57 protein-coding genes and 1 tRNA gene (1 of these 58 running past the window's edge) are annotated in these 57,671 nt (G+C 41.4%); 56 read left to right on the top strand and 2 right to left on the bottom strand.

The window, feature by feature from the left end; all coding sequences use genetic code 11:
- From D0469_RS16685 to rsmI, 11 genes are all read left to right on the top strand, one after another.
- Positions 1 to 195 carry the 3' portion of a sigma factor G inhibitor Gin gene (locus D0469_RS16685; RefSeq protein WP_117327854.1) on the top strand. It extends 24 nt beyond the left edge of the window, so only the last 195 of its 219 coding nucleotides appear in the window; its start codon lies beyond the left edge, outside the window; its stop codon occupies positions 193 to 195.
- Positions 196 to 312: 117 nt separating this feature from the next.
- A complete protein-coding gene (locus D0469_RS16680) occupies positions 313 to 1,740 on the top strand; it encodes an aminotransferase class I/II-fold pyridoxal phosphate-dependent enzyme (RefSeq protein ID WP_117327853.1) in 1,428 nt (475 codons plus the stop codon).
- 62 nt (positions 1,741 to 1,802) lie between these two features.
- Positions 1,803 to 2,444 (top strand): dTMP kinase, encoded by a 642-nt coding sequence (gene tmk, locus D0469_RS16675; protein WP_117327852.1) that lies wholly within the window; start codon positions 1,803 to 1,805, stop codon positions 2,442 to 2,444.
- Positions 2,445 to 2,677: 233 nt separating this feature from the next.
- A complete protein-coding gene (locus D0469_RS16670) occupies positions 2,678 to 3,007 on the top strand; it encodes a cyclic-di-AMP receptor (RefSeq protein WP_117327851.1) in 330 nt (109 codons plus the stop codon).
- 16 nt (positions 3,008 to 3,023) lie between these two features.
- Positions 3,024 to 3,464 carry a YaaR family protein gene (locus D0469_RS16665; protein ID WP_117327860.1) on the top strand — a complete coding sequence of 147 codons (441 nt, stop codon included), beginning with the start codon at positions 3,024 to 3,026 and terminating at the stop codon, positions 3,462 to 3,464.
- A 14-nt stretch (positions 3,465 to 3,478) separates the two neighbouring features.
- Complete coding sequence (gene holB / locus D0469_RS16660; protein ID WP_117327850.1) at positions 3,479 to 4,486, top strand: DNA polymerase III subunit delta'; 1,008 nt, start codon at positions 3,479 to 3,481, stop codon at positions 4,484 to 4,486.
- Complete coding sequence (locus D0469_RS16655; protein WP_117327849.1) at positions 4,479 to 5,306, top strand: PSP1 domain-containing protein; 828 nt, start codon at positions 4,479 to 4,481, stop codon at positions 5,304 to 5,306. Before holB ends, D0469_RS16655 begins: the two co-directional genes overlap by 8 nt.
- Before the next feature lie 16 nt (positions 5,307 to 5,322).
- On the top strand, positions 5,323 to 5,691 hold the full coding sequence (gene yabA, locus D0469_RS16650; RefSeq protein WP_117327848.1) for a DNA replication initiation control protein YabA: 369 nt from the start codon (positions 5,323 to 5,325) through the stop codon (positions 5,689 to 5,691).
- A 123-nt stretch (positions 5,692 to 5,814) separates the two neighbouring features.
- Positions 5,815 to 6,558 (top strand): tRNA1(Val) (adenine(37)-N6)-methyltransferase, encoded by a 744-nt coding sequence (locus D0469_RS16645; RefSeq protein ID WP_117327847.1) that lies wholly within the window; start codon positions 5,815 to 5,817, stop codon positions 6,556 to 6,558.
- Complete coding sequence (locus tag D0469_RS16640) at positions 6,545 to 6,832, top strand: GIY-YIG nuclease family protein (RefSeq protein ID WP_117327846.1); 288 nt, start codon at positions 6,545 to 6,547, stop codon at positions 6,830 to 6,832. The genes D0469_RS16645 and D0469_RS16640 overlap by 14 nt, the downstream gene beginning before the upstream one ends.
- A complete protein-coding gene (rsmI, locus tag D0469_RS16635) occupies positions 6,810 to 7,688 on the top strand; it encodes a 16S rRNA (cytidine(1402)-2'-O)-methyltransferase (protein WP_117327845.1) in 879 nt (292 codons plus the stop codon). Before D0469_RS16640 ends, rsmI begins: the two co-directional genes overlap by 23 nt.
- Positions 7,689 to 7,814: 126 nt before the next feature.
- Here the strand turns inward: rsmI and D0469_RS16630 are convergent, their stop codons facing one another.
- A complete protein-coding gene (locus D0469_RS16630) occupies positions 7,815 to 8,105 on the bottom strand; it encodes an AbrB/MazE/SpoVT family DNA-binding domain-containing protein (protein ID WP_199478556.1) in 291 nt (96 codons plus the stop codon).
- A 597-nt stretch (positions 8,106 to 8,702) separates the two neighbouring features.
- Here D0469_RS16630 and metG point away from each other — a divergent pair.
- The 26 genes from metG to D0469_RS16490 all read left to right on the top strand — a co-directional run bounded on the left by metG (position 8,703) and on the right by D0469_RS16490 (position 35,912).
- On the top strand, positions 8,703 to 10,703 hold the full coding sequence (metG, locus tag D0469_RS16620; protein WP_117327842.1) for a methionine--tRNA ligase: 2,001 nt from the start codon (positions 8,703 to 8,705) through the stop codon (positions 10,701 to 10,703).
- A 380-nt stretch (positions 10,704 to 11,083) separates the two neighbouring features.
- On the top strand, positions 11,084 to 11,851 hold the full coding sequence (locus D0469_RS16615) for a TatD family hydrolase (protein WP_117327841.1): 768 nt from the start codon (positions 11,084 to 11,086) through the stop codon (positions 11,849 to 11,851).
- 239 nt (positions 11,852 to 12,090) lie between these two features.
- On the top strand, positions 12,091 to 13,290 hold the full coding sequence (locus D0469_RS16610) for a G5 and 3D domain-containing protein (protein ID WP_117327840.1): 1,200 nt from the start codon (positions 12,091 to 12,093) through the stop codon (positions 13,288 to 13,290).
- Between the two features lie 615 nt (positions 13,291 to 13,905).
- The gene (gene rnmV, locus D0469_RS16605) at positions 13,906 to 14,466 is read left to right on the top strand and encodes a ribonuclease M5 (RefSeq protein ID WP_117327839.1); all 561 of its coding nucleotides are present in this window, start codon (positions 13,906 to 13,908) and stop codon (positions 14,464 to 14,466) included.
- Positions 14,459 to 15,349, top strand: coding sequence for a 16S rRNA (adenine(1518)-N(6)/adenine(1519)-N(6))-dimethyltransferase RsmA (rsmA, locus tag D0469_RS16600; protein WP_117327838.1), 891 nt, complete (start codon positions 14,459 to 14,461; stop codon positions 15,347 to 15,349). Before rnmV ends, rsmA begins: the two co-directional genes overlap by 8 nt.
- A gap of 603 nt (positions 15,350 to 15,952) precedes the next feature.
- Positions 15,953 to 16,831 (top strand): sporulation peptidase YabG, encoded by an 879-nt coding sequence (gene yabG, locus D0469_RS16595; protein WP_117327837.1) that lies wholly within the window; start codon positions 15,953 to 15,955, stop codon positions 16,829 to 16,831.
- A gap of 295 nt (positions 16,832 to 17,126) precedes the next feature.
- Positions 17,127 to 17,378, top strand: coding sequence for a biofilm formation stimulator Veg (gene veg / locus D0469_RS16590; RefSeq protein WP_117327836.1), 252 nt, complete (start codon positions 17,127 to 17,129; stop codon positions 17,376 to 17,378).
- Positions 17,379 to 17,594: 216 nt separating this feature from the next.
- On the top strand, positions 17,595 to 17,771 hold the full coding sequence (locus tag D0469_RS16585) for a protein sspF (protein ID WP_142919198.1): 177 nt from the start codon (positions 17,595 to 17,597) through the stop codon (positions 17,769 to 17,771).
- 305 nt (positions 17,772 to 18,076) lie between these two features.
- Positions 18,077 to 18,946 carry a 4-(cytidine 5'-diphospho)-2-C-methyl-D-erythritol kinase gene (gene ispE, locus D0469_RS16580; protein WP_117327835.1) on the top strand — a complete coding sequence of 290 codons (870 nt, stop codon included), beginning with the start codon at positions 18,077 to 18,079 and terminating at the stop codon, positions 18,944 to 18,946.
- Between the two features lie 60 nt (positions 18,947 to 19,006).
- On the top strand, positions 19,007 to 19,831 hold the full coding sequence (gene purR / locus D0469_RS16575; protein WP_117327834.1) for a pur operon repressor: 825 nt from the start codon (positions 19,007 to 19,009) through the stop codon (positions 19,829 to 19,831).
- A 19-nt stretch (positions 19,832 to 19,850) separates the two neighbouring features.
- Complete coding sequence (gene ridA, locus D0469_RS16570) at positions 19,851 to 20,225, top strand: 2-iminobutanoate/2-iminopropanoate deaminase (protein WP_117327858.1); 375 nt, start codon at positions 19,851 to 19,853, stop codon at positions 20,223 to 20,225.
- A 275-nt stretch (positions 20,226 to 20,500) separates the two neighbouring features.
- Entirely contained in the window at positions 20,501 to 20,797 is a 297-nt protein-coding gene (gene spoVG / locus D0469_RS16565; protein ID WP_101597275.1) for a septation regulator SpoVG, read from the top strand.
- Positions 20,798 to 21,024: 227 nt separating this feature from the next.
- The gene (gene glmU / locus D0469_RS16560; protein WP_117327833.1) at positions 21,025 to 22,398 is read left to right on the top strand and encodes a bifunctional UDP-N-acetylglucosamine diphosphorylase/glucosamine-1-phosphate N-acetyltransferase GlmU; all 1,374 of its coding nucleotides are present in this window, start codon (positions 21,025 to 21,027) and stop codon (positions 22,396 to 22,398) included.
- 16 nt (positions 22,399 to 22,414) lie between these two features.
- Complete coding sequence (locus D0469_RS16555) at positions 22,415 to 23,368, top strand: ribose-phosphate diphosphokinase (RefSeq protein WP_117327832.1); 954 nt, start codon at positions 22,415 to 22,417, stop codon at positions 23,366 to 23,368.
- A gap of 339 nt (positions 23,369 to 23,707) precedes the next feature.
- A complete protein-coding gene (locus D0469_RS16550; protein WP_117327857.1) occupies positions 23,708 to 24,337 on the top strand; it encodes a 50S ribosomal protein L25/general stress protein Ctc in 630 nt (209 codons plus the stop codon).
- Positions 24,338 to 24,855: 518 nt separating this feature from the next.
- Entirely contained in the window at positions 24,856 to 25,416 is a 561-nt protein-coding gene (gene pth / locus D0469_RS16540; protein WP_117327830.1) for an aminoacyl-tRNA hydrolase, read from the top strand.
- Between the two features lie 101 nt (positions 25,417 to 25,517).
- Positions 25,518 to 25,748, top strand: a complete 231-nt coding sequence (locus tag D0469_RS16535; protein WP_117327829.1) for an anti-sigma-F factor Fin family protein — start codon at positions 25,518 to 25,520, stop codon at positions 25,746 to 25,748.
- Between the two features lie 415 nt (positions 25,749 to 26,163).
- Positions 26,164 to 29,700 carry a transcription-repair coupling factor gene (mfd, locus tag D0469_RS16530; RefSeq protein ID WP_117327828.1) on the top strand — a complete coding sequence of 1,179 codons (3,537 nt, stop codon included), beginning with the start codon at positions 26,164 to 26,166 and terminating at the stop codon, positions 29,698 to 29,700.
- A 155-nt stretch (positions 29,701 to 29,855) separates the two neighbouring features.
- Positions 29,856 to 30,392 carry a stage V sporulation protein T gene (gene spoVT, locus D0469_RS16525; RefSeq protein WP_117327827.1) on the top strand — a complete coding sequence of 179 codons (537 nt, stop codon included), beginning with the start codon at positions 29,856 to 29,858 and terminating at the stop codon, positions 30,390 to 30,392.
- 164 nt (positions 30,393 to 30,556) lie between these two features.
- Positions 30,557 to 32,170: a putative polysaccharide biosynthesis protein gene (locus D0469_RS16520; RefSeq protein ID WP_117327826.1), complete on the top strand. Its 1,614-nt coding sequence runs from the start codon at positions 30,557 to 30,559 to the stop codon at positions 32,168 to 32,170.
- A gap of 7 nt (positions 32,171 to 32,177) precedes the next feature.
- Entirely contained in the window at positions 32,178 to 33,647 is a 1,470-nt protein-coding gene (gene yabN, locus D0469_RS16515) for a bifunctional methyltransferase/pyrophosphohydrolase YabN (RefSeq protein ID WP_117327825.1), read from the top strand.
- A gap of 17 nt (positions 33,648 to 33,664) precedes the next feature.
- Complete coding sequence (locus tag D0469_RS16510) at positions 33,665 to 33,946, top strand: RNA-binding S4 domain-containing protein (protein WP_117327856.1); 282 nt, start codon at positions 33,665 to 33,667, stop codon at positions 33,944 to 33,946.
- 93 nt (positions 33,947 to 34,039) lie between these two features.
- Positions 34,040 to 34,342, top strand: coding sequence for a sporulation protein YabP (gene yabP / locus D0469_RS16505; protein ID WP_117327824.1), 303 nt, complete (start codon positions 34,040 to 34,042; stop codon positions 34,340 to 34,342).
- On the top strand, positions 34,339 to 34,968 hold the full coding sequence (yabQ, locus tag D0469_RS16500) for a spore cortex biosynthesis protein YabQ (RefSeq protein ID WP_117327823.1): 630 nt from the start codon (positions 34,339 to 34,341) through the stop codon (positions 34,966 to 34,968). The genes yabP and yabQ overlap by 4 nt, the downstream gene beginning before the upstream one ends.
- Before the next feature lie 39 nt (positions 34,969 to 35,007).
- A complete protein-coding gene (locus D0469_RS16495; RefSeq protein WP_325048968.1) occupies positions 35,008 to 35,370 on the top strand; it encodes an FtsB family cell division protein in 363 nt (120 codons plus the stop codon).
- A gap of 80 nt (positions 35,371 to 35,450) precedes the next feature.
- Complete coding sequence (locus D0469_RS16490; protein ID WP_117327821.1) at positions 35,451 to 35,912, top strand: S1 domain-containing RNA-binding protein; 462 nt, start codon at positions 35,451 to 35,453, stop codon at positions 35,910 to 35,912.
- 435 nt (positions 35,913 to 36,347) lie between these two features.
- On the opposite strand, the gene D0469_RS16485 is transcribed toward D0469_RS16490, so the two are convergent.
- Positions 36,348 to 36,421 (bottom strand) — tRNA-Met (locus tag D0469_RS16485).
- A gap of 375 nt (positions 36,422 to 36,796) precedes the next feature.
- Between D0469_RS16485 and spoIIE the strand changes: the two genes are divergently transcribed.
- From spoIIE to lysS, 19 genes are all read left to right on the top strand, one after another.
- Positions 36,797 to 39,271, top strand: a complete 2,475-nt coding sequence (gene spoIIE / locus D0469_RS16480) for a stage II sporulation protein E (protein ID WP_117327820.1) — start codon at positions 36,797 to 36,799, stop codon at positions 39,269 to 39,271.
- A gap of 77 nt (positions 39,272 to 39,348) precedes the next feature.
- On the top strand, positions 39,349 to 40,113 hold the full coding sequence (locus D0469_RS16475) for a VWA domain-containing protein (RefSeq protein WP_267897319.1): 765 nt from the start codon (positions 39,349 to 39,351) through the stop codon (positions 40,111 to 40,113).
- The gene (locus D0469_RS16470; protein ID WP_117327818.1) at positions 40,082 to 41,080 is read left to right on the top strand and encodes a protein kinase domain-containing protein; all 999 of its coding nucleotides are present in this window, start codon (positions 40,082 to 40,084) and stop codon (positions 41,078 to 41,080) included. Before D0469_RS16475 ends, D0469_RS16470 begins: the two co-directional genes overlap by 32 nt.
- Positions 41,081 to 41,178: 98 nt before the next feature.
- The gene (gene tilS, locus D0469_RS16465) at positions 41,179 to 42,570 is read left to right on the top strand and encodes a tRNA lysidine(34) synthetase TilS (protein WP_233523096.1); all 1,392 of its coding nucleotides are present in this window, start codon (positions 41,179 to 41,181) and stop codon (positions 42,568 to 42,570) included.
- A gap of 30 nt (positions 42,571 to 42,600) precedes the next feature.
- Positions 42,601 to 43,140, top strand: coding sequence for a hypoxanthine phosphoribosyltransferase (gene hpt / locus D0469_RS21750; protein WP_233523097.1), 540 nt, complete (start codon positions 42,601 to 42,603; stop codon positions 43,138 to 43,140).
- A gap of 126 nt (positions 43,141 to 43,266) precedes the next feature.
- Positions 43,267 to 45,327, top strand: a complete 2,061-nt coding sequence (ftsH, locus tag D0469_RS16460) for an ATP-dependent zinc metalloprotease FtsH (RefSeq protein WP_117327817.1) — start codon at positions 43,267 to 43,269, stop codon at positions 45,325 to 45,327.
- 500 nt (positions 45,328 to 45,827) lie between these two features.
- On the top strand, positions 45,828 to 46,592 hold the full coding sequence (locus tag D0469_RS16455; protein ID WP_117327855.1) for a type III pantothenate kinase: 765 nt from the start codon (positions 45,828 to 45,830) through the stop codon (positions 46,590 to 46,592).
- A gap of 46 nt (positions 46,593 to 46,638) precedes the next feature.
- Positions 46,639 to 47,517: an Hsp33 family molecular chaperone HslO gene (gene hslO, locus D0469_RS16450; protein WP_117327816.1), complete on the top strand. Its 879-nt coding sequence runs from the start codon at positions 46,639 to 46,641 to the stop codon at positions 47,515 to 47,517.
- Positions 47,518 to 47,529: 12 nt separating this feature from the next.
- Entirely contained in the window at positions 47,530 to 48,426 is an 897-nt protein-coding gene (locus D0469_RS16445; protein WP_117327815.1) for a peptidyl-prolyl cis-trans isomerase, read from the top strand.
- 109 nt (positions 48,427 to 48,535) lie between these two features.
- Positions 48,536 to 49,462: a cysteine synthase A gene (gene cysK, locus D0469_RS16440; RefSeq protein ID WP_117327814.1), complete on the top strand. Its 927-nt coding sequence runs from the start codon at positions 48,536 to 48,538 to the stop codon at positions 49,460 to 49,462.
- A 218-nt stretch (positions 49,463 to 49,680) separates the two neighbouring features.
- Positions 49,681 to 51,111 carry an anthranilate synthase component I family protein gene (locus D0469_RS16435; RefSeq protein ID WP_117327813.1) on the top strand — a complete coding sequence of 477 codons (1,431 nt, stop codon included), beginning with the start codon at positions 49,681 to 49,683 and terminating at the stop codon, positions 51,109 to 51,111.
- Entirely contained in the window at positions 51,108 to 51,707 is a 600-nt protein-coding gene (gene pabA, locus D0469_RS16430; protein ID WP_117327812.1) for an aminodeoxychorismate/anthranilate synthase component II, read from the top strand. Before D0469_RS16435 ends, pabA begins: the two co-directional genes overlap by 4 nt.
- Before the next feature lie 30 nt (positions 51,708 to 51,737).
- Positions 51,738 to 52,619: an aminodeoxychorismate lyase gene (gene pabC, locus D0469_RS16425; RefSeq protein WP_117327811.1), complete on the top strand. Its 882-nt coding sequence runs from the start codon at positions 51,738 to 51,740 to the stop codon at positions 52,617 to 52,619.
- On the top strand, positions 52,616 to 53,455 hold the full coding sequence (folP, locus tag D0469_RS16420; RefSeq protein WP_117327810.1) for a dihydropteroate synthase: 840 nt from the start codon (positions 52,616 to 52,618) through the stop codon (positions 53,453 to 53,455). Before pabC ends, folP begins: the two co-directional genes overlap by 4 nt.
- Positions 53,448 to 53,807 (top strand): dihydroneopterin aldolase, encoded by a 360-nt coding sequence (gene folB / locus D0469_RS16415; RefSeq protein ID WP_117327809.1) that lies wholly within the window; start codon positions 53,448 to 53,450, stop codon positions 53,805 to 53,807. Before folP ends, folB begins: the two co-directional genes overlap by 8 nt.
- Before the next feature lies 1 nt (position 53,808).
- On the top strand, positions 53,809 to 54,339 hold the full coding sequence (gene folK, locus D0469_RS16410) for a 2-amino-4-hydroxy-6-hydroxymethyldihydropteridine diphosphokinase (protein ID WP_117327808.1): 531 nt from the start codon (positions 53,809 to 53,811) through the stop codon (positions 54,337 to 54,339).
- The gene (locus D0469_RS16405) at positions 54,291 to 54,503 is read left to right on the top strand and encodes a helix-turn-helix domain-containing protein (protein WP_117327807.1); all 213 of its coding nucleotides are present in this window, start codon (positions 54,291 to 54,293) and stop codon (positions 54,501 to 54,503) included. The genes folK and D0469_RS16405 overlap by 49 nt, the downstream gene beginning before the upstream one ends.
- A 152-nt stretch (positions 54,504 to 54,655) precedes the next feature.
- Positions 54,656 to 55,654 carry a tRNA dihydrouridine synthase DusB gene (gene dusB, locus D0469_RS16400; RefSeq protein ID WP_117327806.1) on the top strand — a complete coding sequence of 333 codons (999 nt, stop codon included), beginning with the start codon at positions 54,656 to 54,658 and terminating at the stop codon, positions 55,652 to 55,654.
- Positions 55,655 to 55,860: 206 nt separating this feature from the next.
- Complete coding sequence (gene lysS / locus D0469_RS16395; RefSeq protein WP_117327805.1) at positions 55,861 to 57,342, top strand: lysine--tRNA ligase; 1,482 nt, start codon at positions 55,861 to 55,863, stop codon at positions 57,340 to 57,342.
- The last annotated feature ends 329 nt before the right edge of the window (positions 57,343 to 57,671 follow it).

Here is a 57,671-nt window from a genome sequence, read left to right as displayed (position 1 = left end):
ACAGCTGCGGTTAAAAAAGTTGGTGAAACCTGCATCATTTGCGAACAATCCAAGCTTTTAGGCATACATCTATATACATCTTTTATTTGCGGAGATTGTGAAAAGGAAATGGTTAGGACAGAAACAAGTGATCCACAATATCGATTTTATTTAAATAAACTTAAAAAGGTGACGACACCAGAGATTTATTCCTAAAAGGGTTCTTAGAATCCTTTTTTTAGTTTCAGGTGAATCTCCACAATCACCCATATATGTGTTTCCTAGAGAAATTTTGATAAAATAATCATACTTCATAATGTGAGGAAGATGATGATGAATCAAGACAGGGCGCCTTTGTATGAGGCACTGCTGCGGCATGCTGAAAGGAAACCAATCTCTTTTCATGTTCCGGGACATAAAAATGGATTGGTTTTTCACAAGAAGGGACAGGATGTTTTTGAGAGAGTGCTTCAATTGGATGCCACGGAATTATCAGGGCTGGATGATTTGCATTCTCCAGAGGGCCCCATTTTAGAAGCGCAAAAATTATTAGCGGATTTTTATGGTGCTAAGGAAAGTTTTTTCTTAGTGAGTGGCAGCAGTGCTGGAAATATGGCAATGATATTGGCTGCCTGTGATGAAGACGACACCGTTCTGGTGCAGCGTAATTGCCATAAATCAATCCTGCATGGTTTAATGCTGGCAAATGTGAAGCCGGTATATCTGGAGCCTGTTTACTATGAGGAATGGGGGTTTGCCGGAGGAGTAACGAAGGAAACAGTGACCGAAGCGATGGCCATCTATCCCGAGGCAAAGGCAATTATTTTAACATACCCCAACTATTATGGGGTTAGTGAGGATATTTCGGAAGTGATTGCTGCTGCACATAAGAAAGACATAATTGTTTTAGTAGATGAGGCTCATGGGGCCCATTTTGCGTTAGGTGCTCCATTTCCAGTTTCATCATTAACAGCAGGAGCGGATGTAGTGATTCAGTCAGCCCATAAAACGCTGCCCGCTATGACAATGGGTTCTTATTTACATATCAATGGTGACAAGATTGACTCAGAAAAAATACGGTTTTTTCTGCAGATGCTGCAGTCGAGCAGTCCTTCTTATCCAATCATGGCTTCCCTTGATCTTGCACGGCAATTTGCAGCAACCTATGCAGAAAAGGATAAGCTCAAATTTATTGAAGAGAGCACCAGGTTTAAAAGAGAACTCTCACAAATTACAGGAGTCAAAATTTCAAAAGAGGAAAATATGATCGTTGATCCTTTAAAAATTACCCTCCAGGCAGATGGGGTATCAGGGTACAATCTTCAAAGATTGCTTGAAGAAAAGGGAGTATATACAGAACTGGCAGATTTAAAAAATATATTATTTGTTTTACCGTTGTCATTAACAAATTATCCGCTTACTGAAACAATAGTACGCGTAACCGAAGCAGTTATGATGGCCGAGAAAGATGAATCCATCTCAAGCATCACGTATCCTTATAAAAAGCTCACTGTTTCAAAACCGAAATTAACATATAAAGAAATGAAACAGAAACCAAATAAACTGGCATCTATACAGGAGTGCAAAGGAAAGATAATTGCGGAAACAGTTATTCCTTATCCTCCGGGCATTCCGTTATTCATGGCTGGAGAGACGATTGATGAAAGCAGGATAAGCTATCTTCAAGACCTAATGAAGGCAGGGGCCAGATTTCATGGCGGAGAGACCTTATCAGATGGTATGTTATTGGTTTTTGAATAATCCTGACCGATCGGCGTTAAATCATGTATACTGAAACGGATACATAAGTTGGGGGTAACATAATGAAACAAGGAATATTTATCACCGCAGAGGGTCCGGACGGTGCGGGAAAGACAACTGTATTACAAAAAACTTGCGAATTACTTGAAAGCCAAGGCCATGATGTTCTTTTGACACGGGAGCCAGGTGGCATTTCCATTTCTGAGCAGATTCGTCATGTTATTTTAAATAAGCAAAATACCGAAATGGATGGAAGAACGGAAGCCTTGCTGTATGCGGCTGCGAGAAGGCAGCATTTAGTTGAACGGGTGAAGCCTGCTATCGAGCAAGGGAAAATTGTGCTGTGCGATCGTTTTATAGACAGTTCCCTGGCTTATCAAGGACATGCCCGCGGTCTGGGGATTGATGAGGTTTACAGAATAAATCAGTTTGCGATTGAAGGATTTTTGCCTGATGCCACTTTCTATTTCGATATAGAGCCTGAAGAAGGGTTAAAGAGGATTCAGAAAAGCGGTGATAGGGAAGTAAACAGATTGGACCTGGAAAAGCTTGAGTTTCATAAAAAGGTTAGAGAGGGTTATTTTCTTGTAATGAAGAAAGATCCACTAAGATTTCACATCATCGATGCCAGAAAGCAGCTCGAGAGCGTCCTGGAGGAAACGAAAAATAAAATGTTAGAAATTATCAGCCGAAAATTACAATGATCTCTGCCTACTTAGCAGAGATTTTTTTGATCAAATTTTTTTCCATGTAAGGAGGACTGTATAACCTGCGTGGCAACATAAAAGAATGTTGCAGATGATAGTATTGCCATATAAATTAGCCCAGATGATTATTATTAAACGAAAATGCCTGTTAGGCTCTGTTTTGGGTAAAAATAATTGTTATAATAGAAATAATAGAGTAAACGGTATCCTACATTTGGAGGGAATAACAGATGAAGATGATTATTGCTGTAGTACAGGATAAGGATAGCAACAAATTATCAAGCGCCTTGGTTGAGCATAATTTCAGGGCAACAAAGCTGGCAACAACCGGAGGTTTCTTGAAATCAGGAAATACTACCTTTATGATTGGTACGGATGATATCCGTGTGGACAAAGCACTGCAAATTATTAAGGATAATTGCCAGTCACGCGAACAACTGGTTGCCCCTGTGTCCCCTATGGGCGGAAATGCAGATGCTTACGTTCCCTATCCTGTACAGGTGGAAGTGGGCGGGGCCACGGTATTTGTATTACCTATTGAAAATTTCCTTCAATTTTAAAGGATGTGCAGTCAAAATGAAAATTAATCAGGAATTGCATGTAAAAGTAGATAAGCCGCGAGCAGATGCAAAACAGTTATCCAGCGGCAATGTTAGGTTTCAAGAGATGGTACAAAAACAAGATCAAAAAATGCAATATAATGTTTTAAATAAATTATTGGTTGATATAGAAGGAGCAGGAGAAAGGCTTTCCCGTTCCCGGACATTTAAGGATCTGGCGAAGTTTAAAACACTCGTAAAAAGATTTGTACGCCAAGCTGTTGACTTTGGCATGGAGCTAAACCAGTCAAACAGCTGGAACCAGTTTGGCCAAAGCCGTCCTTTAAAGATTGTTGAAACGATTGATGAAAAATTAGTAGAAATCACCGAAGAAGTAGTCAATAAAGAAAAAAATTCTATTGATATTCTTAATAAAATAGGTGAAATCAAAGGCCTTCTTATTAATTTATACACTTAAGTGAGATGATTTTTTTGACGGAAAATTGGAGAGAACTCCAGGCGATTCAGCCAGATATTTTAAATATGATAAAAAGCACTATGAAAAAGAACCGGGTTGCTCATGCATACCTTTTAGAAGGGGAGAAGGGTACAGGCAAACGGGAGGTGGCCCAGCTCTTTGCAAAGAGTCTCCTATGTCTTGAATTAATTGATGAATATATGCCCTGCGAGCAATGTGCGAACTGCAAGCGCATTACAAGCGGAAACCATCCAGATGTCCATATTGTGGAGCCGGATGGATTATCCATAAAAAAAGACCAAATAAAAAAATTGCAGGATGAATTCTCTAAAAAAAGTGTCGAATCTAAAAGAAAGATTTATACGATTGTAGACGCTGATAAAATGTCTGTAAATGCAGCTAACAGTTTATTGAAATTTCTGGAAGAGCCACATGCGGACACTAATGCCTTTTTGATTACCGAACAGGTACAACGGATTCTGCCTACTATTCTTTCCCGCTGCCAGGCCTTGACGTTTAAGCCTTTGTCTCCCCAAAGACTGAAAGATAAGCTAGTAGAAAACGGAGTCGACCCTCAAACTTCATCTATTATTTCCCACCTTACGCATAGCTTTGAAGAAGGTTTGCGATGGAGCTCAGAAGAATGGTTTGCACAAGCCCAAAAAATAGTGTTAAAATTATATGAAATGCAGAGGCAAAATCCCTTGAAGGCTTTATTGTATCTTCAGGAGGAATGGTTTTTGCATTTTAAAGATAAAGAACAGCTGGACCGTGGTCTTGATCTATTACTTCTTATCTATAAAGATTTATTATACATTCAGTTGGACAAGCCGAATCTTGTGATTTTTCGGAATAATATTGGTGAATATGAATCTCACGCTCTCCATATTTCCCAAAAGCGCCTGGCAGATAAAATGGGCTTTATTTTGGAAGCCAAGAGGAAACTGATGTCCAATACAAATCCACAGCTGTTGATGGAGCAGCTTGTGCTGAATTTGCAGGAGGGATCATCATTTGTATGATGTTGTAGGAGTCCGCTTTAAGAAAGCGGGCAAGATATACTACTTTGACCCGGGCGATTTAATCATACCAAAGGATGAGTATGTTATTGTTGAGACTGTCCGCGGTGTAGAGTTTGGGAAAGTTGTGACGGCTCGCAAGCAAGTAGGTGACAACGATGTTGTTTTGCCGTTGAAAAAGGTGCTCCGAATTGCGGATGTGAAAGACAGATTGATTGTGGAAGAAAATAAAACAGCCGCACAAGAAGCATATGAAACATGCTGCCAGAAGGTTGAAGCACATCAGTTGGATATGAAGCTGGTTGATGTTGAATATACATTTGACCGTAATAAGGTCATTTTCTACTTTACAGCGGATGGGCGTGTGGACTTCCGGGAGTTGGTGAAAGACCTGGCATCCATTTTCCGTACCCGTATTGAATTGCGTCAAATTGGTGTCCGGGATGAGGCAAAAATGCTTGGGGGAATTGGTCCGTGCGGCAGGATGCTTTGCTGTTCCACGTTCCTTGGCGATTTTGAGCCAGTTTCTATCAAAATGGCCAAAGATCAGAACTTATCCTTGAATCCGACTAAAATATCCGGTCTTTGCGGACGTTTAATGTGCTGCTTAAAGTATGAAAATGATGAATATGAAAGTGCGAAAGAAGAACTTCCTGATCTGGGTGAATATATTGATACCCCTAACGGAAAAGGCAAGGTAGTAGGGCTTAATATTCTAGAACGAGTGCTTCAGGTTGAAATCATCGAACAAGAAAGAGTATTAGAGTATACTTTAGATGAGATTCTAAAAGAGGGAGCCATATCTATTCAAGCCACAGATTAATAAGGTGGTGTAGAGCGTGGATAAAAAAGAAGTGTTTGACTCAGTAACGAATATGGAAGCCCAAATAGGGCATTTATACCAGCAACTGGGAGCATTAAAGCAGCATCTTGCTGAAATTCTGGAAGAGAATAACTCACTTAAGCTTGAAAACGATAATCTGCGCAGACGATTAGATCAAGATTCAGTGAACGGTTTTTTACAAAAGGCTGAAAAGAAACAGAGACAGGCTAACCGTAAAGACGATAAATCGGCGGATATTGGGGAAGGATATGATAATCTTGCCCGCCTGTACCAGGAAGGCTTTCATATTTGCAATCTTCAATTTGGAAGTCCAAGGAAAGATGGGGATTGTATGTTCTGCCTCTCCTTTTTAAATAAAAAATAATTCATGGCTGGCTCTAGGGAAGAGTCCCGCTCCTTACATCGGTTTGATAAGGAAAAGGGACCAATCCATAGCCAGCTTTTTTAAAACCCAGAAATTATACATACATGTGCAGGAGGTCTATTGATGGTTGAGCTTAAAGGAGATGAGCGGCTTGATTATTTGCTTGCGGAGGAACTGAGAATTATCCAGAGCCCCTCTGTGTTCTCTTTTTCCCTGGATGCCGTCTTGCTTTCACGTTTTGTACAGGTCCCAATTCAAAAGGGAAAGCTGATTGATTTATGCTCGGGTAACGGAGTGGTTCCGCTATTAATGAGCACCCGTACCAAGGGAAACATCACCGGGGTAGAAATTCAGGAAAGGCTCTATGATATGGCGCAAAGAAGTGTGCATTTCAATGGCCTCTCCGAAAGAATTGACATGATTCATGGTAATGTTAAGGATATGCCCAAATTACTCGGTCATGGAAAATATGAAGTAATAACCTGTAATCCGCCTTATTTTCCTACCCCTTCTAAAGAAGAAATCAATCTGAATGAACATCTCGCTATTGCAAGGCATGAAATTATGATTACTTTAGAGGAAGTTATTCAGGTCAGCAGCCAGCTGCTTCGCCAGGGGGGGAAGGCTGCATTTGTCCACCGTCCTGGACGGTTAATGGATATTTTAAGCTTAATGAAAAAATATCGGCTTGAGCCAAAGCGTCTCCAGTTTGTTTATCCTAAGCTAGCGAAAGAATCGAATACCATTCTTATTGAAGGAATTAAGGATGGAAAACCTGATCTGAAAATACTGCCGCCGCTGATTGTTTATGATGAAAACAATGAATATACTCCGGATATCCGTAAAATATTATATGGCGACGAATAAGCACTTTTTTTATGTGCTGCGGTGCAAGGATGACAGTCTTTATGCAGGTTATACCAACGACCTGACCAAAAGGATCCGCCTTCATAATGAAGGAAAAGGAGCAAAGTATACACGCGGCAGGGGACCTGTCGAACTAGTGTTTTCCAAAGAGTTTCCATCAAAGCCGGAAGCAATGAGAGCGGAATACCGATTTAAGCAGTTAACACGGCCGACGAAGTTAGAAATTATTGAAAAGGAGTCGGATTTTTTCGATGTGGCAGCAGAAGAGCTTTGAAAAAGAGGGACAGGAACCTGCTCTTTATTTGGTTCCAACCCCGATCGGCAATTTAGAAGATATTAGCTACAGGGCATTGCGCATCTTGAAGGAAGCGGATGTCATAGCTGCGGAAGATACCCGCAACACAAAAAAGCTTTGCAATTATTTCGAGATCGAGACACCTGTGGTAAGTTACCATGAACATAATAAGCAGGCAAGCGGCAGGCAAATGATTGATCGGCTAAATTCCGGGCAAACCATTGCTCTTGTTAGCGATGCCGGCATGCCGACCATATCTGATCCCGGGTACGAGCTTGTCCAGGAAGCCATAAAAGAAAAAATTACAGTCATTCCGCTTCCAGGCGCGAATGCCGCGCTTACGGCGCTGATTGCTTCGGGTTTGCCTCCTCAGCCTTTTTATTTTTATGGCTTTTTGCAAAGAGGGTCTAAAGAGAAAAGGCGTGAGCTGGAGGGTTTAAAAAAACTTCAGTCAACATTCATTTTATATGAGTCTCCCCACCGCCTAAAGGACACGTTGAAGCTGCTTCTTGAAGTAGCAGGTGACCGGCAAATCGTCCTTTGCAGAGAGCTGACCAAAAAATTTGAAGAGTTCATACGCTGTTCAGTCAGTGAAGCACTTGATTGGGCTTTGAGTACAGAAATAAGAGGAGAGTTTTGTCTTGTGGTTGAGGGAGCATCAGAGGCAGAAGAAGAACCCGTGGTAAAGTGGTGGGAAACTAAAACAATTGAGGAACATGTCGAATTTTATATCGAAAGCAAGAATCTGTCCTCAAAAGAAGCTATTAAGCTTGCGGCAAAAGACCGGGGAATTAATAAACGGGAAGTATATCAGGCTTATCATGTTGAGGAATAGGAATAATCGTTTCTAGCGCAGTTGGCACGCAAGAGCGGTTTAATGCATTTTAAAATGAGCATACAAAAACCCCCTGCCGAATACCGGCAAGGGTTTTTTTTTATATTAAAGTCATGAACTTCACTATTATTTCACTACTTCGAACGTTTCACGAATTTCTTTAAATAATTGTTCTGCCCCTTCACGGCTCAGAACTAATTTACCGCCAGCCAATGAGACGTTCTCATCTGATACTTCACCAGTAACCTGACAAACCATGTTTGGCTTGTATTTCTTTAGAATGATACGCTCATCATCCACATAGATTTCCAAAGCATCCTTTTCAGCAATTCCCAATGTGCGGCGCAATTCGATTGGAATTACCACACGCCCCAATTCATCTACTTTTCTTACAATGCCAGTTGACTTCATACCCAATTCCCCTCTCGATAATTAAGTCGTACCCGATTTTATATCTAATTTTCGTCATAATTCGACAAAGTTTTTATATATATTAAATATACCAGCCATTCCCAAATCCGTCAATGATTTTATAGCAACAATTTACAATTGTCATAAAAGCCAGTAATCGTAAGGCTTAATAAAATTAAAAAGTAGGAAGAATCCATTTTTGAGGGACAAAAAGTGTAAAAACCTGGAATGGTTCGACAATATAATCGACTTCATTCGACAATTGGAACACTTTCATAGTTGTTGAATTTTTTAAAGAGATAAAGTAAGCAGTATTTTTAATAAATCGCCAAACATGTAAGAACCAGAATCTTGGCTGATCAGGGTTCTTGTACTTTTCATATGTATATTTTATAAGTAAAATAGGTAAAGCTGACATAATGATATCATTCTGTTAATAGAAGCGTCTTATGGCCCAAGAAAAGAAATTTATAGCAGAAATTCGCTTTTTTATTCAGCAAAGCAGGTTGAAGATGGTAGTATAGATATTGAGGAAAATCGGGGTATTCGGTGAAATGGACATGGCTAAAATTAGGATGGCATGAATAAATTGGAGGGAACGAGATGAAGGAAAAGTTAAACACTTTTTATATAACAACACCTATTTATTATCCGAGTGGAAATTTACATATAGGACATGCTTATACAACAGTAGCGGGAGACGCAATGGCCCGCTATAAACGAATGAGAGGCTTTGATGTAAGATACCTGACGGGTACGGATGAACATGGTCAGAAAATTCAGCGTAAGGCTGAAGAAGCAGGTATTACTCCACAGGCTTATGTAGATGGCATCGTTGCTGGCATCAAAAACCTGTGGAAGAATATGGATATTTCTTATGATGATTTTATCCGTACCACAGATGAACGGCATAAAGAAGTAGTAACCAAAATGTTCCGTCAACTGATGGAACAGGGTGATATTTACCTGGATGAATATGAAGGATGGTATTCGGTTTCCGATGAAACGTATTATACTGAATTACAATTGGTCGACCCAGTTTATGATGAAAATGGGAAAATTATTGGCGGCAAAAGCCCTGACAGCGGGCATTCAGTAGAACTTGTAAAAGAGGAATCGTATTTCTTCAGGATGGGCAAGTATGCTGATCGCTTGCTTGAGTATTATGAACAGAATCCTCATTTCATCCAGCCAGAATCCCGTAAGAATGAAATGATTAATAATTTTATCAAACCTGGTTTAGAGGACTTGGCTGTTTCGAGGACAACATTCGACTGGGGAATCAAGGTACCAGGGGATCCGAAGCATGTCATCTACGTTTGGATCGATGCACTTTCCAATTATATTACCGCTCTTGGGTATGGAACTGATGATGATGCTAATTATTTAAACTATTGGCCGGCTGATGTACACCTTATGAGTAAGGAGATCGTCCGCTTCCATACGATTTATTGGCCGATAATGCTGATGGCACTTGATCTTCCGCTTCCTAAACAGGTATTTGCTCATGGATGGCTGTTGATGAAGGATGGAAAAATGTCAAAATCAAAGGGGAATGTAGTTGACCCTATGACACTGATTGACCGATATGGCCTTGATGCTCTTCGTTATTATTTGCTTCGTGAAGTGCCATTTGGTTCGGATGGCGTGTTTACGCCAGAGGGCTTTGCGGAACGAATAAATTTTGACTTGGCCAATGATCTTGGTAATCTCCTTAACAGGACAGTGGCGATGATTGATAAGTATTTTGATGGCATCATACCAGTTTATCAGGGCTCGGAAAACGAATTTGATAATGCCCTTCTTCTGGCAAATAATGAAACAGTAAATAAGTATGAAGAAGCGATGGAACATATGAGTTTTTCAGTTGCCCTTTCAACAGTATGGCAGCTGGTAAGCAGGACGAATAAATATATTGATGAAACAAAACCGTGGGCCCTTGCAAAGGATGAAGAAAACCGGGCGGAACTTGGAAGCGTGATGGTTCATCTTGCTGAAACACTAAGACGGGTTGCCATCCTGCTTCAGCCTTTCATGACCCAGACACCTGGAAAGATTTATGCCCAGCTTGGAATCGAAGATCAAGCTTTAAAAACTTGGGATAGTTTAGAACAGTTTGGCATGATTGCTTCTGGAACAAAGGTGGTAAAGGGAGATCCGATCTTCCCACGACTAGAGCTGCAGGAAGAAATTGAATACATTAAATCAAAGATGCAGGGCGGAACCACTGGAGATACGGAAGAGAAGAAAGGAACGAAGGCAATTGAAGTTCCGGAAACAGAGGAAATTACAATTGATGACTTTATGAAGGTTGATTTACGGGTTGCCGAAGTGCTTCATGCAGAACCTGTCAAAAAAACAGACAAACTGTTGAAGCTCCAGCTGGATCTTGGGTATGAAAAGAGACAGGTTGTATCTGGCATTGCCCAATACTACAAGCCAGAGGACCTGGTAGGGAAAAAAGTGATATGTATCACCAATCTAAAGCCTGTTAAACTGCGAGGAGAACTATCACAAGGAATGATTCTTGCGGGTAGCCAGGACGGACAGCTATCACTGGCAACTGTTGATGCGTCACTGCCAAACGGATCGAAAGTAAAATAAAAGTTAATAGCATAACAATGTTTCACATGAAACATTGTTATGCTATTTTTGTTTTGTTGAAATAATAAATAACTTAGGACTAGCATAGGTTTATTGAAGAATAAATCCAATTACTTGAAGAAAATAAGTTTTTTATTTTAGTTTAAAATAATATTTTGAAAAATAATTGTATAGGAAATAATGTTTTTTCAAAAAAATAAAGAGTGCTTTCAGGAGAGCAAATTGTTTTTCAAAGTATGCTTGTCTATGTAGAATATAAATAATTTAAAAAACTGAGCAAAAGAGCAGTCCCCTTTCCATTGTAATAAATTTGTTACAAAAATGTTAAACATTGTTTGTAAGATTGAATAATACACTAGATGCTAGAAAGGAAGAATCTAATGCTATTTGATACACATGCTCACTTAAATGCAGAGCAATTCGAAGAGGATTTAGAAGAGGTTATAGAGAGAGCCAGGAAGGAGGATGTTAGTAACATTGTAGTGGTAGGTTTTGACCGGCCTACGATAACGAGAGCCATGGAGTTAACAGAGCAGTATGAGTTTATTTATGCGTGTGTTGGCTGGCATCCGGTTGATGCAATTGATATGACGGACAATGATTTGAACTGGATTGAAGAGCTAGCCAGCCATCCGAAGGTAGTTGCAATAGGCGAAATGGGCCTGGACTATCATTGGGATAAATCACCAAAGGAGATCCAAAAGGATGTTTTCCGGAGACAGATCCAGCTTGCCAAAAAGGTTAATCTCCCCATTATGATACATAACCGTGAAGCTACAGCAGATATAGTAGAAATCCTAAGGGAAGAGAATGCGGCAGAAGTAGGCGGTATCATGCACTGCTTTAGTGGAAGCGCTGAAACAGCTCTGCAATGTGTAGAGATGAATTTTTATATTTCACTCGGCGGGCCGGTGACGTTCAAGAACGCGAAGAAACCGAAAGAGGTGGCTGCCGCTGTTCCGCTTGACCGACTTTTGATTGAAACAGATTGCCCGTATCTCACTCCGCATCCACATCGCGGAAAGCGAAATGAACCAGGCTATGTGAAGCTAGTAGCAGAACAAATAGCTGAAATTAGGAATATGACATTTGAAGAGATTGCAGACATTACAACAGCCAATGCAAAAAAAATATTCGGCATATCCTGACAGAGATTTTTGTCGGATAGTACATAATCTTGTACAAGAAAAACTTGTTTCTTAAAAGTTCTACAATTCTCATTCGATTCATAGGATAACCATGTCGAGAAGTCAACCTTTCTTTTTTGAGAGAGAGTATGCATAATAAGAGATACTTTCCGCGAATAAAGTGCTTAGGTTGACACCTTGATTAGAATCTCTATATAATCACCGAGAGGAAGGAGGAGTTTTTCATTTATTCTTTTAATATGAAAAACCTATTTTCCAGATCTTTTGGAAAGAAGAAACTAGCCATTGTGATCACGGGTATAACCGTATTTTCAGGGGCAATGGGATTGTTACTCTACCAGGGAACGAAGAACACGGTAGCGCTCACATTAGATGGGCAGAAGAGGATAGTTAAGACTCATGCACCTACGATTGAAGGTATTTTAAAAGATTTAGAGATTACCGTTCAAGCAGAAGATTATCTGTATCCCTCGAAGGATACAAAAATCAAGGACAATCTGAATGTGGTTTGGAAGCCAGCGCAGCAAGTTGAAATCATTCAGAATGACCAAAGAATAAATGTCTGGACGACAGCAGATACTGTCGGGGAACTGTTGAAGGAACAAAAGCTTGAAGTAACTGAAAAGGATAAGATTAGCCAGTCCTTTGATACGACGCTTCAAAGCAAAATGAAAATAGCCATCGAAAAAGCATTCCCGATAAAAATAGTGGATAGCGGGATCGAAGAGCAGGTTTGGTCAACTTCGACTACGGTCGCTGACTTTTTAAAACAGCAAGGTGTCAAACTTAATGACTTTGACCGGGTTGAACCAGGATTAGGTGAACAAGTTAAGGCAAACAGCGTTGTAAATGTCGTGCGAATAGAAAAAGTCACCGATGTAGTGGAAGAACCAATTAACTTCGCAGTAGTAACCAAGAAAGACAGCACCCTTCAAAAGGGCAAGGAAAAAGTAATTACAGAAGGTCAAAAAGGCCTTACTTCAAAGCAATACGAAGTGATTAAAGAAAACGGAAAAGAAGTAAAACGGACACTGCTTTCTGAAAAAACAGTACGCGCCAAAAAAGATAAAGTGATCGCGGTAGGGTCCAAGCAGCTTATCGCGCAAGTATCACGCGGCGGGTCTGACAAAGAATCACCTTCTGGAAGCGGCAGGGAGTTTTATGTTTCGTCTACTGCATATACTGCAAACTGTAATGGCTGTTCCGGGGTGACGGCAACAGGGCTTAACTTGAGAAGTAATCCAGGCGCTAAAGTTATTGCCGTTGACCCAAGAGTAATACCCCTTGGTTCTAAAGTTTATGTGGAAGGGTATGGCTACGCAATCGCCGCCGATACAGGGGGAGCTATCAGAGGACATAAAATAGACGTGTTTTTCCCTTCGAAATCCACTGCTTACCAGTGGGGAAATCGAACAGTACAGATTAGGGTGTTAAACTAAATAGAAAAGACTTTGGCAGGGGATATGAGCCCCTGTCGTTTTTATTGTTACGAATTACTAAAATCTCGCGTTAGGATTACGAAGAAGCGGGTCTATCTCTTGCTCCAGCGTTCAGTAACTTTAAATGAAACCCCGGCACACAAGATGTGCTAGTACAGCATTTTTAAGTACGGGGCGTCTTAATCTGTTCTTCTTACTGTCAGTTCGCTTTTGGCAGGTGTTCTGCTGATAGAAATTTGGACATCCTAATAGTCGTTTGGCAAAATAAATCCTTTAGCTGTCAATAGCTTGATCATATTTAGCTTTAGGGGAAAATCAGCTTACAGACGGATCCCATTTCATTCTTCATGATATTTGTTGTAATATAAAAAGATACTAAAAAAGTGCAAGCATCCTGTCTAAGGCAGACCGGCTTAGATCGCCAGTGCTGTAGCTTAAACCTTTCGCCGTGGCAACGCCGGCCGCTAACATCCTCACAAAGCTGCTGCTTTGTTTGATACGATGTAATCTGACGCAGCATTCTAGTCCTGTGCGCTGGAACTATATATCCTAAGAAAGGTCACTACATATTTAGACGATCTAAAGCAGATATTGTTTCACATTTCGGAGGAAAAAATGAAAATTAAAGAAATAGTTGTGGTTGAAGGAAAAGACGATACAGTTGCGGTAAAAAGGGCTGTTGATGCTGATACGATAGAAACAAATGGTTCAGCAGTGAATGAAAACGTTATTGAGCAAGTGAAGCATGCCCAGCGAATCCGCGGCGTGATTATTTTTACAGATCCTGATTTCCCGGGTGAAAAAATCAGGAAAATTATTGACGAAAGGGTCCCGGGCTGCAAGCATGCCTTTTTGCCGAAAAAAGCAGCACTGCCAAAGTCGGGAAAAGGAATCGGCGTAGAATATGCGTCCCCTGAATCAATCCGCAATGCTTTAAAGGAAGCACAGGTGATGCTTGAAGAGGCCCAGGAAGAAATCTCTGCGGAAGATTTGATGGATGCCGGGCTGATTGGCGGACCAGGTGCAAAGGAACGGCGGGAAAAGCTTGGATTATTGCTTAAAATTGGCCATACAAATGGCAAACAGCTGTATAAAAGGCTGAAGATGTTCCAAATTACCAAAGAGAAATTTGTGAAGGCGCTAAAGCAGATCAGACAGGAGGAAGAGCATGCATAAGGACATTGCAACTCCAATAAGGACGAAAGCAATACTTGAAAAATATGGATTTTCTTTTAAAAAGAGCCTTGGCCAAAACTTTCTTATTGATACAAATATTTTAGGACGAATTGTAGATCATGCTGAATTGACTGAAGAAAGCGGAGCAATTGAAATAGGGCCGGGAATTGGAGCATTGACGGAACAGCTGGCCAAACGCAGCAAAAAGGTTGTCGCCTTTGAAATTGATCAGAGGCTTCTGCCCATTTTGAACGAAACCCTGTCGCCCTATGATAATGTAAAGATCATCCATCAGGATATTTTAAAGGCTGATGTCAGAGGGGTCATTAAAGAACAATTTTCTGAGATAAAAGATTTGATGGTTGTAGCAAATCTTCCTTACTATGTAACTACACCTATTATTATGAAGCTTTTGGAAGAACATTTGCCGATCCGAGGCATTGTTGTTATGCTCCAGAAGGAAGTGGCTGACCGGATTGCAGCAGTTCCGGGTACAAAGGAATATGGATCATTATCGATCGCTATTCAATATTATACAAAAGCAGAAACAGTCATGGTTGTGCCAAAGACAGTTTTTGTGCCGCAGCCGAATGTCGACTCAGCGGTTATCAGACTGACTAAAAGGGACAAGCCTATAGTGGAAGTAAAGGATGAAACTTTTTTCTTTTATGTTGTAAGGGCGAGCTTTGCCCAGCGAAGAAAAACGATCTTAAATAACCTGACTAGCCAGCTGCCAGACGGCAAGGAAAAAAAAGAAGTGATTCTTGCTGCACTTGACTCAGTTGGGATTGACCCTACCAGAAGAGGGGAAACTTTATCTATAGAGGAATTCGCCCGTCTAAGTGATGGACTGCTTGGATTTTCGGAATCTGTAACAGAATAGAAGCTGCAGAACCTTGTCATAGTTTTCATAAATGACAGGGTTTTATTGTTTTACCCAGCATAACCTGCCATCCATCAACTAAAAGGACGCTACACCATTTTTATTTCATCTGCATAGCTTAAGAAAGAGTATTAGTTTTATTGAATGGATAAGAAAGTAAAACTCTTTTAACGAGTACAAATGTCTAGCTCCAGCGCCCAGCCCCGACGCACAGGACGTGCTAGTGCCGGCTTCGCCACAGGAATGTGGTGGTTTAAGCCGGCCTCGAATGCTGTGTGACCAAGTACCGTCACACCCCTGTGTTGCGATCAAGTGTCATCGCAACCTTGGTCATAAGCCAAGCACTTCGGAAGGCAAAAAGTGCCTTCTTTCAGCTCTTGTCTTATGCTGTCGGACTTGCACAGGATAAGGAACGCTACGGCAGCATTACATCGCACGAAACAAAGCGGCAGCTTTGTGAGGGATGTGCTGGCGTCGACGTTTGGTACAACGGAGGTTGAAATGGCCTTAAATTTCAACCCTGCAAGAACCTAGTCGACGTTCCTTTTTCCGGGGCGCTTGCGCTTTTCTTTGATGGACTATTGCTTGTCTGAGGTGAAAAGCATGAAGTTTGAGGTCAATGACATAGTCGGGCGCAGGTCCTACAAATGCGATATTTTATTTCGTGTAATTAATGTGAAGGAAATCGATGGTGTGCCGTTTGCGATATTGTATGGGAAGGATCTCAGGCTGATCGCCGATGCTCCATTTGAAGATTTACTCAAGGTCGATGAGCAGGAAAGGGATATTCGTAAGAAAAAGGATGATGAATTGCTGGATCAATCATTCCGGCTGTTTTCCCAGGATAAAGAGCTTTTGAAGCAAAAGCGGGAGTACGAAGCAAGCAGAGGTTATCGATATAATGGAGACCTATTCCAAATCCCGGGCAGAGTGCTTCATCTTGATGGTGATCCGATGTATCTAGGGAAGTGTCTCGCGATTTATGAAAAGATAGGTATTCCTGTTCAAGGAATACATTGCCTTGAGAAGGAAATGCCAGAAAGAATTGAACAACTCCTGGATCAGTACCGCCCAGACATACTAGTGATTACCGGTCATGATGCCTACACAAAATCTAAGGGCAAAATGACAGATATCGATGCATATAGAAATTCAAAGTTTTTTGTGGAAACGGTCCGTGCAGCCAGGAAAAAAATTTCTCACTTGGACCAGTTGGTTATTTTCGCTGGTGCATGCCAATCTCATTTTGAATCTCTAATTTTAGCAGGGGCCAACTTTGCTAGTTCTCCATCTCGAGTGAATATTCATGCCCTTGACCCGGTGTATATCGTAGCAAAAATTAGTTTTACCCCGTTCACAGATCGGATTCACGTATGGGATGTCTTACGAAATACCCTAACAGGAGAAAAGGGACTGGGCGGGATTGAAACAAGGGGTGTTTTACGGACAGGTATGCCCTTTAATAAGTTAACCGAGGAATAAAGTGAGCTGCTTAATTATAGGCAGCTCGTTTTTTATGTAAGGCGTGTTTTCTTGCATCAAGAGAAGGGTATGAAGACAGCATGCGGTCAGTTTCAATATCTGGGCCGGACAATCCCGGTGATTTCGAACCATACATAATTCCGGATATTTTGGTTACTCTAAAAAATGTTGATAATCGATGAAATTTGCGACAAAAAATCATTGACAAACAATTTTAAGTGCTGATATAATTTTATATTTTATTTGACGGTACGAAAAGTTTGTGTTATACTACACGTAGTGAGGTGGATCGAAAATGCCAAAAACTTTAGCTGATATTAAAAAAGCACTCGACTCCAATTTAGGACAGAGGCTGCTTTTGAAAGCAAATGGCGGGAGAAGAAAAACCGTTGAACGCTTTGGAACGTTATCGGAAACATATCCGTCAGTCTTTGTAATCGAGCTTGACCAGGATGAAAACGCATTTGAACGAGTATCTTACAGCTATGCGGATGTATTAACAGAAACTGTAGAATTAACATTTTTATCAAAACAGCAGGACATGTAGTCTTAACGGCAGTGAACATTTGTTTACTGCTTTTTATTTTATCCTTTTTTCTACATATGGTAGTAAGTAAGGTCCCTCATGTATGCGAAGGCGGAAACCATTGACCAGAAGGCTGCTTCTTTTCCCCATCCTGAGGGAAAAAATGGGGGGGTTAATGAAATTCCGTTGTTTAACTAACACTATGAGTGTCACAGCATGTGGAAGGGGTTGTTAGCATTGGGCAGAAGAAGAGGCATAATGACGGAAGGGTTTAAGGAAGAACTTGCGAAGGAATTAGGCTTTTATGACGTTGTCCAAAGGGAGGGCTGGGGAGGCATCAGGGCCAAGGATGCCGGAAACTTGGTCAAACTTGCGATTGAAAAAGCTCAATCACAGCTGATGAACAAAAGCTAAGCAAGAGAGTCCAGCAATTTTCCAGTTTTACTGCAGTCACTTAGATAACATGCTGTGGCAAGCCAGGCGGGTTCGGTACACTGATACACCGGACCTGCCGCATTACAACTATAATCATAAACCTTGCCAATGTAGAGTTCTGGCAAGGTTTTTCTATCAAAACCCTCATCCATCCTTTAAGAATGTTCCATTCTTCATGGGTTCACCGGTATGCCATTGAAATTAGCTTTAAAAAACCTTTAGAATGTAAACAAATATGATAAAATAGGACAAGAACTTCCAAGAACGTAAAGTAGGTGGAACTATTGAAGCTTATGGAGAAAGCACCGGCTAAAATAAATTTAGCGCTCGATGTGCTCTTTAAGCGTCCGGATGGCTATCATGAGGTAGAGATGATCATGACAACGGTGGATTTGGCCGACCGGATTGAATTTGCTGATATTGACAGGGATAAAATCATCATCCTTTCACATAACCGGTTTGTCCCGGATGACAGCCGGAATTTAGCGTACCAGGCAGCTGCTCTCTTGAAGGAGCGATTTAATATCCGCAGGGGTGTTGCGATTTCGATTGAAAAGAATATTCCTGTGGCTGCGGGATTGGCAGGGGGAAGCAGTGATGCGGCTGCTACGCTAAGAGGTTTGAACAGACTCTGGAAATTAAATTTGTCGCTGGACGAAATGGCAGTGCTTGGAGCGGAGATTGGTTCGGATGTTTCTTTTTGTGTGTACGGAGGGACAGCCCTTGCCCGCGGCAGGGGAGAACAAATTACACATTTGCCGGTACCGCCAAAATGCTGGGTGATTCTGGCTAAGCCTACAATTGGAGTTTCCACTGCCGATGTGTATAGGAGGCTGGATCTTTCTGCCGTGAAGCATCCTGATGTAAATAAAATGATAGCGGCAATCGAAAGAAAGAATTACGAAGGAGTATGCGCGGGATTAGGGAATGTCCTGGAGAATGTTACATTGCAGGTTTATCCAGAGGTTGCCAATATTAAAGATCAGATGAAAAAATTCGGTGCTGATGCGGTATTGATGAGCGGAAGTGGACCAACCGTGTTTGGTTTGGTAGAGCACGATTCAAGAATGCAGCGGATTTATAACGGACTCCGAGGCTTTTGTGAACAGGTTTATGCAGTTCAGCTGCTCGGAAATCGAAATAGTGTTGAATAAATACGTACATTAATGGTATGTTATCCTTAAATATTCGGTTTCGAATTGGAGGTGGCCATTATGAAGTTTAGGAGAAGCGAAAGACTGGTAGATATGACGAATTATTTAGTTGAAAATCCAGGCCAGCTCATCTCGCTTACCTATTTTGCTGATCGTTACGGCTCGGCTAAATCATCGATCAGTGAAGATTTAACGATTATAAAGGAAACTTTTGAACAACGGGGCATTGGAACGCTGATAACAGTTCCAGGAGCTGCCGGTGGTGTGAAGTACATTGTCAACATCAAGGACGAGGATGCTGTTACCTTTATTGATAAAATGTGTGAGATCATGGCAAAACCTGAACGGCTGCTGCCAGGCGGTTATTTATTTATGAATGATATACTTGGGCAGCCTCAGACTGTTAATATGGTAGGGCGTTTAATAGCTACTGCCTATGCTAACAAGGAAATTGATGCAGTAATGACAGTGGCTACAAAGGGCATTCCGCTCGCATATGCTGCAGCTGCTCAATTAAATGTCCCTGTTGTCATAGTCCGCCGGGACAGCAGGGTTACTGAAGGGTCAACAGTAAGTATAAATTATGTCTCCGGATCTTCAAAGCGGATTCAAACCATGGTGCTTTCAAAACGCAGCCTTGAAACCGGCTCTAGAGTATTGATTGTAGATGATTTTATGGTAGCGGGCGGGACAGTTAATGGAATGATTTCGTTATTGGAAGAATTCGAAGCTACTGTTGCCGGGATAGCCGTATTAGTAGAATCTGAAAAGGCAGAAGATCGTCTCGTAGATGACTATATCTCATTGGTGAAATTATCAGGTGTTGATGTAGTTGAGAAGAAAATTAGTGTCAGCCATGGAAATTACTTTAAAAGAAAAAAATAATATGTGGGAGGAAAGCAACATGAAAACTGTTTACACTAAGGAAGCGCCAGCCGCAATTGGACCATATTCTCAGGGGATTATCGTAAATAATTTATTCTTCAGTTCAGGTCAGATTCCACTAACTGCTGAGGGCTTGATGGTTGAAGGCGATGTGAAGGACCAGACTCACCAAGTATTTCAAAATCTTAAAGCAATATTGAAGGAAGCAGGAGCTTCACTTGATACAGTAGTTAAGGCCACGGTTTTTATTAAAGACATGAACATGTTTGCTGAGATCAATGAGGTATACGGGGAGTATTTTACTGACCATAAACCCGCACGTTCCACTGTTGAGGTTGCCCGCCTGCCAAAGGACGCTTTAGTAGAAATCGAAGTAATAGCGCTCGTTAAGTAAAACGGGCGTTTTTTTTCTGCTGAAAAAAGATACAAAAATTTATCAGACACTTTCACCTTGCAAAAATCCTGTTTTTTCCGAAAATCTTTTCACCACTTTATCGTAATAAACATCGCTTTCTGTGCTATTGGTAAACCCTCTTTGTAACCATTTTTCCTTTCATCGCCAGATTGTCCTTTTTTTTCAAAAAAATTTATTTTACTAGAAGGAGATTTACAGTCCTGCGTTGAAGTATGTAGTAAGTCTTTATTAAAGGGAAAAAGGTGGTGAACAGAATGGAAGTTACTGACGTAAGATTACGCCGCGTTAATACTGACGGCCGTATGAGAGCGATTGCATCTATCACTTTGGACAATGAGTTTGTTGTTCATGATATTCGTGTAATTGACGGCAATAATGGCTTATTTGTGGCAATGCCAAGCAAACGCACTCCTGATGGAGAGTTTCGTGACATTGCTCACCCGATTAATTCCTCAACACGCGGAAAAATTCAGGATGCTGTATTGACTGAATATCACCGTTTAGGAGAACTTGAGGAAGAAGTAGAACTGGAAGAAGCGGGTGCTTCCTAGGAAATACGCATACTAACACCAAGAGCCTGCTTCATAAGTAAGGCTCTTTTTAATCCCTTTATTATTTACCTCACTTTCCCCTTTTCTAAACCAAAATACAATCTCCCATAACGGAATTCCCACTTGGCATATCTGACAATAATTTGTACTTCTTTATGTATTCTTGAAATGAACTACTATTTGCGATATATTCATAAATGGATAAAAAGGTAAAGTGGAGGCCTGCTATGAAAAATCACTACGCGGTAATTTTGGCTGCTGGACAGGGCACTAGAATGAAATCCAAACTGTATAAAGTGCTCCATCCGGTATGTGGAAAACCAATGGTACAGCATGTAATAGATCATATTAATAGGCTTGATATACAGGAAATCGTGACAGTTGTTGGACATGGGTCTGATAAAGTTCAGGATCAGCTGGGAGAAGTATGCCATTATGTACTGCAGAATCAACAGCTTGGGACTGCTCACGCTGTCATGCAAGCGGCAGGTGTTTTGGCCGGTAAAGAAGGGACAACCCTCGTGGTATGCGGCGATACACCGTTAATTAAGGCAGAAACAATGGCAGCACTGATTCAAACGCATGAAGAAATGAATGCCAAAGCAACAATTTTAACAGCCGTTGCTGGAAATCCTGAAGGGTATGGCCGGATCATCCGTAATAAGGAAGGCTTTGTTGAAAAGATAGTTGAGCATAAGGATGCCTCAGAGGAAGAACGCGCAGTCCAGGAAATCAATACAGGGACATATTGCTTTGATAACAAAGCTTTATTTGAAGCATTGAAAAATGTCTCAAATGATAATGTGCAGGGTGAATATTACCTCCCAGATGTAATAGAAATTCTAAAATCAAAAGGCGAAGCGGTCACTGCTTTCCAAACAGGTGATTTTGATGAAACATTAGGTGTTAATGATCGTGTAGCTCTTTCTCAAGCAGAGAGTATTCTTAGAAATAGAATAAATCAATTGCATATGAAAAATGGAGTTACCATTATTGATCCTGCTAACACTTATATAGAATCTGATGTTGAAATTGGACAGGATACTGTGATATACCCTGGAACGACAATTGCGGGAGGCTCTTCAATTGGCAGTGATTGTGTAATCGGTCCAAATACGGAAATTAAGCAATGTTCAGTTGGTGACCGTACAACCATCCGTCAGTCAGTTGCTCATGAAAGCCAAATTGGTTCGGATGTTAATATTGGACCATTTGCGCATATTCGTCCGCAATCCGATATTTCTGACGAAGTAAAAATAGGGAACTTTGTAGAAATTAAAAAAGCGGTAATTGGAAAGGGAAGCAAAGCTTCACATTTAAGCTATATAGGTGATGCTGAAGTAGGAAGCGATGTAAATATTGGCTGCGGATCTATTACCGTTAATTACGACGGTAAAAACAAGCACCTTACCAAGATAGAAGATGGAGTGTTTATCGGCTGTAATTCCAATCTTGTCGCTCCTGTCAAAATTGGAAAAGGAGCATATGTTGCTGCAGGTTCTACGATTACCGAGGATGTACCGGCGAAAAGCTTATCTGTAGCGCGTGCCCGTCAAGTGAATAAAGAAAACTATGTTGATCAATTAAAATTTAATAAATAATCATTGGAGGCTTCACATGTCGAATCAGTATCTTGACCCGAATCTTAAGGTTTTCTCATTAAATTCCAACCTCGGATTAGCTGAAGAAATTGCCAGAGCGATCGGAGTCGAGCTTGGAAAGTGTTCTGTTACTCGTTTTAGCGATGGTGAAATTCAAATAAATATTGAAGAAAGTATTCGCGGATGCGATGTATTTGTAATTCAATCAACAAGCGCACCAGTTAATGAACATATAATGGAATTATTGATCATGATTGATGCACTTAAGCGTGCTTCGGCGAAGACTATCAATATTGTGATGCCATATTATGGATATGCCCGTCAGGATCGTAAGGCTCGTGCCCGCGAACCAATTACTGCAAAACTTGTGGCAAACCTTCTCGAAACGGCAGGAGCAACCCGTGTTATTACTTTGGATCTGCATGCTCCACAAATTCAAGGGTTCTTTGACATTCTTATTGACCATTTAATGGGTGTACCTATTTTAGCTGATTACTTTAAAGAAAAGAATTTAAGTGATATCGTTATCGTTTCACCTGACCATGGCGGTGTAACCCGTGCACGGAAGATGGCAGACCGCCTGAAGGCACCGATTGCGATCATTGACAAACGCCGTCCTCGGCCGAATGTGGCTGAAGTAATGAATATTGTAGGTAATATCGAAGGCAAGACTGCCATCCTAATCGATGATATCATTGATACGGCCGGAACAATCACATTGGCGGCGAATGCACTTGTGGAGAACGGAGCATCAGCGGTGTATGCATGCTGTACGCATCCAGTCCTGTCGGGTCCCGCTATTGAGCGTATCAAGAATTCAACAATTAAAGAGCTTGTTGTGACAAATACTATTGCTCTTGCTGAAGAAAAGAAAATTGGTAAGATTGTTGAGCTTTCCGTAGCTCCACTGATCGGTGAAGCCATCATTCGTGTCCATGAAGAACAATCTGTTAGTACTTTGTTTGATTAAAAGAAATTTGCAAGCGCCCTGTTTAGAGGAAGAACGGCTAACCCTCGTTCTGTGGCGGCGCTGGCATTAGCACATTCCCGCAAATCTGCCGCTTGTTTCGTGCGAAGTATTACTGCGGCAGAGTTTCTTGCTCTGTGTGTTGCAGCTTTATTTCCAGCATAAAAAAGTGCTAGACATATGCATTTTGTTAAAATGTTATAAGTTCTTATACTTTAAAAAGAAACTCTGTCGTAAAGGCGGGGTTTCTTTTTATGTTCAAAATAACGTTTAAAGAAGAGGGGATAAGGGCAATTTTTAAAAGACAGATTAATTGATCTTTGAAAGGAGAGATGCATGAATATGAGTAATGTATTAGCGGCAAAAGAACGTAAGGTTTCTCGTCAATCAGCCATTCGGCAATTAAGGAATGAAGGAAATATTCCTGCAGTTGTCTATGGGAATGGAGTAGGCAGCAGATCTATTTTCGTGAGCAACAGCGACTTAATTAAAACGATTAAAGAAGTAGGGAGAAATGGCATTATTTCTCTTGATTTAGAAGGCAGTCATCAAAATGTGATGCTTACAGATTATCAGTATGATCCATTAAAAAGTGAAATTTATCATGCGGATTTTTTAGCGGTTAATATGAATACCGAGATCAATGCCCATGTGCGTTTAACGCTTACCGGAGACTCAAAGGGTGTGAAGGACGGAGGAGTTCTGCAGCAGTCTCTCCATGAAGTGGCAGTTACAGCGAAGCCGGGAGATCTTCCAGATGCCCTGGAAGTGGACGTTACTGAAATGCAGGTAGGAGACGTAATTACAGTAGAAGATATTAAAAGTAATTATAATCTTACTATTAATCAGGAAGATGAGGAAGTCATCGCTTCCATATTGCCCCCAAGGCAGGAAGAGGAAATCAGTACTGGGGAGCAGCAATCTGAAGGTATTCCAGATAATCTTGAGGGCAGAGAAACACAGCCAGAATAAATTTTGGACTTACGGTAGTTTTATTTTTTTCAGCTAAGACTAATATCTAGGTGTAAGAGCATAAACCCGATACACAAGACAAGGAATGCTTCAGCAGCGGCACATCGCCCTCACAAAGCTGCAGCTTGTGAGGGCGTTCCTTTTATGAGGATGTAGGTGTCTTAGCCGTTCTTCCGTTAAACAGGCCGCTTCCGCTTTTCCGTGTCGAAAAGAGTCAAAACTGCTACAGCCAGAATGGGAAAAAATAATGTTATAATAGACGTAACCAAAGAATGGTTACGTCTTTTAAAATGATAAGAAATGTCTAGCTTCAACGCCCAGGCCGTGCTAGTGCCGGTTTCGCCACAGAACAAGGAATGCTTCGGCAGCGCTTCATCGCACGAAACAAAGCGACGGCTTTTTGAGGACGTCGCGATTTTAGCCGTTCTTCCTATGGTAGGATGTGCTGGCATCGACGTTCCTCTGTCAGGGCACTTGGGCTTTTCTAAAATAGAAGGATTTTGGACGGTGTGTATTGAATGAAGATTATTATTGGGCTTGGTAACCCAGGAAAGCAATATGAAAAAACAAGGCATAATATAGGATTTGAAGCAATTGATTACTTATCTGACAAGTGGAATATACCGCTGGATCAGGTAAAGCACAAAGGAATTTATGGAACCGGTGCGGTTAAAGGGGAGAAAGTTCTGCTGCTTAAACCACTTACATATATGAATTTATCGGGTGAATCGATAGAAGCAGTGCTGAGCTTTTATAAAGCAGAGGTTACTGATATTGTCGTATTGTACGATGATTTAGATTTGCCAACGGGAAAAATCCGGCTTCGCCAAAAAGGAAGTGCTGGCGGCCATAACGGCATCAAATCAACTATTGCCCATGTTGGGACCCAGGAATTCAATCGTATCCGCATAGGGATTGGCAGACCGGTGGGGCGGATGCCTGTAGTAGATTATGTGCTGGGGCGATTCAGCCAGGAGGAATGGACTGAATTAAGCAAAGTTATTGAAAAAATTGCTGCAGCCTGCGAAGATTGGATAGAAAAGCCATTCATAAAGGTCATGAATGATTATAATCAATAATTAATTTTCTATTAATAAGTCACGATTAAAGTTCTGCAATGAATAGAACCACCCTCATCTGGCACATACTGTAACTAGTATGGAATATAGGGGGTTATGTAATGGCTCTCCATTACTATTGCAGGCATTGCGGTACAAAGCTTGGCTCTATTGATAGCAATGCATTGGATACCAAGCAGTTAGGTTTTTCCCATTTAAATGAGGAAGAGCGACAGGATATGATTGTTTATGAATCTACAGGGGATATCAGGGTGAAAGCAATTTGTGAAGATTGCCACGAATCCTTCCATCGGAACCCAGATTTGCATCAGAATGATTATATTATCCATTAAGGCAAAAAAGCTTTGGACTATATCCAAAGCATTTTTCCATTTATTTGGCTGGAAGTAAATTATTCTTATTGGTATAAAAGTAGAAATTATTTTTATCTTGTTTATAATCATATAAAGTTGGCAGCTGCTTGAAATAGCTGCCCATTATAACAGTTACGTCAGGATAGAGCCTGCTGGACACACGTCTACAGTGCAGCTAGTGGTTGAGTTTTCTAATTAACATTCCTGATTTAAATGTGCCCAATGTTAGTGCTTTAACTTTATAGGCCTATTTGTTGGCGGGTTTCGAAGAGTTTTGTTAATTCGCATTAATATAATAGACTGGAAGCTTTTAAAATGACATTTACCGCTTAAAAAGCGGATTACCTTATATTTAAAATTAGAAAAGTAAAGTAGAAAGAAGGGAGGCATCTGTATGAACGGATTGCAACATTTGTTTTCAAAACACGATGATGTCCAGTCATTAATCAGCGGAATTGATGAGGGACTTCGAGAGCAGCTGGTAGCTGGACTTTCCGGTTCTTCTAGGTCGATGCTGATTTCCTCCGTATATGAAGAAACCAACCGATCAATTCTCGTAGTTACCCATAATCTTCTGCAGGCTCAGAAGCTATATGAAGACTTAATGAGCTTTATTTCTGAAGATCAATTATATCTTTATCCTGCAAATGAATTGATTGCTGCGGAATTAAGCGTTGCAAGCCCGGAGCTGAGAGCACAGCGGGTAGAGGCATTGAATTACTTATCGCAAAATAAAAAAGGTATCACAATTGTACCCATGTCAGGTTTACGAAAGCAGCTCCCTCCAAAGACGCTTTGGCAAAAATTCCAGCTGTCATTTATCACGGGAGAAGATATCCAATTGGATGGTTTGCTGCAAGTGCTGATTTCCATGGGTTATTCCAGGTCAGATATGGTGGCAGCACCAGGTGAGTTCAGCATTCGCGGCGGAATATTGGATATTTATCCCTTAACGGAGGCTAATCCTGTCCGAATTGAACTTTTTGATACAGAGGTTGAATCGATCCGCAGTTTCTCAGTAGAAGATCAGAGGTCGATGGAGAAACTATCTTCTGTTTCTATCGGCCCCTCTCATGAGGCATTATTTGAGCAGGAGCACATTGATCGGATGATTACCCGGCTGGAAGAAGGTTTAGCCAAAAGCTTAAAAAAATTAAAAAGTGATAAAGCTAAAGAGCAGATGGTACAAAACATCGGCTATGAGATAGAACAGCTGAAAAATGGCAGCAGGCCTGACCAAATCTTAAAATACATTAGCCTTGCGTATGAAAAACCGGCTAGTTTAGTAGATTATCTTCCGGCAGGCGGCTTAGTGATTCTCGATGAAATTAGCAGAATTCAGGAAATTAATGAAGCGCTGGAGAAGGAAGAGGCCGAGTGGTATACAGGTCTGCTCGCTGAAGGTACGATAATCCATGATGTTCAGCTGTCCCATCATCTTCCAAAGCTAATTCAGGGATCAAACCGTCCGTTCATCTATCTTTCTCTGTTCTTGCGGCACGTTCCACATACCAGTCCGCAAAATATCCTTAATTTTACTTGCAAACAGATGCAAAATTTCCATGGTCAAATGCATGTTTTTAAATCCGAGGCAGAGCGGTGGAAAAAAGGAAAATATACAGTATTGCTGCTCGGTTCAGATCAGGAACGAATTGGCAAGCTTCATAGTGTTCTTGAAGATTATGGAGTAGAAGCGGCAGAACTTAAGCGAGACAGCGAAATCCTTTTAGGAAAGATCCAGGTTCTTGAGGGAAGCCTCCATACGGGGTTTGAATTGCCGATGCAGAAGCTGGCTGTGATTACCGAACAAGAGCTTTTTAATAAAAAAACTAAGAAAACGGCCAGAAGGCAAAAGCTGACGAATGCAGAACGGATTAAAAGCTATTCCGAATTAAACGTTGGTGACTATGTTGTTCATGTTAACCATGGGATTGGGAAGTATCTCGGCATAGAAACCCTTAATATTAATGGAATCCATAAGGATTATCTCCATATTCGCTATCAGGGCAGTGATAAGCTTTACGTGCCTGTTGAACAGATTGATCTTGTTCAGAAATACGTTGCTTCAGAGGGGAAGGAACCAAAGCTATATAAGCTTGGGGGCAATGACTGGAAACGGGTTAAGAACAAAGTTCATTCGTCTGTACAATATATTGCTGATGACTTAATTAAGCTTTATGCCGAGCGTGAAGCAGCGAAGGGATACGCCTTCTCTCCGGATGGAGACATGCAAAGAGACTTTGAAACATCCTTCCCCTATCAGGAAACTGAAGATCAGGCCCGGTCCATCCATGAAATTAAAAGAGATATGGAACGGGAACGTCCTATGGACCGCCTGCTTTGCGGGGATGTTGGCTATGGGAAAACTGAGGTTGCCATTCGCGCTGCATTTAAAGCTATTGCAGATGGCAAACAGGTGGCATTCCTGGTACCGACAACCATTCTTGCTCAGCAGCATTATGAAACCATGAGGGAAAGGTTTCAGGATTATCCAATTAATATCGGGTTGATGAGCCGCTTTCGTTCTAAAAAGCAGCAGTCTGAAACATCAAAAGGGCTTAAAGCCGGAACGGTTGATATTGTAGTTGGCACTCACAGGCTCTTATCGAAAGATATAATCTATCATGATCTTGGTCTGCTGATTGTAGATGAAGAACAGCGCTTCGGTGTAACACACAAAGAAAAAATCAAACAGCTGAAAACCAATGTTGATGTGCTGACCTTGACCGCAACCCCTATCCCGCGCACACTTCATATGTCGATGCTGGGAGTGAGGGACTTATCTGTTATTGAAACACCTCCGGAAAATAGATTCCCGGTTCAAACATATGTTATGGAATACAATGGAGGGCTTGTCAGAGAAGCAATAGAAAGAGAATTGGCTCGTGATGGACAGGTTTATTTCCTATATAACAGGGTAGAAGATATATCAAGAAAAGCAGAAGAAATTTCCATGTTGGTTCCCGACGCACGTGTCACCTACGCTCATGGGCAAATGTCCGAGCAGGAACTTGAATCGGTCATGCTGGAATTTCTCGAAGGCGAGTCAGACGTGTTAGTCAGTACAACCATCATTGAAACCGGCGTTGATATCCCGAATGTGAATACATTAATCGTACATGATGCAGATAAGATGGGACTATCCCAGCTTTACCAGCTTCGGGGACGAGTGGGGCGGTCAAACCGAGTGGCTTATGCCTATTTTACCTACCGGAAGGATAAGGTTCTGACTGAGGTAGCTGAGAAAAGGCTGCAGGCAATTAAAGAATTCACGGAACTGGGTTCAGGCTTCAAAATTGCTATGCGTGATTTATCCATTCGCGGTGCCGGAAATCTTCTTGGAGCAGAACAGCACGGATTCATTGATTCTGTAGGCTTTGATTTGTATTCCCAAATGCTAAAAGAGGCAATTGAACAACGCAAAGGGGACTTGGCAGAAGAAAAGCCGGCACAGCTCGAAATCGACCTTGAAGTTGATGCATACATCCCGGATACCTATATATCTGACGGCAACCAGAAAATTGAAATGTATAAAAGGTTCCGAGGGATAACATCCATAAAGGAGTATGAAGAGCTGGAAGAAGAAATGCTTGATCGTTTCGGTGAATATCCAGAGGAGGTTGGTTATCTTTTGCAGATTGCTGAAATGAAGGTATACGCAATGCAAGCTGGCGTTGAAAGCATTAAGCAATCCAAAGATGATATCTCCATTCTCATCTCAGATAAAGCAAGCGGTGAAATAGATGGCCAAAAGATATTCCAATTAGTATCGCATTATGGCCGAATGGTTGGTTTAGGAATGGATGGCAGCAGGATGAAACTGGTGCTTCATACCCGGGGCAATGCTGTTGCAAAGTGGCTGAATACGCTGTATGAACTTTTAAAAGGGCTAATGGATGTGAAAAAAACGAACCAGCCTGCTGCAAAGTGAGTTTACGTCGTTAAATGTGTAAATAAAGAAAAATCCTTTCAAAGTGTATAGAACTTTCCATATGCAAAATACTAAGTTCAACAATGGTGATGATTTCAAAAACAGGGAATCACATCACTTAAAAAAACCAATAGAGGAAAGCGAGGCAACACAAGATGAAAGCAACTGGTATCGTACGTCGTATCGACGATTTAGGCCGAGTGGTTATTCCTAAGGAAATCCGCAGAACACTTCGTATCCGTGAGGGAGACCCACTGGAGATTTTTGTTGATAGAGATGGAGAAGTTATCCTAAAAAAGTATTCCCCTATTAGTGAATTAAGCGACTTTGCAAAAGAATATGCAGAAGCACTATACGATAGTCTTGGAAACCCTGTTTTGATTTGTGACCGCGATACGTATATTGCACTCGCCGGTGGATCTAAAAAGGACTATTTAAATAAAGGTATCAGTGACTTAATTGAGAAAACAATGGAAGAACGTTCATCAGTTCTTGAAAACTCCAAAGGAAATATTTCACTTGTTGACGGAATGGAAGAAGATATTCAATCGTATACGGTTGGACCGATTGTTGCAAACGGAGATCCAATAGGTGCAGTAGTTATTTTCTCTAAGGATGGCAGCCTAGGAGAAGTGGAGCGGAAAGCTGTAGAAACAGCTGCAAGCTTCCTGGCGAGACAAATGGAATCTTAAGAAGAGATAGAGGAAGGTAGCTGCCGCTGCCTTTTTTCTTTTTTAGGCTGCCAGCCCCCTGGAAAAATAAGAAACCCAGTTACTATTATGCCTTTTTCATTTGGTCAAGGCGCTGTTGCATTATGTTATAATACAACCACATAGAATGTGGAAGGGGAAAAACAATGGCCCAGAGGCCGGATTTATCTAAAAAGCTCTTTCGCGGAGCTATTATTTTAACAGCAGCTGCACTAATAACCAAAATATTAAGCGCTGCATACAGAATACCGTTTCAGAACATAGCCGGTGATATCGGATTTTACATATATCAGCAAGTATATCCCTTTTATGGGATTGCCCTTATTTTTTCAACATATGGCTTCCCCGCTGTTATATCAAAGCTTGTTGCGGAAAAGCAGCAGCAGGATCAGCATTTCATCCAATCCGTATTGATTCCCTGTTTTCTTATTATCGGTGGAATTGGCTTAACCATTTGGTGCTTTCTTTATTGGGGAGCAGATGTGATTGCGGCTGCCATGAAGGATCCGGATCTTGCAGGGCCGATAAAGATGATTTCCTTTTCGTTTTTGCTCATGCCACTTATTTCGACGCTTAGAGGGTATTACCAGGGAAAAAGCGATATGCTGCCAACGGCGGTCTCACAAGTAGCTGAACAGCTTGTACGGGTAAGCGGAATTCTTATTTTCGCTTTGCTCTTTCTTTGGCAGGGAAGATCGTTATATGAAATAGGTGTTGGGGCCTATTTTGGCTCTTTAATAGGAGGCCTGTCGTGCATCACGGTTCTTCTCTTATTTGTGCTGAAACGAAAAAACTTAAATCTGACTCAAATAAAGTCCTCTTTTGAACCAAGAATCCAGTGGAAGAGATTAAGTAAGATTCTTCTTTTTCAAGGCCTGGCATTTTGCGTGACAAGTCTAATCCTTGTGATTATTCAGCTTGTGGACTCATGGCATTTGTATTCACTGCTTCTAGACAAGGGGATGCAGGAAAATAGTGCAAAGGCTCTTAAAGGTGTCTATGACAGGGGCCAGCCGCTTCTTCAGCTCGGAACAGTGGTAGCCAGTTCACTATCTCTTACGTTGATCCCTTTGATTTCAGGTTATTTGAAAAAAGGTAAATCGCAAGAGATTGAGGAGAAAATCAGGCTCGCCTTCCGAATTAGTACAACAGTTGGTTTGGGGGCGGCCATCGGATTGATGCTGCTCATTAAAGCTGCCAATTATATGCTTTATGAAGATATCAATGGTTCAGGAGCACTTGGGGTGCTGGCTCTGTGCATTTTGTTTACATCTTTAGTTACGACAAATGCTTCTATTTTACAAAGCATGGGGCACTATCGGTCGACTGTCATTGTAGTGATCCTGGGTATACTGATTAAATGGGTCTTGAATCTGTTGTTAGTACCTCTGTACAGTATCACTGGGGCTGCGATAGCAAGCATATTATCTTTTATTTTTATGTCATTACTTTTGCAAATCAGGCTCAAGAAATATATACGTAAAACTTTGCTCGGCATGCCCCATGTCAGATGGCTTGCAAGAGCAGTACTGGCGATGTCCATTGTCCTCATTATCCATGGACAAGTATTTCAGATATTATCTCTAGAAGGAAGGCTTTTTGCATCCCTCCAAGCATTGAGCGGTGTCTTGATTGGCGGGTCTATATATCTTGTCCTTATCATACGGTCAGGGATGTTCTCTTCAAATGAATTAGTGCTTCTGCCATTTGGAAGCAAGCTTGCGTTGTTACTGCGTAACAGAAACATGAAAGGGAGTTAAATTAAAAGTGAATCAAATTAAAATATTAGGATTAGGGGCAGGCGAATTGGATCAGCTCCCTTTAGGGGTGTACCGGAAGATTATCCAGGCTGGTGAATGCTTTACCAGGACAATTGAACATCCGGTCATCTCCGATCTGGCTAAGGAAGGCATCTCGTTTCAGAGTTTTGACCATGTTTATGAGAAGCATGATCAATTCGAGGAAGTTTATGAAGAAATTGTAGAAACTCTGCTAGATCATGCGGCGAATGGAACCATTATATATACAGTGCCTGGCCATCCAATGGTAGCGGAAAAAACGGTGCAGCTCTTGTTTGAAAAAGCAGAAAAAAGGGGTATACAAATTACGGTTGATGGCGGACAAAGCTTCTTGGATCCTTTGTTCCAGGCAGTAGCTGCTGACCCGATTGAAGGTTTCCAGCTGCTCGATGGTACGGACTTAAAAAGGGACGAAATCATTATAACGCAGCATATGATTATTGGGCAGGTATATGATGCCTTTGTTGCTTCGGAGGTTAAGCTTACCCTGATGGAAAAGCTTCCGGATGATTATGAGGTTTCAATTGTAACTGCTGCAGGGACAAGTCATGAAAAAGTGATCAAGGTTCCCCTTTTTGAATTAGACCGGCAGATGGAACTAAGTAATTTAACAAGTGTTTATGTTCCTCCTATAAAAGAGGAGGAGCTGCTTTATCATGAGTTTTCGAAACTAAGAGAAATTATTGCTGTCTTAAGGGGTCCAAACGGTTGTCCGTGGGATAAAAAACAAACCCATGAAAGCCTGAAAAAGTATTTAATAGAGGAGACCTATGAAGTAATTGATGCAATAGACAGTGGTGAAGAAGGATTGGTCGGGGAACTTGGCGATGTGCTCCTGCAAGTGCTTCTTCATTCGCAGATTGGTGAAGATGAAGGCCTGTTCACTGTTGATGATGTCATTCGTAGTATTTCTGAGAAAATGGTGCGCCGCCATCCACATGTTTTTGGTGATGCCATTGCTGAAACAGCTGAGGAAGTAAGGATGAATTGGGACCAAATTAAGGCCCTGGAAAACAACCAAGATGAGAACTTGCCGGAATCTTTCCTTGCTGGAATTAGCCCTTCCCTGCCACAGTTAATGCAATCCTTTGAATATCAAAAGGCAGCTGCCAAAGTAGGATTTGATTGGGATAAAGTGGATCCAGCCTGGGAAAAAGTGAAAGAGGAAATGAATGAAGTAGAGGCTGAGCTTTTAAAGAATGAAGTGGATCACAACAAACTTAAAAGTGAACTGGGTGACCTGTTTTTTTCTATTGTAAACGTCTCCCGTTTTTACCGTATTCAGCCCGAAGAAGCTGTACATACTGCAAACCGGAAGTTTCAGCAGCGGTTTTCTTATATAGAGAAATGTGTGCGGGAATCAGGCAAAAGCTTTGCTGATTTCTCACTCGACGAGCTTGACCATTTTTGGGATGAAGCAAAAGCTAAAGGATTGTAGGGGGAAAAGACATGACAATGAGATTAGATAAATTTTTAAAAATATCCCGGCTGATCAAGCGCCGTACACTAGCAAAAGAAGTGGCAGACAAAGGAAGGATCTCCATTAACGGAATTCCTGCAAAAGCGAGCTCCAATGTAAAAGTTGGGGACGAGCTTACAGTCAATTTTGGCCAAAAACGGGTCATAGTGAAAATTGAAAAAATCCAGGAGTCCACTAAAAAAGAGGATGCGGCGGACATGTATTCTATAGTGAAAGAAGAAAAGATTTCAGATTCCAATAGAGCTGCGGACGAATAGTAAAATGGCGTGCCATCTGTTAACCGGCCTGTTCTAATTTGCACAAACCCCTCATAGACTTGTACAAAACAAAGTACTGTGAGGGATAAAAAAATGAGTCAGTTCTTTGACACGAATGAAATAAAAGGGTCTAGTCCAGAACACGATGTGATGATGAGAGGCCGCCGTCTTCTGGATATAACCGGAGTGAAACATGTTGAAAGCTTTGATAATGAAGAGTTCCTTCTAGAAACAACAATGGGATTTCTTTCAATTAAAGGGCAAAATCTGCAGATGAAAAACCTGGATGTGGACAAAGGAATTGTTTCTATTAAAGGAAAGATATATGATCTGGTGTACTTGGATGAACATTCTCGGGAGAAGGCTAAAGGATTCTTTGGCAAGCTGTTCAAATGACGCTGACTACCCAATTCTACACCTTGCTTGCAATGATTGGAATGGGCAGCTGCTTTGGTGCTGCCCTGGATACGTATAATCGTTTTTTAAAAAGGACCAAACGCAATAGTCTAATCGTATTTGTAAACGATCTGCTTTTCTGGATCGTCCAAGCCTTAATCATTTTTTATGTATTATTTCTTGTAAATGAAGGAGAACTTCGTTTTTATTTATTTCTAGCTCTGCTTTGCGGCTTCTCGGCGTACCAAGCATTATTAAAAAGTATTTATTTGAAATGGCTTGAAGCAGGAATCCGTTCAATTATATGGACAGCAATGATGATTTCCAGAATGCTAAAGATCATGATTTTCCAGCCGATAAAATGGCTGGTGTCAATAGTAATTTTTGTGGTTTTAAGCGTGGCTAAGGGACTTTTTACCCTTGTCAGACTTGGTATAAAAGTCGTACTATCTATAATGTCATTTATATGTAAACCCTTCTTTTGGTTTATAAATAGATTTTGGGAGATCTTGCCGAAGTCTGTTACAAATAGAGTCGAGAAGATTTATAATAAATGTGCAGGATATTCTATCAGGATAAAGGAATACATTATTAATTGGAAAACGAACCGAAGCAATAAGACTTAGTGAGGAGTGAGTAAATTGGGGAGCCTGAGGAAAAGAAATGTGGCAACAATTCAATCACCGTATGTAAAGCAGCATGAAAAGAAGGTTCAAACAGGTGAGAAGAAACGCCGCGGATTAATACGAAGGCTTACTCTTTATGCCGTTTTCGCTGTTGTGCTGTCTATTGCGTCAGCGTCAGCGTTAATTTCTCAAGCCGCCGTATTGGAAGAAAAGACTGCGGAAAAGAAAAATCTTCAGGAAAAACTGGATAAGCTGGAAAATAAAGAAGTTCTTCTTGAAGAAGAGATCGTAAAGCTTAATGACGATGATTATATCGCCAAAATCGCCCGCAAGGATTACTTCTTGTCAAATAAAGGTGAAGTTATATTTAATTTACCAAAAAAGGAAGAAGACAGTGACTAATATTGACACTGTTTTTTTCCATTCGTTATAATATAGAGTAGGTTTATTTTTTTAACATTTTAAGGAGGAACATTTTTTTTATGTCAATCGAAGTAGGCAGCAAGTTACAAGGTAAGGTAACAGGCATTACTAATTTTGGTGCGTTTGTAGAGTTGCCGGAAGGTTCAACAGGACTTGTCCATATAAGTGAAGTTGCTGATAACTATGTAAAAGATATCAACGATCATCTTAAAGTCGGAGACGCAGTAGAAGTAAAAGTTATTAATGTTGAAAAGGACGGTAAAATCGGGCTTTCCATCAAAAAAGCAAAGGACCGACCTGAAGGACAATCTTCTTATACACCACGCCCACGCCAAGGCCAAGGCCAAGGAAGAGGAAATGACAGCCGTAACAAAGATTTCCGTTCAAAAGGCAATTTTGCGCCAAAGGAAAATTTTGATCAAAAATTATCCCGTTTCCTAAAAGATAGCGAAGAGCGCTTATCCACCTTAAAGAGAAGCACCGAGACTAAACGAGGTGGAAGAGGAGGAAGACGCGGATAACTTGCTGCTGAATGTGCATGAATAATCTGCTTTCCGTTAAGTTTATAAATTGGAATTCTGAAGTTGAATCCACAGCCTTGTCGAATAGACAGGGCTTTTTATTTTGATTTAAATCTTCCCCTTGCCAGAATTGTTGCAGGGGATAGTGATGCTTACCAGTTCTTCCGGAAAGAAAAGCCCCTTGATTGTAGTTATCAAATGAGTAACTACAATCAAGGGGTTTTGTGAGAAAAGAAAGTATAACTATTTAAACTATAACAATTTATAGATGTCTAGCTCCAGCGCCCAGCCCTTCGAGTCTTATGCTTGCCCGTACCTGCACAGGACAAGGAACGCTACGGCAGCATTACATCGCACGAAACAAAGCGGCAGCTTTGTGAGGATGTGCTGGCATCGACGTTCCTTGGTGGTAAGAGCGCTTACGCTTTTCTTTAATAGCGGCGGAGGGGATCGAACCCCCGACCTCACGGGTATGAACCGTACGCTCTAGCCAGCTGAGCTACGCCGCCAAATATTGCTTTTAAAAAGCACAATATTAATCTTACATAGAGTAGGGGTAGATGTCAATATATAACAAAAAATGCAGTGGCTATGACACGTTCATCCCTTTTTTCTTCTTTATTCCTGGTTAGTCTGTATCCGGTTGATTGCATAATAGAATACAAAAATTCTGCTCTCATTAGCTAAAAAAAGATAATTTCTTATCTTTAAATCATAAAATAAGGACTAATTCTTTCATTTGAGGCTGAAAACTTGTATGGATTTGAATGATGAGGTAGAAACAAGTCGAATAATTATTTTTTGTTATCACATAATTCTGACAAAAAAAATTATTCACCCATCCTATAATGAAAAGAACAAATTGGTATGGGGAGTGTTTCGATATGGAAAAGGCTGAACGGAATCTGATAGAACCTCTTACGGAAGTACATCTTAATGATGCAAAGCTCGATGCGACAAAGTGGATTTCTAACATACAAGTAAAAATGGAGGATATTCTCTGGCGACGCGGGCTTGTTTTGGCTTTGGTGGGGTTTTTATTAGGACGAGCCCTTATTCTTTCGCAGCTGGCTCCTTTTGGCTTACCGTTTTTTGCAGCGGTTTATTTTATCCGCAGGGATCGCGCACCAATCGTTTTAATAGGTCTGGTTGCCGGCGGGTTAACCGTCCAGATCTCCAATGGTGTTGTCTTGTTTGCGGCATGCTTTTTGCTTATGCTGCTCCATAAAATTAAAAGCCCAGGCAGAGAGGACCGATTTAAAACAATGTCCATCTATGTTTTTACTGCTCTCTGGCTTGTAAACATGGCTGAGCATTATATCCTTCATAGGAACCTTCAGCTTTATGACGGCATGATGATGACGGTTGAAGCAGGGCTGGCAATGATATTAACATTAATATTTATTCAGTGCATCCCGCTTCTGGCGGTAAGAATGAAGACTCAATCATTAAAAACAGAAGAGGTTGTCAGCATTATAATCCTGCTTGCATCGGTTATGACGGGAACCATCGGCTGGACGATATATGATTTGTCGATAGAGCATGTTTTATCCCGGTATCTGGTTTTAGTATTTGCAATGGCTGGAGGAGCAGCCATCGGTTCTACTGTAGGAGTGGTTACCGGACTAATCTTCAGTCTAGCCAGTATTACAAGTCTATACCAGATGAGCCTTCTTGCTTTCTCAGGTCTTTTGGGAGGCCTGTTAAAGGATGGACGAAAGATTGGAGTTGCTTTTGGACTAATTATCGCTACGTTATTGATCGGGCTATACGGTGAAGGCAGCAATAATATTATGATCACATTCTATGAATCCCTTGCCTCTGTCGCTCTTTTCATGCTTACTCCTGCTTCTATCATTGAAAAAGTCGCCAAACATATACCTGGGACAGTGGAATATGCTAATGAGCAGCAATTATATATGAGAAAGGTGCGTGATGTTACCGCGCAAAGAGTTGCTCAATTTTCAAATGTATTTGCAGCGCTTTCCGACAGCTTTTCACAAATAAATGATAATGGAAGGCATGAAGATGAGGAGAAAGAATTAGATTATTTCCTGAGCAATGTTACGGAAAAGACGTGTCAGCTTTGCTTTAAGAAAGAGCAGTGCTGGTCGAAAAACTTTAGTACAACTTATGATGATATGAGAGAAATTATGTATGAATTAAATGAAAATAACGGCCAGGTTTCCCGGAAGACAATGACGGAGTTTAATAAATATTGTACCAGGGGCCAAAAGGTTGTCGATGCCATATCCCAGGAACTTACCTTTTATCAGGCGAATCAAAAGCTGAAGCAGCAGGTAAAGGAAAGCCGAAAACTGGTTGCTGACCAACTGAAGGGTGTCTCGGCGGTAATGGATGATTTTGCAAAGGAAATCCAGCGAGAACGGCTGAATCATCATTATCAGGAAGAACAGATACTGGAAGCGATCCAGGATTTTGGACTTGATGTCAGCCACGTTGAAATCTACAGCCTTGAACAGGGCAATATTGATATAGAAATGAGCATTCCAAACTGCCAAGGAAGAGGGGAGAGTGAAAAGCTGATAGCCCCTATGCTATCTGATATTTTGTCGGAAAATATTATTGTTCATTTAGAGGAGTGTGCTGATTATCCAGGGGGGAATTGCCACGTGGTTTTCCGTTCAGCAAAGAAATATACAGTTGAAACAGGAGTTGCACATGCGGCGAAAGGGGGCGGATTGGTCTCAGGTGATAGCTTTACCACGATGGAAATTGGCTGGGGGAAATATGCAGTTGCTATTAGTGATGGGATGGGGAACGGTGAACGGGCTCACTTCGAAAGTACAGAAACCCTGCAGCTCCTTCAAAAATTTCTTATGTCAGGTATTGAGGAGAAAATTGCAATCAAGTCGGTGAATTCTGTATTATCACTTAGAACAACAGATGAGATATTTTCAACACTTGATTTGGCCATGATTGATCTGCAGGATGCCAAGGCGAAATTCTTAAAAATATGTTCAATCCCTAGCTTTATTAAACGGGGCGATAAAATTATAAAAATAGAGTCAAGTAACCTTCCGATGGGAATTATCCAGGAGTTTGATGTGGATGTAGTTTCCGAACAGTTAAAGGCAGGTGATTTGCTGGTCTTAATGAGTGATGGGATTTTTGAGGCTCCGAAGCATGTTGAGAACTTTGAGTTTTGGATGAAGCGTAAATTGCGGGAAATTAAGACAGATGATCCTCAGGAGGTGGCGGATTTAATCCTTGAAGAGGTCATTAGGACAAGAGGAGATATTGATGATGATATGACAATCGTAACGGCGAAAATTTCTCACAACACTCCTAAATGGGCAACAATTCCGGTACGATCACTTAAGAAAAGAGCTCAGTAAAAACTATTATCCTTGTAGTCCAGAAGGGATAAAAAAGCCAAATTTAAGTATAAAAACCCTTTCCCTCGGCGAAGCTGATAGCAGAATATTATGGAAGGGGAATTGGTATGAGACCTGGTACTTTACGACAAATTCTGCTTATCACGGACGGATGCTCCAATCAGGGACAAGATCCGGCAGCGATGGCTGCACTGGCAAGGGAGCAAGGAATAACAGTAAATGTTATTGGAGTTATGGAGGAAGATGTAATAGACGATCAGGGACTGAAGGAAATTGAGGCAATTGCTATATCTGGAGGCGGTGTCAGCCAGGTGGTGTATTCAACTCAACTTTCCCAGACTGTTCAAATGGTTACAAGAAAAGCCATGACCCAAACGATTCAGGGTGTCGTTAATAAAGAACTGCAGCAAATCTTAGGAAGCTCTAAATCTATGGAAGATCTTCCGCCCGATAAACGGGGTGAAGTGATGGAGGTCGTTGATGACCTTGGGGAAACTAGCAAATTAGAGGTGCTTGTCCTTGTTGACACCAGTGCAAGCATGAAGCATAAGCTTCCGACCGTTAAAGATTCATTGCTTGACCTATCGCTAAGTTTAAATGCAAGAATGGGTGATAATCAATTTTCCGTTTTTGTATTTCCTGGGAAAAAGAATGATGTCGAAAAATTGCTGGATTGGACCCCAAAGCTAGAATCCTTAACAAAGATATTCCCTAAATTGACCACAGGAGGTATCACACCAACCGGACCTGCCATTCAGGAAGCATTATCCTACTTTAATAAAAATCGTTCACTAAGGGGCTTGTTGTCACATGATGAACAATACTTTGAGGAATCAATGTAACGTCCCTCCAGGAAGCGTAATAACAGGAAAATGGAATGGAAACAGATATCGGGTTCTCAAAGAATTAGGATTTGGGGCCAATGGGATTGTCTATCTGGCAGAACTGAATGGCCAATTTGCTGCTCTTAAGCTTAGCAATAATGGTATGTCAATCACCTCTGAGATGAACATCTTAAAAGCCTTCTCCAAGGTCCAGGGGTCCGCCCTCGGGCCTTCTTTGCTGGAAGCAGATGATTGGGAAAAATCAGGCATCATCCTTCCTTTTTATGTAATGGAGTATATAAAAGGAGATAGTTTCTTAGAATTCATAAAAGCAAAAGGTCCATCCTGGACAGGTGTATTAATGCTTCAGCTGCTGACCAGCCTTGAGGTCTTGCATGATCAAGGCTGGGTGTTTGGGGACCTAAAGCCGGAGAACCTGATCGTGACCACACCTGCCTATAAAGTGCGCTGCATTGATGTAGGCGGAACAACAAAGCAGGGGAGATCCATCAAAGAATTTACAGAGTTTTTTGACAGGGGTTATTGGGGACTTGGGTCAAGAAAAGCTGATCAGCAATATGACTTGTTCGCGGCAGCGTTGGTGATGATCAATGCTTCCTATCCAAAAAGATTCCAGAAAAAAGGTGACGGGCAAAAGCAGATAATGGAAGCAGTGAATGTAAAGGCTGAATTGCGCCCATACAAGAACGTTATCGAAAAGGCAATCACAGGACGATATCAAAATGCGAATCAGATGAGACAGGATATTATGGGAGTGTTAAGCAGAAGAAGTAATGGAACAGTTTCTTCGACAAGGCAAACAAATAAGGGTTATACTAAACAAAAAAGGCAAACTTTAAAAAATATGCAGCCTCAAACCAGGACTCAGGCTAAGAAAAAAAAGGGCGGATTTGCTGAAACATTTCTCCTGGTTATGATTGTTTCCCTGCTGTATGCTATCTATTTATATGGGCAGATAATGTAGAGAACTTTATACAAAACCGAAAAGTTTTTGAAACTTTTCACAGATTGAAACGTAGATAAAATAGATGCACAAGATCGAAAGTAAAAGGAAGGAAACAGATGTTAGAAAAAAAGGTCATGCGAAATATTGAACAGCATGGGCTGTTTCCGAAGGGTTCCCGTGTGCTTGCAGGTGTGTCGGGTGGCCCCGATTCATTGGCGCTCCTGCATTTCTTAAGTTCCTTGCGTAAAGAATTTAATCTTGAAATAGTGGTGGCCCATGTTGATCATATGTTCAGGGGTGATGAATCGTATGGGGATTATCTTTTTGTTAAAGACATCTGTGGGGATTGGAACATTACTTTTGAAGGAATAAGGATTAATGTTCAAGAATACATAGAACAAACGGGGGAAAGTCCACAGAAGGCTGCAAGGAACTTACGTTATGGCTTTTATCAGGATATGATGGATAAGCACCAAATTGGATTACTGGCGCTTGGGCACCATGGCGATGATCAAATTGAGACCATTCTGATGAGGCTGACTAGAGGCGCTGGAGGGACAGCCAGGGCGGGAATAGCCCAAAGAAGGCCCTTTGGCCCGGGAGAGATTGTAAGACCGTTTTTATGGTCCAGCAGGAGTGAAATTGAAGATTATATTGAAAGGCATCAATTAATCCCAAGGCTTGATCCCAGCAATGAAAAAGATATATATATTCGAAATCGTTTCCGAAAAATGGTTTTACCTTTCTTAAAAAGGGAAAACCCAAAAGTACACGAGCATTTTCAGCGGTTCAGCGAAGATCTAATTGAGGATGAAGCACTGTTAATGGAGATGGCTGAAACAAAAATGGCCGGAGTTTGGCTTAAACAAGGCAAAGATCGTTCAACAATAAGCCTGCCAATTCTCCTAGCGATGCCAAAACCTTTACAAAGAAGGGCGATTCAACTAATATTAAAATATCTTTACAATATGCAACCTTCTTCGCTTTCAGCAATACATATCGAACAGCTTTTAGCTTTGTTTTTGAATCCTCATCCATCTGCCGAGCTGCATCTGCCGGAAGGGCTAATTGCGGAAAAATCGTACAATACTTGCACCTTTCAATATTCCAAAACTGAATCCGAACACTATTCCTGCATATTACAAATTCCTGGGGAGATCTATCTTTCGAATGGAAACAGAATAAAGGCGCAATATATAGAAGAATTCCCGCCGAGTAATGGGAATAATACTTTTATAGTCAAGGAAAGTGATGTGTCTCTTCCTCTGGTTGTGAGAAGCCGGAAAAATGGGGACAGGATGAATATAAAGGGCATAGACGGCACAAAAAAGCTGAAAGATATCTTTATTAATGAAAAGATACCATTGCCAGAGCGGGACGCCTGGCCTGTAGTGACTGATAGTAAGGGAGAGATTCTCTGGCTGCCGGGATTGAAAAAAACAGGCAAAGAAGTGGCCGATATGGGTTCAGAACAGTTTTTAATATATTTACAATATAAAAAAGGATAGATCTTCTAGGGGGCAACAAATACAATGACCATGCAAAATGACATTGAGAAGGTTTTAATTTCGGAAGAAGAGATTAAAGAAAAGATTAGGGAGCTGGCAGAACAGCTGACAAAGGAATATCAAGACCGATTTCCACTAGCCGTTGGAGTCCTGAAAGGTGCGATGCCATTCATGGCAGACCTGCTTAAGCATGTAGATGCCTATCTTGAAATGGACTTTATGGATGTATCCAGCTATGGAAATTCTACAGTATCCTCCGGTGAGGTTAAAATTATTAAAGACCTGGACACCTCTGTAGAGGGCCGGGATATTTTAATTATTGAGGATATAATCGACAGTGGCTTGACTTTAAGCTACCTTGTGGAGCTTTTCCGCTACCGGAAAGCAAAGTCGATCAAAATTGTTACACTTTTGGATAAGCCAACTGGAAGGAAAGCTGATATTAAAGCCGATTATGCAGGATTTATCGTACCCGATGAGTTTGTTGTCGGTTATGGCCTGGACTATTCAGAGAAATACCGTAACCTTCCCTATATTGGTGTGCTTAAGCCGCAAGTATATCAAAAGTAATTAAGAAGGATTACCGAGGAAACTACTTTTGGACCTAGGTTAGAATTTCGGTGTTTAATAATTGTATTCACCCAAAATAATATGATAATATTTTAAATAGTTTGTTTACCTGGGAGGAGGTAAGGGATGAATCGGATTTTCCGTAATACTATATTTTATTTACTTATCTTTTTGGTCATCATTGGAATTGTCAGTATTTTCAATAACAATAATGAACCTGCTGAGAATATAACCCAGGATCAATTCTTCAAGTATCTTGAGAATGGGGAAGTTGTAACTTTATCGATGCAGCCTGAACGCTTTGTTTATGAAGTGAAAGGGCAGCTGAAAAATGCGGAGAAAGATAAATTTTTCTTAACTTATGTAACAAACAGCAACAATGCTGTTGAACGCATTGATGAAGCGACAGCTGAAAACAACGTAAAAGTAGAAGTGCTGCCAGCTAAAGAAACAAGCGGCTGGGTAACATTCTTCACTTCAATCATCCCGTTTGTCATCATCTTTATTCTGTTTTTCTTCCTGCTGAACCAGGCGCAGGGCGGCGGAAGCAGAGTGATGAATTTTGGGAAAAGCAAGGCGAAGCTTTATAATGATGATAAGAAGAAAGTCCGTTTCAAGGATGTGGCCGGTGCGGATGAGGAGAAGCAGGAACTTGTAGAAGTTGTTGAATTCCTTAAGGATCCGCGTAAATTCGCAGAGCTTGGTGCTCGTATCCCTAAGGGAGTCCTGCTCGTTGGACCTCCGGGAACTGGTAAAACATTACTTGCCCGGGCAGTAGCTGGTGAAGCGGGAGTACCGTTTTTTTCCATAAGCGGATCTGATTTCGTTGAGATGTTTGTAGGGGTTGGTGCATCCCGTGTTCGTGATTTGTTTGAAAATGCAAAGAAAAATGCTCCATGTATTATTTTTATCGATGAGATTGACGCGGTTGGACGCCAGCGTGGCGCTGGTCTTGGCGGAGGCCATGACGAGCGTGAACAAACGCTTAACCAATTGCTTGTTGAAATGGATGGATTTGGTGCAAATGAAGGCATTATTATCGTTGCCGCTACCAATCGACCTGATATCCTGGATCCTGCGTTATTGCGTCCTGGCCGTTTCGACCGCCAGATTACGGTTGGCCGTCCAGATGTCAAAGGCCGTGAAGCCGTATTGCAGGTACATGCCCGTAACAAGCCTCTGGCTGACAGTGTAGATTTAAAAGCGATTGCAACACGTACACCGGGTTTCTCAGGTGCCGATCTTGAAAACCTTCTAAATGAAGCAGCGTTAGTTGCTGCCCGTCAGGATAAAAAGAAAATAGATATGTCTGATCTGGATGAAGCATCGGATCGTGTAATAGCAGGGCCTGCAAAGAAAAGCCGTGTAATATCCAAGAAAGAACGCAATATTGTTGCATTCCATGAAGCGGGCCATACTGTAATTGGGCTTGTGCTCGATGAAGCGGAAACAGTTCACAAAGTTACTATCGTTCCTCGTGGTCAGGCTGGAGGATACGCTGTGATGCTTCCTAAGGAAGACCGGTTCTTCATGACAAAGCCAGAGCTTTTAGACAAAATCGTCGGCCTTCTTGGCGGACGTGTGGCTGAAGAAGTTGTCTTTGGTGAAGCCAGCACGGGAGCCCATAACGATTTTCAGCGTGCTACAGGCATTGCCCGGAGAATGGTAACGGAGTTTGGTATGAGTGAAAAGCTTGGACCGCTTCAGTTCGGCCAATCACAGGGTCAGGTTTTCCTTGGCCGTGATTTCAATAATGAGCAAAACTATTCAGACGCAATCGCATATGAAATTGACTTAGAGATTCAGCGAATTATCAAAGAATGCTACGAGCGCGCTCATAAAATTCTTAATGAACACAGAGATAAGCTGGATATCATAGCAAAAACATTGCTTGAGGTTGAAACTCTTGATGCAGCCCAAATAAAGCATTTAGCCGATCATGGCACTTTGCCAGAGCGAGATTATAAAGCCTTGAATGGCAATATAGACAACGATGACGTGAAAGTTAACATTAATACAAAAAAAGAGGAAAAAGAGGCGTTATTGAAGCCTTTGGAAGAAAGAACTCCTGAATCATTAGAAGTTACTCGTGATGATTCTGCGGACCAAACTCCTCCAATTGCGGAAGGTCGCCCGCAAGATAAACCACTGTCGCTCCCGAATGAGGGTGACAAGAAAAACCTGTAATAGTACGATGAAAAGGCATTTCCAACGCGGAGATGCCTTTTTGTATGCAGGCTGGAAATAGCCTCAGTGCCAGTTATTTCTACCGGGAAAATCTTTCTTTAACTGACGTCTATCCTGTTTGTGCAACTTGCGGCTTACCATAAGAGTTATAAACATCTTCGAGCGTGCCGTTAAGATGGAGATATCCTAAAAATCATAACCCTCTAGCAGAGAGTTAGGATGAGGTAAAACCGAGCCCTTTCATAGTGAAAATGGCTATAGATATGGTATGATGTGGGGAGTGAATCCGGCTGTTGGGAACCAAAAATTTTCTTGCTCTTTAAAGTGGACAAAGATAGCTGTAATAATCCTAATTCTCCATATTTCTTTTTTAGTGGAAAGCTTTTCTTGCTCTAGCAATGCCGGTAAACTGCATCGTGAGCTCCAGTACCTTACTTTTTGTTGTAACAGGCTTTGCTAATCGGCTTGGTTATTATAAAATTTTCCGGAGTGGTGAAAAAATGATTTTTGTACTAGATGTCGGCAATACCAACACTGTTTTGGGTGTCTATGAGAATGATTCTTTAAAATATCATTGGCGGATAGAAACAAACGGGCATAAAACAGAAGACGAATATGGAATGGTCGTAAAATCACTTCTGGAACACGGAGGTTTATCGTTTGAGGATTTTGATGGAATCATTATTTCTTCAGTTGTTCCTCCAACTATGTTTGCTTTAGAGCGCATGTGCCAAAAGTATTTCGGAATTAAACCGCTAATTGTGGGACCGGGAATTAAAACCGGATTAAATATAAAGTATGAAAATCCAAGGGAGGTAGGGGCAGACCGGATAGTAAATGCAGTGGCTGGGATTCATGAGTATGGAAGCCCGCTTATTATTGTGGATTTTGGGACAGCCACTACGTATTGTTATATTAATGAGTACAAACAATACATGGGAGGGGCAATAGCTCCGGGAATTGGCATTTCTACGGAAGCGCTCTATACGAAAGCCTCCAAGCTTCCGCGAATTGAAATTGCCCGGCCCGATGATATCATCGGGAAAAATACCGTTGCTGCCATGCAAGCAGGGATCGTGTACGGATATGTCGGCCAAGTCGAGGGTATTGTGAAAAAGATGAAAGAACAAAGTGCACCTGAACCCACGGTAATAGCTACAGGCGGTCTGGCAGCATTGATATCAAAAGAATCGGATATCATTGATATTGTAGATCCATTTTTAACATTAAAAGGCTTACAGCTAATATACAAACGAAATAAATAGGGTATACGCAAGGCAGCATGATTTATGTAAAGGGGCGGATACAAAAATGAATGATTATTTAATAAAAGCATTGGGATACAACGGACAAGTTCGTGCTTATGCCGTATCATCAACGGAAACTGTGGGAGAGGCTCAGCGCCGTCATTATACTTGGCCGACAGCATCGGCTGCATTGGGCCGTTCCTTATCAGCGGGTTTAATGTTGGGTGCCATGTTAAAGGGCGAAGATAAGCTAACGATAAAGATCGATGGCGGAGGGCCGATTGGTGCCATTCTTATCGACAGCAATGCAAAGGGTGAAGTACGAGGTTATGTAACCCATCCGCAAACTCATTTTGACCTAAACGAACATGGGAAGTTGGATGTTAGAAGAGCAGTTGGAACAGATGGTATGCTTTCCGTTGTGAAGGATTTAGGAATGCGAGACCATTTTACAGGACAGGTTCCAATTGTGTCCGGTGAACTGGGTGATGATTTCACTTATTATTTGGTTACCTCAGAGCAGACGCCATCTTCAGTTGGAGTTGGTGTGTTGGTCAACCCGGATAATTCCATTCTAGCTGCTGGGGGGTTCATTATCCAGTTGCTACCTGGCGCAGAGGAAAGCACCATCTCGGAAATTGAGCAGCGATTACAAACGATTCCGCCCATATCCCAAATGATTCAGCAAGGATTGACACCGGAACAAGTTCTTGAACAGGTGCTTGGAGAGAATAATGTGCAAATCCTAGACAAAATGCCAGTACAATTTAAATGCCAATGCTCAAGGGAACGGATTGAGAATGCATTAGTCAGTTTAGGGAAAGAAGAAATTGAGGATATTATCGAAACAGAAGGAAAAGCTGAGGCTCAATGCCATTTCTGTAATGAAAAATACCAATTCAATAAAGAAGAGCTTGAGGAATTAAAGGAAGCAGCGAAATAACGGGGGAAAAGAATGTTATCTCGAAAAAGGCTTTGGTTAATTATTGCTGGCCTCATATTTTTGAATATCGGGACATTAATCTTTTTTGTTGGAAAGTGGCAGACTGCAGCCTCTTTTGGCAGTGACGAGCCGGCGGCAGTGGTTGATAGAGAAGAAATTTCACGAGAAAAATGGATGGCTGAGCTCGAAGATCGGTACGGGAAAGAAGTACTGGAAGAAATGATTAATGAAGAAGTCGTTTTTCAGGCAGCAAAGAAATATAAAATTTCGGTGTCTGATGAAGAAGTAGATCGTGCAGCAAAAATTATGAAAATAACGTATGCTGCCCAGGAATTGAGAAAAACGGAAAATGAAGAACAATTACGGCGGCAGGCTGAATCTAGTCTGCTGTTTGAAGAGCTTTTAACAAAAGATGTAACCATTCCGGAAAAGCAGTTAAAAAAATATTATGAAGAAAACCCAAGCCACTTTGAAATTCCGACTTCCTTTCGCTTATCTCAGATTGTTGTGAAGAAGAGGGAACAAGCATTGCAAATTAGTGAAGAATTAGAAAATGGATCTACTTTCGCTGTTTTAGCAATGGAAAAATCGACCGATGAATTCACTGCCAGCCAGGGAGGCCACCTTGGGTACATTTCAAGGGGAAGTGATCGGCTGCCCGATAAATATCTGGCCGAGGCGGAAGCATTAAAACCAAAAGAGTGGAGCAAGCCTTTCAAGACAGATGAAGGGTGGGTCATCATCAAGCTCCATGAACGGATTAAGGGGCAGTCCTATGGCTTTAAGCAGGTAAAAGATCAAATTCGGCGGCAAATTGCTTTAGAACAAATGAAAGACCGTGTTTCCGTGAACGTTTTCTGGGATGAAATGAAGGTTGAATGGTTTTATGATGGAGATAACAGCATATAAATGGGAAGAAAAAAACTGAATTATAGGAATAAATAATTGACTTTTTCTCTATCTCGCGATAAATTGTTTATAAAACCAATAAAAATAGTCGGTATTAGGAGTGATTGAAATGTCTCGCGTAGCTAATTCAGTAATTGAGTTAATCGGACAAACGCCTATTGTTAAGCTAAATCGCCTTTCAGACGAGAATAGCGCTGATGTGTATTTAAAATTAGAATACATGAATCCTGGAAGCAGCGTTAAGGACCGGATCGCTATGGCGATGGTAGAAGCTGCAGAAAAAAGCGGTAAGCTTAAGGAAGGCGACACTATCATCGAACCAACAAGCGGTAACACTGGAATTGGCCTCGCAATGGTAGCAGCTGCAAAGGGTTATCGGGCTATTCTAGTAATGCCTGAAACTATGAGCATGGAGCGCCGCAATTTGCTTAGAGCATATGGAGCTGAACTTGTTTTAACACCAGGGCCTGAGGGTATGGGCGGTGCTATCCGCAAAGCGGAAGAATTGGCAAATGAAAATGGCTATTTTATGCCACAGCAATTCAAAAACGAAGCAAACCCTGAGATTCACCGCAACACCACTGGGAAAGAAATTGCTGAACAAATGGATCAACTAGACGCGTTTGTTTCCGGTATTGGTACTGGAGGTACAATTACAGGTGCAGGCCAAGTACTTAAAGAGAAATTCCCTGAAATTAAAATCTTTGCGGTTGAGCCAACAGATTCACCTGTTCTTTCAGGCGGCAAGCCTGGTCCGCATAAAATCCAGGGTATTGGTGCCGGTTTTGTTCCAGACATTCTAGACACTGAATTATACGATGAAATCATTCAGGTTAAAAATGACGAAGCATTTGAATACGCTCGTAAAGCTGCTAAAGAGGAAGGAATCCTTGGTGGTATCTCATCAGGTGCAGCAATTTTTGCAGCCCTTCAAGTAGCGAAAAAGCTTGGAAAAGGCAAGAAGGTTCTAGCAATTATCCCGAGCAATGGGGAACGCTACCTCAGCACACCTTTATATCAATTTGATGAAGAATAATAAACAATGCAAAGTTTCCGAATGGGGACTTTGCATTTTTGTTTTTTTAGGAGGTTTCTGGAATTAGAGGTATATATGATTAGCGCAAGAGGGAAGGCGCAGGGTTCTTCTGCAGGAGTTTTGTTCTTTTCTTATAGAAATTTTTACTCGTAATTAGTAAACTCAAATTATCAAGAAAAATAGTGTAATAGAAAACCAGAATTGGGGGAATGACCGCTGTGGCACAACGACGATTATTCGCAAGGAAGATCCCATTTGCACCAATAGATTTATTTAATACATATAAAAGCCTATCTGCCAATTTGCCAAATCATATCCTGCTGGAAAGTGGGAGGGGAGGGCGATACAGCTTTATTGGGTTAAACCCGGCTGCCACTCTGGAAGGAAAAAATGGGGTCCTTCAGATTTTATATAGAGATGGAATGAAAGAAATTTTAGAGGGTGATCCGCTTTTATCCATGAAAAAGTGGATGGCAGCAAGGAAAATCGATAAGCAGGAGGGATATCCAGATTTTCAGGGGGGTGCCATCGGATTTCTCAGCTATGACTATATCCGTTATATTGAGGACATCCCCGCCATTAGTGAGGATGATTTGCAAACCCCGGATTTATATTTTTTAATCTTTGATGAGGCTGCAGTGTTCGACCACCAGGAGGAGGTTCTCTGGCTGATATATACGGGGGAAGATGAAGCAACAGCGGAAAAATCCCTTTTTGAAATGGAGGAGCAGTGGAAGCTGAAAGCTGATAAACTTGATAAAAATGAAACCAATACGGCTGCGTGGAAAACCGCTGAGAATCTTTCTGTGTCAATGGAGGCAGAACAATTCCAAAATGCAGCGGAACGTGTCCGAGACTATATTGCTCAGGGAGATGTGTTTCAGGTCAATTTATCAGTTAGGCAATCAAAGAAATTGTTTGTACCCGCAATGGAAGTGTATGAATGTTTAAGAGAAATAAACCCATCTCCATATATGGCTTATATTCAGACTCCGGGGTTTCAGGTTGTCAGCGGGTCTCCAGAACTTTTGATTAAGAAACAGGATAATCTGATAAGCACCCGTCCGATTGCTGGGACTAGGTCACGAGGGAAAACACGTGAAGAGGATGAAAGGCTTGCTAATGAGCTGATTCAGAATGAAAAAGAACGGGCGGAACATGTGATGCTCGTTGACTTGGAAAGAAATGATCTAGGGAAAGTAAGCAAATTTGGTTCTGTACAGGTAAATGAATTTATGACAATAGAAAAATACTCCCATGTTATGCATATCGTTTCAAATGTTCAAGGAGAACTGGAAGAGTCAGAGGATGCATACAGTGCCGTAAGGGCAGTTTTTCCCGGAGGTACAATAACTGGAGCCCCGAAGGTGAGAACGATGGAAATTATTGAGGAGTTAGAGCCTGTTAGAAGAGGCCTATATACGGGGTCAATTGGCTGGATCAGTGATTCTGGCGATATGGAATTAAACATCGTCATCAGGACGATGGTTGTCCAGGATGGAGTTGGCCATGTCCAAGCAGGCGCAGGCGTTGTCATTGATTCGAACCCGCGCTATGAATACAAGGAAGCCTTAAAAAAGGCTGCTGCGATGTGGAAGGCCAAAGAAGAAGCGGAGAGCAGACATGAAAACAAAGGGGTAACCTCATGATTGTAATGATCGATAACTATGACTCGTTTACATATAACCTTGTCCAGTATCTTGGGGAGTTAGGAGAAACCTTGCTGGTGAAGCGCAATGATAAAATAACTATTACAGAATTGGAAGCACTAAACCCTCAATTTTTAATGGTTTCCCCTGGACCATGCACACCTGATGAAGCAGGTATAAGCCTGGAGGCTATCGAACACTTTGCGGGGAGGGTGCCGATATTTGGTGTGTGCCTTGGCCATCAGGCAATCGGGCAGGTATTTGGCGGTGATGTTGTAAGAGCTGAGCGGCTAATGCATGGAAAGACTTCGCCGATTTTCCATGACGGACAAACCATTTTTCAGAATATGCCAAATCCATTCCAGGCAACGCGATATCATTCCTTGATTTTAAAAAAGGAAACCCTGCCAGAATTTTTTACTGTTTCCGCCTGGACGGAAGAGAATGAGATCATGGGCATTCGGCATAAAGAGCTCCCGATTGAAGGAGTCCAGTTTCATCCCGAATCAATTATGACCGAAAAGGGAAAACAGTTATTAGCAAATTTCCTGGAGGTTCATAAATCTTATACAGTAAAAGCATTGAAGCAAGACTGAACTTAAGATTGAAATGGGAGCACTAATACTATGTATATGTTTTGTAATGGAGCAATAATTAAGGAAAGTAAAGCTAGGATATCACCATTTGACCATGGCTTTTTATATGGGCTAGGCGTTTTTGAAACGTTCAGGCTGTATGATGGCCACCCTTTCCTTCTTGATGATCATCTTGACAGACTGAATGCCTCTCTTAAGGAATTAAATATAGACTCCAGTGTTAACAGGACGGAGATAACTAGGATTCTTGATAAGCTGATTTCGGCAAATAGGTATAATAATGCCCGGATCAGGCTGAATGTTTCTGCAGGTAATTCTCCGATGGGGCTCCAAACATCCCCTTTTCTAAACCCAAACATGCTTGTTTTTATGAGTCCGATTATTGTGCAGGATACTTTGCAGGAGAAAAAAGCAATTCTCTTAAAAACCCCCCGAAATACACCCGAAACTGGCATGCGTCTTAAATCTCACCACTTTTTAAATAATATTGCTGCCAAACGAGAAATCGCTGACCTCCCAGTAGGAGAGGGAATATTTTTAACGGAAAATGGCTTTATTGCTGAGGGAATAATATCCAATCTCTTCTGGGTAAAAGACAGCACAATTTTTACCCCTGATACGAGAACAGGGATTTTGAACGGAATAACCCGACAGTGGATAATTAAATATGCTGACCTGATTGGCCTTCGATGTGAGGAAGGGTTTTTTTCTCCGGCGGATCTGGCAAGAGCAGAAGAAGTATTCTATACGAATTCGGTACAGGAGATTGTCTCCATTTCTTCAATTGATTCAGTTGGCCAGTATAAGGGAAAAAACGGATCTGTAACCGTGAAGCTTTACCAAGGGTATCAGCGGGTTAAAAAACAAATTTGGAGCAGAAATGAACTCTGCGCCAATGAGGAGATTTTATGAAAAATAATACAGTCATTCAATTCAGAAATCATATATTAGACTATGGGAAAAAGACCCTTGTAATGGGTATTTTAAACGTTACCCCTGATTCCTTTTCTGATGGGGGCAGATACAACCGGATAGATGCTGCACTTGAGCATGCCCGTGAAATGATCAGGGAAGGTGCGGATATTATCGATATTGGCGGAGAGTCAACGCGTCCAGGTTTTGACGCAGTGACGCTGGAGGAGGAGTTGGATCGGGTCATTCCGGTCATAGAAAGAATCGCTGGTGAACTGGATGTGCCAATTTCAGTGGATACATATAAAGCGGAAGTTGCAAGACAGGCCATTAACGCCGGGGCTCATATCATTAACGATATATGGGGAGCCAAGGCTGATAGTGAAATGGCAAAAGTGGCAGCAGAACTTAAAGCTCCAATTATACTAATGCACAACAGAAGAGATATGGACTATCAGCATTTTATAAGGGATGTTTTCAATGATCTTTATGAGAGTATAACGATTTGCAAAAATGCTGGAGTAAAAGATGATAAGATTATTTTGGATCCAGGAATTGGCTTTGCAAAAGACCTTCAGTTGAATCTGGAAATGATGCGCAATCTTGATAAGCTTATAGCACTAGGCTATCCTGTCTTGCTCGGTACATCACGTAAATCATTGATTGGAAAAGTCCTGGACCTTCCACCTGAGGAAAGAATGGAAGGAACAGCAGCTACTGTTTGCTATGGAATTCAGCAAGGCTGCCAGATTGTCCGAATTCATGATGTAAAAGAAATGGCTCGGCTCACAAAGATGATGGACGTGCTAATGGGGAAGGAAGTCAATAATGGATAAGATCTATGTAAATGAGATGGAATTTTACGGATACCATGGTGTCTTTCCTGAAGAGAACCGGCTTGGGCAGCGTTTTCGGGTCAGTTTAGCAATCGAACTCGATCTTTCGCAGGCAGGAAAAACTGACGAACTCGAGTTTTCTGTCAATTACGGGGAGTTATATCAACTTACTAGGGAAATTGTTGAAGGGAAACCTTTCAAGCTTGTAGAGTCCATTGCTGAGAATATTGCGGCAAAAACGTTAGAGAAATTCCCGATTGTTGAATTTTGTACAGTTCAGGTAATGAAGCCGGATCCTCCTATACCGGGGCACTATAAATCGGTTGCCGTTGAGATAAGAAGGGGACGTTAAGGTGAAAAACATTGCATACATTTCCCTTGGCTCTAATATAGGGGATAGGGTTGATTTTTTAAGACGTGCTGTTAGCAGTCTTGAAAGTGACTCAGAAATAAAAGTTACGGCTATTTCCTCTCTGTATGAGACGGATCCGGTAGGTTATACAGAGCAAGATTGTTTTTTGAATGCTGTTGTAGAAATTAATACCAGCTATAAACCTGAAGATTTACTGGAAAGATGCCTGGAAATAGAGAGATTACTTGGAAGGAAAAGGGATTTACGCTGGGGTCCCAGGACAATAGACCTTGACATTTTGCTGTATAATCAAGAAAATATTGAATCAGAGACCCTTTTTGTGCCACACCCTCGGTTAGAAGAAAGAGCGTTTGTCATTATTCCTTTACTTGACTTAGTGGATCCGGGCTTTGTACTTCCAATGAGGGATCAACCGTTAATTGCAATTCTTGATCACATACAAGGTAAAGAAGGTGTTCGATTATGGAAGCGGAGAAATGGGGAAGACGTATACGCGCTTTTCGAAAGCTGAAGGGATTTACACAGGAAGGCTTTGCTAAGGAAATTGGGGTTTCAGTGTCTCTTCTTGGAGAAGTAGAAAGAGGGAACCGCGTGCCGACAGAAAACTTCTTAACAGAGGTTGCTGAAATGCTGGACGTGTCAATTGATGAACTTCGTCCGCCTGCAGAGAAATAAGAATGGTTATCAAACTTGGTAAACCTTACTTTTTTGAGCTAATGGGAAAGGTTTAAGTTTTTTCTTGTCTCAAGAAACGTGACTTGATATAATCCGTTGAGGGTTTAACCCTAACATTATATTTTTTAAGAAAAAGCAGAGGAGGACACACCATGTTAAAAATTGGCGATATCGAAATGAAAAATCCAGTAGTTCTGGCGCCAATGGCAGGGGTATGTAATTCTGCATTCCGTCTAACGGTTAAAGAATTTGGTGCAGGCCTGGTTTGCGCTGAGATGGTCAGCGACAAAGGCATTATTAATAAAAACGAAAAATCATTGAATATGCTTTATATAGATGAAAGAGAAAAACCGCTAAGCCTGCAAATTATGGGTGCCCAAAAGGAATCACTTGTAGAGGCTGCCAGCTTTGTGGATAAAAATACAAATGCGGATATCATTGATATAAATATGGGCTGTCCGGTTCCGAAAATCGTAAACTGTGATGCAGGAGCTAAATGGCTTCTTGATCCAGATAAGATTTATGAAATGGTGTCTGCTGTAGTTGATGCAGTAGACAAACCTGTTACTGTTAAAATGCGTATGGGGTGGGATGAAGATCACATTTATGCTGTGAGAAATGCCCAGGCTGTAGAACGTGCCGGCGGTGCAGCTGTCGCTCTTCATGGACGAACTCGCGTCCAAATGTATGAAGGAAAAGCGAATTGGGACATTATTCGTGAAGTGAAGAATTCAGTAAAAATCCCTGTTATCGGAAATGGTGATGTGGAAACTCCGCAGGATGCTGAAAGAATGCTGAGCGAAACGGGAGTAGACGGCGTAATGATTGGCCGCGCAGCACTTGGAAACCCATGGATGATTTACCGTACCGTGAAATACCTTGAAACAGGTGAATTGGTGGACGAACCAGGCGTGCGCGAAAAGATGGATGTCTGCATTCTTCATATGGACCGCTTGATCGCATTGAAAAATGAATACATCGCTGTCCGTGAAATGCGAAAGCATGCAGCTTGGTACCTAAAGGGTGTACGAGGCAATGCCAAAGCAAGAAAAGGCATTAACGAATGCAACACACGTAAGGACGTAGTAAAACTGCTGTACGGATTAGTTGAAGAAGTAGAAGCAAAAGAACAAAATATCCAAATGGTCTAACATTTGACATTAATGGCCTAGTTACCTATAATACGCTTAAATAAAAACTGCCAGTGATCCTGGCAGTTTTTATTTGGTGTAAATCGGATTTTTTTATGGGAAACACTGTTCGATTCTTTTACTTTGTGTAAAAATAATAAAAGATTGCAAAGTTCGGGTTTCGGACTGTCTATATAAAGCTCGAAAAAGATAATGGAGATGATTACATGAGTGAAGAATTAAATGACCAGCTCAGGGTAAGGCGCGACAAAATGCAAAGCATGCTCGACAATGGCCAAGACCCATTTGGACACCGCTTTGAGCGCACCCATCAGGCACAACAGCTTGCAGACGAATATGGGGAATTAACTAAAGAAGAAATCGAAGAAAAGAATCTAACAGTAACGGTTGCCGGCCGCGTCATGACAAAGCGGGGAAAAGGTAAAGCAGGATTTGCCCACATTCAGGATATCAGTGGACAGATTCAAATCTATGTACGGCAGGATGCTATCGGTGAAGAAAGCTATGCGATTTTCGACCAGACAGATCTGGGAGATTTAGTTGGTGTACGGGGAACACTTTTTAAAACAAAAGTGGGTGAACTATCAATCAAGGCAGAGAGCTTTATCTTTTTAACTAAAGCATTGCGTCCTTTACCTGATAAATTCCATGGCTTGAAGGATGTTGAAGAACGTTACCGCAAGCGTTATGTAGATTTAATTACTAATCAGGAAAGTAAAAATACTTTCATCATGCGAAGCAAGATTGTACAGGCTATCCGACGTTATCTCGATGGAAACGGATACTTAGAAGTAGAAACACCTATGATGCACTCTATTGCTGGAGGAGCAGCTGCCCGGCCGTTTGTTACACACCATAACGCTCTTGATATGGAACTCTTTATGCGTATTGCAATAGAGCTTCATTTGAAACGCTTAATAGTAGGCGGAATGGAAAAGGTATATGAAATCGGACGCGTATTCCGGAATGAAGGAGTGTCGACGAGGCACAATCCTGAATTTACAATGATTGAGCTGTATGAAGCGTATGCTGATTACAAAGACATCATGAGCTTGACGGAAAATCTGGTTGCTCATGTTGCGCAGGAAGTGCTTGGCGCAACTACTGTCACCTATGGCGAGTACGAAATCGACCTTAAGCCTGAATGGAAAAGGCTCCATATGGTGGATGCTGTAAAAGAATACACAGGTGTTGACTTCTGGAAGCAAATGACCAAGGAAGAGGCGCACGCTCTTGCTAAAGAACATGGTATAGAAGTAAAAGAGAGCATGGAATTCGGACATATTGTAAATGAGTTTTTTGAACAGGTTGTAGAAGAAAAATTAATTCAGCCTACTTTTATTTATGGACATCCAGTTGAAATCTCTCCGCTGGCAAAGAAAAATGAAGAAGATCCTCGCTTTACGGATCGTTTTGAGTTATTCATCGTTGCACGTGAACATGCCAATGCATTTACAGAGTTAAATGATCCAATTGACCAGCGTCAGAGATTCGAAGCTCAGCTCGTAGAAAAAGCTCAAGGTAATGATGAAGCTCATGAAATGGATGAAGACTTCATTGAAGCTCTTGAATATGGTATGCCTCCTACGGGGGGGCTCGGAATTGGAGTGGATCGTCTGGTTATGCTGTTAACCAACTCACCTTCTATCCGGGACGTACTTCTATTCCCTTTAATGCGCCATCGTTAATATCAGAAGTTAAAGCTGTATGTGGGGCAGAGGAAGCCTTTTGGGTTTCACCTGCTTCTCATGCGGCTGTTTTTATTCTGATAACAAGAAATAATAATGTTAATGTTATTCTAGTGGAATTTTTGCGGAACGCTATTGCAGTGAATTTTTATATGTGTTATATTAGTATTTGTCGCTGTAAGACAGATAAATGCTTTTGTTGAATATTGTTACGGGTTTTAAAAAAAGTGTTGACTCATCTTTTAAACGATGATAATATTAATAAGTCGCTGCGGCGATGTTCAAATTGCTCTTTGAAAACTGAACAAAACAAAGCGCCAACGTTTTAA

Origin of the sequence: Peribacillus saganii, from assembly GCF_003429095.1 — a bacterium.
Lineage (GTDB): Bacteria > Bacillota > Bacilli > Bacillales > DSM-1321 > Peribacillus > Peribacillus saganii.
The sequence above is the reverse complement of the archived record's forward strand: the minus strand, read 5'-3'. Positions and strand labels throughout refer to the sequence as shown.

Coding starts and splice junctions, on each gene's coding strand:
- purR (WP_117327834.1), top strand. CDS start 19,007: ATGAAGTTTAGGAGAAGCGAAAGACTGGTAGATATGACGAATTATTTA.
- D0469_RS16670 (WP_117327851.1), top strand. CDS start 2,678: ATGAAGATGATTATTGCTGTAGTACAGGATAAGGATAGCAACAAATTA.
- D0469_RS16490 (WP_117327821.1), top strand. CDS start 35,451: ATGTCAATCGAAGTAGGCAGCAAGTTACAAGGTAAGGTAACAGGCATT.
- veg (WP_117327836.1), top strand. CDS start 17,127: ATGCCAAAAACTTTAGCTGATATTAAAAAAGCACTCGACTCCAATTTA.
- pth (WP_117327830.1), top strand. CDS start 24,856: ATGAAGATTATTATTGGGCTTGGTAACCCAGGAAAGCAATATGAAAAA.
- D0469_RS16665 (WP_117327860.1), top strand. CDS start 3,024: ATGAAAATTAATCAGGAATTGCATGTAAAAGTAGATAAGCCGCGAGCA.
- mfd (WP_117327828.1), top strand. CDS start 26,164: ATGAACGGATTGCAACATTTGTTTTCAAAACACGATGATGTCCAGTCA.
- rnmV (WP_117327839.1), top strand. CDS start 13,906: ATGAAAATTAAAGAAATAGTTGTGGTTGAAGGAAAAGACGATACAGTT.
- folB (WP_117327809.1), top strand. CDS start 53,448: ATGGATAAGATCTATGTAAATGAGATGGAATTTTACGGATACCATGGT.
- D0469_RS16615 (WP_117327841.1), top strand. CDS start 11,084: ATGCTATTTGATACACATGCTCACTTAAATGCAGAGCAATTCGAAGAG.
- D0469_RS16405 (WP_117327807.1), top strand. CDS start 54,291: ATGGAAGCGGAGAAATGGGGAAGACGTATACGCGCTTTTCGAAAGCTG.
- rsmA (WP_117327838.1), top strand. CDS start 14,459: ATGCATAAGGACATTGCAACTCCAATAAGGACGAAAGCAATACTTGAA.
- yabP (WP_117327824.1), top strand. CDS start 34,040: ATGAGTCAGTTCTTTGACACGAATGAAATAAAAGGGTCTAGTCCAGAA.
- spoVG (WP_101597275.1), top strand. CDS start 20,501: ATGGAAGTTACTGACGTAAGATTACGCCGCGTTAATACTGACGGCCGT.
- rsmI (WP_117327845.1), top strand. CDS start 6,810: ATGTGGCAGCAGAAGAGCTTTGAAAAAGAGGGACAGGAACCTGCTCTT.
- dusB (WP_117327806.1), top strand. CDS start 54,656: ATGTTAAAAATTGGCGATATCGAAATGAAAAATCCAGTAGTTCTGGCG.
- tmk (WP_117327852.1), top strand. CDS start 1,803: ATGAAACAAGGAATATTTATCACCGCAGAGGGTCCGGACGGTGCGGGA.
- D0469_RS16445 (WP_117327815.1), top strand. CDS start 47,530: ATGTTATCTCGAAAAAGGCTTTGGTTAATTATTGCTGGCCTCATATTT.
- D0469_RS16610 (WP_117327840.1), top strand. CDS start 12,091: ATGAAAAACCTATTTTCCAGATCTTTTGGAAAGAAGAAACTAGCCATT.
- D0469_RS16640 (WP_117327846.1), top strand. CDS start 6,545: ATGGCGACGAATAAGCACTTTTTTTATGTGCTGCGGTGCAAGGATGAC.
- hpt (WP_233523097.1), top strand. CDS start 42,601: ATGCAAAATGACATTGAGAAGGTTTTAATTTCGGAAGAAGAGATTAAA.
- D0469_RS16645 (WP_117327847.1), top strand. CDS start 5,815: ATGGTTGAGCTTAAAGGAGATGAGCGGCTTGATTATTTGCTTGCGGAG.
- glmU (WP_117327833.1), top strand. CDS start 21,025: ATGAAAAATCACTACGCGGTAATTTTGGCTGCTGGACAGGGCACTAGA.
- cysK (WP_117327814.1), top strand. CDS start 48,536: ATGTCTCGCGTAGCTAATTCAGTAATTGAGTTAATCGGACAAACGCCT.
- D0469_RS16535 (WP_117327829.1), top strand. CDS start 25,518: ATGGCTCTCCATTACTATTGCAGGCATTGCGGTACAAAGCTTGGCTCT.
- pabA (WP_117327812.1), top strand. CDS start 51,108: ATGATTGTAATGATCGATAACTATGACTCGTTTACATATAACCTTGTC.
- spoIIE (WP_117327820.1), top strand. CDS start 36,797: ATGGAAAAGGCTGAACGGAATCTGATAGAACCTCTTACGGAAGTACAT.
- ftsH (WP_117327817.1), top strand. CDS start 43,267: ATGAATCGGATTTTCCGTAATACTATATTTTATTTACTTATCTTTTTG.
- spoVT (WP_117327827.1), top strand. CDS start 29,856: ATGAAAGCAACTGGTATCGTACGTCGTATCGACGATTTAGGCCGAGTG.
- pabC (WP_117327811.1), top strand. CDS start 51,738: ATGTATATGTTTTGTAATGGAGCAATAATTAAGGAAAGTAAAGCTAGG.
- tilS (WP_233523096.1), top strand. CDS start 41,179: ATGTTAGAAAAAAAGGTCATGCGAAATATTGAACAGCATGGGCTGTTT.
- D0469_RS16520 (WP_117327826.1), top strand. CDS start 30,557: ATGGCCCAGAGGCCGGATTTATCTAAAAAGCTCTTTCGCGGAGCTATT.
- D0469_RS16470 (WP_117327818.1), top strand. CDS start 40,082: ATGATGAACAATACTTTGAGGAATCAATGTAACGTCCCTCCAGGAAGC.
- folP (WP_117327810.1), top strand. CDS start 52,616: ATGAAAAATAATACAGTCATTCAATTCAGAAATCATATATTAGACTAT.
- metG (WP_117327842.1), top strand. CDS start 8,703: ATGAAGGAAAAGTTAAACACTTTTTATATAACAACACCTATTTATTAT.
- D0469_RS16455 (WP_117327855.1), top strand. CDS start 45,828: ATGATTTTTGTACTAGATGTCGGCAATACCAACACTGTTTTGGGTGTC.
- lysS (WP_117327805.1), top strand. CDS start 55,861: ATGAGTGAAGAATTAAATGACCAGCTCAGGGTAAGGCGCGACAAAATG.
- yabG (WP_117327837.1), top strand. CDS start 15,953: ATGAAGTTTGAGGTCAATGACATAGTCGGGCGCAGGTCCTACAAATGC.
- D0469_RS16555 (WP_117327832.1), top strand. CDS start 22,415: ATGTCGAATCAGTATCTTGACCCGAATCTTAAGGTTTTCTCATTAAAT.
- ridA (WP_117327858.1), top strand. CDS start 19,851: ATGAAAACTGTTTACACTAAGGAAGCGCCAGCCGCAATTGGACCATAT.
- D0469_RS16680 (WP_117327853.1), top strand. CDS start 313: ATGAATCAAGACAGGGCGCCTTTGTATGAGGCACTGCTGCGGCATGCT.
- D0469_RS16510 (WP_117327856.1), top strand. CDS start 33,665: ATGAGATTAGATAAATTTTTAAAAATATCCCGGCTGATCAAGCGCCGT.
- yabQ (WP_117327823.1), top strand. CDS start 34,339: ATGACGCTGACTACCCAATTCTACACCTTGCTTGCAATGATTGGAATG.
- D0469_RS16550 (WP_117327857.1), top strand. CDS start 23,708: ATGAGTAATGTATTAGCGGCAAAAGAACGTAAGGTTTCTCGTCAATCA.
- hslO (WP_117327816.1), top strand. CDS start 46,639: ATGAATGATTATTTAATAAAAGCATTGGGATACAACGGACAAGTTCGT.